The sequence below is a fragment of the Paenibacillus sp. BAC0078 genome (assembly GCF_054483875.1).
Window position 1 is genome coordinate 1 of the sequence record NZ_JBTLRW010000014.1, and the last position, 57,671, is coordinate 57,671.

General features: G+C 52.4%; 47 protein-coding genes and 1 pseudogene (1 of these 48 running past the window's edge). 11 read left to right on the forward strand and 37 right to left on the reverse strand.

Annotated features, from left to right (window positions below):
• Window positions 1-468: 468 nt before the first annotated feature.
• The 13 genes from ACX1DY_RS22245 to ACX1DY_RS22305 form a co-directional block, all read right to left on the reverse strand.
• Window positions 469-903 carry a hypothetical protein gene (locus tag ACX1DY_RS22245; RefSeq protein ID WP_458966381.1) on the reverse strand — a complete coding sequence of 145 codons (435 nt, stop codon included), beginning with the start codon at window positions 901-903 and terminating at the stop codon, window positions 469-471.
• A gap of 35 nt (window positions 904-938) precedes the next feature.
• Window positions 939-1,868 carry an ABC transporter ATP-binding protein gene (locus ACX1DY_RS22250; RefSeq protein WP_458966382.1) on the reverse strand — a complete coding sequence of 310 codons (930 nt, stop codon included), beginning with the start codon at window positions 1,866-1,868 and terminating at the stop codon, window positions 939-941.
• Complete coding sequence (locus ACX1DY_RS22255) at window positions 1,840-2,856, reverse strand: ABC transporter ATP-binding protein (protein WP_458966383.1); 1,017 nt, start codon at window positions 2,854-2,856, stop codon at window positions 1,840-1,842. Before ACX1DY_RS22255 ends, ACX1DY_RS22250 begins: the two co-directional genes overlap by 29 nt.
• 14 nt (window positions 2,857-2,870) lie before the next feature.
• Entirely contained in the window at window positions 2,871-3,716 is an 846-nt protein-coding gene (locus ACX1DY_RS22260; RefSeq protein ID WP_458966384.1) for an ABC transporter permease, read from the reverse strand.
• A gap of 4 nt (window positions 3,717-3,720) precedes the next feature.
• Window positions 3,721-4,674, reverse strand: coding sequence for an ABC transporter permease (locus ACX1DY_RS22265; RefSeq protein WP_458966385.1), 954 nt, complete (start codon window positions 4,672-4,674; stop codon window positions 3,721-3,723).
• Between the two features lie 84 nt (window positions 4,675-4,758).
• A complete protein-coding gene (locus ACX1DY_RS22270; protein WP_458966386.1) occupies window positions 4,759-6,375 on the reverse strand; it encodes an ABC transporter substrate-binding protein in 1,617 nt (538 codons plus the stop codon).
• A 143-nt stretch (window positions 6,376-6,518) separates the two neighbouring features.
• Window positions 6,519-6,944: a peptidylprolyl isomerase gene (locus ACX1DY_RS22275; protein WP_458966387.1), complete on the reverse strand. Its 426-nt coding sequence runs from the start codon at window positions 6,942-6,944 to the stop codon at window positions 6,519-6,521.
• Window positions 6,941-7,153 (reverse strand): hypothetical protein, encoded by a 213-nt coding sequence (locus ACX1DY_RS22280; protein WP_458966388.1) that lies wholly within the window; start codon window positions 7,151-7,153, stop codon window positions 6,941-6,943. The genes ACX1DY_RS22275 and ACX1DY_RS22280 overlap by 4 nt, the downstream gene beginning before the upstream one ends.
• 205 nt (window positions 7,154-7,358) lie before the next feature.
• Window positions 7,359-7,574, reverse strand: a complete 216-nt coding sequence (locus tag ACX1DY_RS22285; RefSeq protein ID WP_458966389.1) for a hypothetical protein — start codon at window positions 7,572-7,574, stop codon at window positions 7,359-7,361.
• Between the two features lie 4 nt (window positions 7,575-7,578).
• Entirely contained in the window at window positions 7,579-10,224 is a 2,646-nt protein-coding gene (gene clpB, locus ACX1DY_RS22290; protein ID WP_458966390.1) for an ATP-dependent chaperone ClpB, read from the reverse strand.
• Window positions 10,225-10,267: 43 nt separating this feature from the next.
• Window positions 10,268-11,263 (reverse strand): DnaJ C-terminal domain-containing protein, encoded by a 996-nt coding sequence (locus tag ACX1DY_RS22295; protein ID WP_458966391.1) that lies wholly within the window; start codon window positions 11,261-11,263, stop codon window positions 10,268-10,270.
• Window positions 11,264-11,629: 366 nt separating this feature from the next.
• Complete coding sequence (locus tag ACX1DY_RS22300) at window positions 11,630-12,097, reverse strand: Hsp20/alpha crystallin family protein (protein ID WP_458966392.1); 468 nt, start codon at window positions 12,095-12,097, stop codon at window positions 11,630-11,632.
• A 174-nt stretch (window positions 12,098-12,271) separates the two neighbouring features.
• Window positions 12,272-12,826, reverse strand: coding sequence for a GNAT family N-acetyltransferase (locus tag ACX1DY_RS22305; protein WP_458966393.1), 555 nt, complete (start codon window positions 12,824-12,826; stop codon window positions 12,272-12,274).
• Between the two features lie 103 nt (window positions 12,827-12,929).
• On the opposite strand from ACX1DY_RS22305, the gene pdxR reads away from it, so the two are divergent.
• Window positions 12,930-14,357: a MocR-like pyridoxine biosynthesis transcription factor PdxR gene (gene pdxR / locus ACX1DY_RS22310; protein ID WP_458966394.1), complete on the forward strand. Its 1,428-nt coding sequence runs from the start codon at window positions 12,930-12,932 to the stop codon at window positions 14,355-14,357.
• A gap of 2 nt (window positions 14,358-14,359) precedes the next feature.
• Here the strand turns inward: pdxR and ACX1DY_RS22315 are convergent, their stop codons facing one another.
• Window positions 14,360-15,097, reverse strand: coding sequence for a glycosyltransferase family 2 protein (locus tag ACX1DY_RS22315; RefSeq protein WP_458966395.1), 738 nt, complete (start codon window positions 15,095-15,097; stop codon window positions 14,360-14,362).
• A 106-nt stretch (window positions 15,098-15,203) separates the two neighbouring features.
• Window positions 15,204-16,211, reverse strand: a complete 1,008-nt coding sequence (locus tag ACX1DY_RS22320; RefSeq protein ID WP_458966396.1) for a helix-turn-helix transcriptional regulator — start codon at window positions 16,209-16,211, stop codon at window positions 15,204-15,206.
• A gap of 114 nt (window positions 16,212-16,325) precedes the next feature.
• Here ACX1DY_RS22320 and ACX1DY_RS22325 point away from each other — a divergent pair, with 114 nt between their 5' ends.
• Window positions 16,326-16,754, forward strand: coding sequence for a VOC family protein (locus ACX1DY_RS22325; protein ID WP_458966397.1), 429 nt, complete (start codon window positions 16,326-16,328; stop codon window positions 16,752-16,754).
• Window positions 16,755-16,907: 153 nt separating this feature from the next.
• Here ACX1DY_RS22325 and ACX1DY_RS22330 read toward each other — a convergent pair whose 3' ends face one another.
• Genes ACX1DY_RS22330 through ACX1DY_RS22365 form a run of 8 tightly spaced genes read right to left on the reverse strand, consistent with a single transcriptional unit; the run spans window position 16,908 to window position 24,204 of the window.
• On the reverse strand, window positions 16,908-17,690 hold the full coding sequence (locus ACX1DY_RS22330) for a glycerophosphodiester phosphodiesterase (RefSeq protein ID WP_458966398.1): 783 nt from the start codon (window positions 17,688-17,690) through the stop codon (window positions 16,908-16,910).
• Window positions 17,691-17,732: 42 nt separating this feature from the next.
• On the reverse strand, window positions 17,733-18,725 hold the full coding sequence (locus tag ACX1DY_RS22335; protein WP_458966399.1) for a CehA/McbA family metallohydrolase: 993 nt from the start codon (window positions 18,723-18,725) through the stop codon (window positions 17,733-17,735).
• On the reverse strand, window positions 18,722-19,195 hold the full coding sequence (locus ACX1DY_RS22340; RefSeq protein WP_458966400.1) for a hypothetical protein: 474 nt from the start codon (window positions 19,193-19,195) through the stop codon (window positions 18,722-18,724). Before ACX1DY_RS22340 ends, ACX1DY_RS22335 begins: the two co-directional genes overlap by 4 nt.
• Window positions 19,192-20,037, reverse strand: a complete 846-nt coding sequence (locus ACX1DY_RS22345) for an ABC transporter permease (protein WP_458966401.1) — start codon at window positions 20,035-20,037, stop codon at window positions 19,192-19,194. Before ACX1DY_RS22345 ends, ACX1DY_RS22340 begins: the two co-directional genes overlap by 4 nt.
• A complete protein-coding gene (locus ACX1DY_RS22350) occupies window positions 20,034-21,206 on the reverse strand; it encodes an extracellular solute-binding protein (RefSeq protein WP_458966402.1) in 1,173 nt (390 codons plus the stop codon). Before ACX1DY_RS22350 ends, ACX1DY_RS22345 begins: the two co-directional genes overlap by 4 nt.
• Before the next feature lie 53 nt (window positions 21,207-21,259).
• The gene (locus tag ACX1DY_RS22355) at window positions 21,260-22,291 is read right to left on the reverse strand and encodes an ABC transporter ATP-binding protein (RefSeq protein WP_458966403.1); all 1,032 of its coding nucleotides are present in this window, start codon (window positions 22,289-22,291) and stop codon (window positions 21,260-21,262) included.
• A gap of 38 nt (window positions 22,292-22,329) precedes the next feature.
• The gene (locus ACX1DY_RS22360) at window positions 22,330-23,154 is read right to left on the reverse strand and encodes an ABC transporter permease (RefSeq protein ID WP_458966404.1); all 825 of its coding nucleotides are present in this window, start codon (window positions 23,152-23,154) and stop codon (window positions 22,330-22,332) included.
• A gap of 36 nt (window positions 23,155-23,190) precedes the next feature.
• Window positions 23,191-24,204: a LacI family DNA-binding transcriptional regulator gene (locus ACX1DY_RS22365; protein WP_458966405.1), complete on the reverse strand. Its 1,014-nt coding sequence runs from the start codon at window positions 24,202-24,204 to the stop codon at window positions 23,191-23,193.
• A 335-nt stretch (window positions 24,205-24,539) separates the two neighbouring features.
• Between ACX1DY_RS22365 and ACX1DY_RS22370 the strand changes: the two genes are divergently transcribed.
• From ACX1DY_RS22370 to ACX1DY_RS22395, 6 genes are all read left to right on the forward strand, one after another.
• The gene (locus ACX1DY_RS22370; RefSeq protein ID WP_458966494.1) at window positions 24,540-25,253 is read left to right on the forward strand and encodes an ABC transporter ATP-binding protein; all 714 of its coding nucleotides are present in this window, start codon (window positions 24,540-24,542) and stop codon (window positions 25,251-25,253) included.
• Entirely contained in the window at window positions 25,246-26,844 is a 1,599-nt protein-coding gene (locus tag ACX1DY_RS22375) for an ABC transporter permease (protein WP_458966406.1), read from the forward strand. Before ACX1DY_RS22370 ends, ACX1DY_RS22375 begins: the two co-directional genes overlap by 8 nt.
• Before the next feature lie 108 nt (window positions 26,845-26,952).
• The gene (locus ACX1DY_RS22380) at window positions 26,953-29,418 is read left to right on the forward strand and encodes a GH39 family glycosyl hydrolase (RefSeq protein WP_458966407.1); all 2,466 of its coding nucleotides are present in this window, start codon (window positions 26,953-26,955) and stop codon (window positions 29,416-29,418) included.
• A gap of 222 nt (window positions 29,419-29,640) precedes the next feature.
• Window positions 29,641-31,686 carry a beta-glucosidase family protein gene (locus ACX1DY_RS22385; RefSeq protein ID WP_458966408.1) on the forward strand — a complete coding sequence of 682 codons (2,046 nt, stop codon included), beginning with the start codon at window positions 29,641-29,643 and terminating at the stop codon, window positions 31,684-31,686.
• Between the two features lie 36 nt (window positions 31,687-31,722).
• Window positions 31,723-33,081, forward strand: a complete 1,359-nt coding sequence (locus ACX1DY_RS22390; RefSeq protein WP_458966409.1) for a glycoside-pentoside-hexuronide (GPH):cation symporter — start codon at window positions 31,723-31,725, stop codon at window positions 33,079-33,081.
• Window positions 33,082-33,290: 209 nt separating this feature from the next.
• The gene (locus tag ACX1DY_RS22395) at window positions 33,291-33,860 is read left to right on the forward strand and encodes a glutathione peroxidase (RefSeq protein WP_458966410.1); all 570 of its coding nucleotides are present in this window, start codon (window positions 33,291-33,293) and stop codon (window positions 33,858-33,860) included.
• Between the two features lie 39 nt (window positions 33,861-33,899).
• Here the strand turns inward: ACX1DY_RS22395 and ACX1DY_RS22400 are convergent, their stop codons facing one another.
• The 7 genes from ACX1DY_RS22400 to ACX1DY_RS22430 all read right to left on the reverse strand — a co-directional run bounded on the left by ACX1DY_RS22400 (window position 33,900) and on the right by ACX1DY_RS22430 (window position 42,046).
• The gene (locus tag ACX1DY_RS22400) at window positions 33,900-34,880 is read right to left on the reverse strand and encodes an alpha/beta fold hydrolase (RefSeq protein WP_458966411.1); all 981 of its coding nucleotides are present in this window, start codon (window positions 34,878-34,880) and stop codon (window positions 33,900-33,902) included.
• Between the two features lie 123 nt (window positions 34,881-35,003).
• On the reverse strand, window positions 35,004-35,903 hold the full coding sequence (locus tag ACX1DY_RS22405; RefSeq protein ID WP_458966412.1) for a DNA-3-methyladenine glycosylase family protein: 900 nt from the start codon (window positions 35,901-35,903) through the stop codon (window positions 35,004-35,006).
• A complete protein-coding gene (locus ACX1DY_RS22410) occupies window positions 35,884-36,438 on the reverse strand; it encodes a methylated-DNA--[protein]-cysteine S-methyltransferase (protein ID WP_458966413.1) in 555 nt (184 codons plus the stop codon). Before ACX1DY_RS22410 ends, ACX1DY_RS22405 begins: the two co-directional genes overlap by 20 nt.
• Window positions 36,431-37,006, reverse strand: coding sequence for a bifunctional transcriptional activator/DNA repair enzyme AdaA (locus tag ACX1DY_RS22415; protein ID WP_458966414.1), 576 nt, complete (start codon window positions 37,004-37,006; stop codon window positions 36,431-36,433). The genes ACX1DY_RS22410 and ACX1DY_RS22415 overlap by 8 nt, the downstream gene beginning before the upstream one ends.
• Window positions 37,007-37,367: 361 nt before the next feature.
• Window positions 37,368-38,372: a 2-keto-3-deoxygluconate transporter gene (gene kdgT / locus ACX1DY_RS22420; protein WP_458966415.1), complete on the reverse strand. Its 1,005-nt coding sequence runs from the start codon at window positions 38,370-38,372 to the stop codon at window positions 37,368-37,370.
• 168 nt (window positions 38,373-38,540) lie between these two features.
• Window positions 38,541-39,554, reverse strand: coding sequence for a Bug family tripartite tricarboxylate transporter substrate binding protein (locus tag ACX1DY_RS22425; protein ID WP_458966416.1), 1,014 nt, complete (start codon window positions 39,552-39,554; stop codon window positions 38,541-38,543).
• Window positions 39,555-39,727: 173 nt separating this feature from the next.
• Window positions 39,728-42,046: a helix-turn-helix domain-containing protein gene (locus ACX1DY_RS22430; RefSeq protein WP_458966417.1), complete on the reverse strand. Its 2,319-nt coding sequence runs from the start codon at window positions 42,044-42,046 to the stop codon at window positions 39,728-39,730.
• Window positions 42,047-42,255: 209 nt separating this feature from the next.
• Between ACX1DY_RS22430 and ACX1DY_RS22435 the strand changes: the two genes are divergently transcribed.
• From ACX1DY_RS22435 to hflX, 3 genes are all read left to right on the forward strand, one after another.
• On the forward strand, window positions 42,256-43,902 hold the full coding sequence (locus ACX1DY_RS22435; protein WP_458966418.1) for an SWIM zinc finger family protein: 1,647 nt from the start codon (window positions 42,256-42,258) through the stop codon (window positions 43,900-43,902).
• Window positions 43,899-46,916: a DEAD/DEAH box helicase gene (locus ACX1DY_RS22440; protein ID WP_458966419.1), complete on the forward strand. Its 3,018-nt coding sequence runs from the start codon at window positions 43,899-43,901 to the stop codon at window positions 46,914-46,916. Before ACX1DY_RS22435 ends, ACX1DY_RS22440 begins: the two co-directional genes overlap by 4 nt.
• 577 nt (window positions 46,917-47,493) lie before the next feature.
• On the forward strand, window positions 47,494-48,765 hold the full coding sequence (hflX, locus tag ACX1DY_RS22445; RefSeq protein WP_458966420.1) for a GTPase HflX: 1,272 nt from the start codon (window positions 47,494-47,496) through the stop codon (window positions 48,763-48,765).
• 122 nt (window positions 48,766-48,887) lie between these two features.
• On the opposite strand, the pseudogene ACX1DY_RS22450 reads toward hflX, so the two are convergent.
• The 7 genes and pseudogenes from ACX1DY_RS22450 to ACX1DY_RS22480 form a co-directional block, all read right to left on the reverse strand.
• A pseudogene (locus ACX1DY_RS22450) lies at window positions 48,888-49,292 on the reverse strand (L-asparaginase family protein); the annotation flags it as partial.
• A 287-nt stretch (window positions 49,293-49,579) separates the two neighbouring features.
• Window positions 49,580-50,338, reverse strand: a complete 759-nt coding sequence (locus ACX1DY_RS22455) for an AAC(3) family N-acetyltransferase (RefSeq protein ID WP_458966421.1) — start codon at window positions 50,336-50,338, stop codon at window positions 49,580-49,582.
• Between the two features lie 219 nt (window positions 50,339-50,557).
• On the reverse strand, window positions 50,558-52,318 hold the full coding sequence (locus tag ACX1DY_RS22460) for a hypothetical protein (protein WP_458966422.1): 1,761 nt from the start codon (window positions 52,316-52,318) through the stop codon (window positions 50,558-50,560).
• Window positions 52,319-52,624: 306 nt separating this feature from the next.
• On the reverse strand, window positions 52,625-53,689 hold the full coding sequence (locus tag ACX1DY_RS22465) for a glycoside hydrolase family 88/105 protein (protein WP_458966423.1): 1,065 nt from the start codon (window positions 53,687-53,689) through the stop codon (window positions 52,625-52,627).
• On the reverse strand, window positions 53,679-55,406 hold the full coding sequence (locus tag ACX1DY_RS22470) for a glycoside hydrolase family 3 protein (protein WP_458966424.1): 1,728 nt from the start codon (window positions 55,404-55,406) through the stop codon (window positions 53,679-53,681). Before ACX1DY_RS22470 ends, ACX1DY_RS22465 begins: the two co-directional genes overlap by 11 nt.
• Window positions 55,407-55,617: 211 nt before the next feature.
• A complete protein-coding gene (locus ACX1DY_RS22475; RefSeq protein WP_458966425.1) occupies window positions 55,618-55,872 on the reverse strand; it encodes a hypothetical protein in 255 nt (84 codons plus the stop codon).
• A 261-nt stretch (window positions 55,873-56,133) separates the two neighbouring features.
• Window positions 56,134-57,671 carry the end of a polysaccharide lyase family protein gene (locus ACX1DY_RS22480; protein WP_458966426.1) on the reverse strand. 1,975 nt of this gene lie beyond the right edge of the window, so the window shows 1,538 of its 3,513 coding nt (coding positions 1,976-3,513); its start codon lies beyond the right edge, outside the window; it ends in the stop codon at window positions 56,134-56,136.

The window sequence follows — 57,671 nt, forward strand, 5'->3', positions numbered from 1 at the left end:
GAACCAACTGATCCAAACAGACAAGCTCCATTTGATATTTCCCGCTATTCCCTTGATCCTTCTCGTTTAACATGAGACACCGCACTTTCTTACAAAGTTACCTATATTATACCAAATGAATGCGATGTCGTATTGAATTATTGGGTTTCTCAACAGTCTGACTAATTCCACCTAATTCTACACAGCACCGCCTTATTTCAACGAACTCCCCTGGCTCTTTCATTTCACACACAATTCTTATTCCCTCTATACATCCTATGCCGTTTTTCCGTTTCTTCTCATACGTCTATTAGACGATACACGTTTCAGAAACACCGCAGAAATACACAAACAAAATTTGTTCAATTCCGCAGTGCAGCAGCCATACATTAGCATATTCTGGACGAAGGAAACTTTACACCGCCGATTAACGCAAAATTGCCCTCCTGGCACATATGGCCAGGAGGGCAATCTGTTCTCATATCACGCCTATCTCTGAATAGGCTCGATCCGGTATACTCCGGCGCTGCCGGCAGCTATAATCTGCCAGCCGAAGGACAGAACCGATTCAAGCCGGTTCTTCTCGTCCTGTGTCAAAGCCACTTCTACAGCTTCTTTGCCTTCCTCCAGTTCCAGCTCCGCCTGTATGCCGAGCGCGACGAAAATCCAACTGCGGATGCCGCGGATCGTGTTGTACTTGATCTGATAGCCGCCGGTCACTGCCTGCCGGAACTGCTCCGGCTGCTCGCCCGCCAAAGCGGTCAACTGGGTATAATCGAATTCATATTCGCTCTCATCGACCGGAAGCTCTCCCGATTCAACTCTGCGCAGCAGCTCTTCATCGGACCAGCCCAGGGAACGCAGTGATTCCACCAGCAGTGCATCCCATTGCGACAATTTCACCTTATTTAAAGTATCTGTCATCTCATAACCTCCCATTACGATTGTAATTTATCTAATTAGTCAAGGGCCACGTAGTGGCCCGGGCTTACTTCCCGCAGCTCAGCCTGCTCACCCGAATTGCCCGCCCCGGCATAGCCATCCAGTTGTATCCGCTGGCTTACCTTCTGCGGGTCTGTCTCCAGAATGGAAGACAGCAGTGCTTTGGTGTAAGGATGAAGCGGATTGTCGTACAATTCATCGCTCTCCGCCACCTCAACCAGACGGCCCCCGTACATGACGCCGATGCGGTCGGAAATATGCCGGACCATCGATAGGTCATGGGCGATGAACAGATACGTCAGGCCGAATTCGGACTGCAGATCTTCCAGCATATTGACGACCTGAGCCTGAACCGAAACGTCGAGCGCCGAGATCGGCTCGTCGCAGACGACAAATTCAGGCCGCACCGACAGCGCCCGGGCAATGGAGATGCGCTGGCGCTGTCCGCCGCTGAACTCGTGGGGATAGCGGTACAGATGCTCTCTCTTCAGCCCTACCCGCTCCAGCAGCGCAGCGACTGCTTCCTTGCGCTCATCGCCCTGGTAGATGCCGTGGATTTTCATGGGCTCGCTGATCAGCTCCAGCACATTCAGGCTCGGATTCAGCGAAGAATACGGGTCCTGGAAGATGGACTGAATCCGGCGGCGGAAAGGCTTAAGCCCCTTCTCACCCAGCTTGCCGAGCGGCTGTCCATCGAAGAACACCTCACCGGCTGTATAATCGTACAGCCGGAGCAGACACCGGCCCACTGTAGACTTGCCGCTCCCGGATTCGCCTACCAGACCGAAGGTCTCGCCCTGGCGGATTTGGAAGCTGACGCCATCGACAGCCTTCAGCACGGCTGTATCGCGTCCGCGCATATCCTTGCCTTTGGAGAAGTGTTTCTTGAGATTATTCACATCCACCAATACCTTGCTCTCACTCACTGGAATCCCTCCCCTCAGCATTAGCTGCCGGCTGCTCCTGCGTCCCTTGTGCCAACCAGCACATTGAGCGGTGGCCCGGAGAGAGTTCTACTGCCGGAGGGAGCTCTCTGCAGCGGCCAAAAGCATGCGGGCAGCGCTCCATAAACGGGCAGCCGGGAGGCGGGTCGAGCAGATCGGGCGGTGTACCCTCAATCGGAATGAGCCGTTCACGCGAACCGCCGCCGCGCTTCGGAATGGAGCGCAGCAGGCCTTGGGTGTATGGATGCTGGGGCCGGTAGAAGATATCCTCCACCGTTCCTTCCTCCATGATCAATCCGCCGTACATGACGATTACCCGGGTGCAGACCTGCGCCACCACGCCGAGGTCATGCGTAATCAGCGCGACCGCTGTATCGGAATTGCCTTTTAACTCTTTAAAAAGGTCAAGAATTTGCGCCTGTATCGTTGCATCCAGCGCCGTTGTCGGCTCGTCGGCAATCAGCAGCTCCGGCTGGCAGGACAGCGCCATAGCGATCATCACCCGCTGCCGCATGCCGCCGCTGAATTCATGCGGATATTGCTGCAGACGCTGCTCCGCATCGCGAATCCCCACCTGGCGCAGCATCTTGGCCGCCTCGGCATAGGCGGCTTCTTTATCCAGCCCACGGTGCCTGCGGATGACCTCTGTGAGCTGCTGGCCGATTTTTTTCACCGGGTTCAGCGAGGTCATCGGGTCTTGAAAAACCATCGCAATCCGGTTGCCGCGCAGGTGCCGCCACTGCTTCTCCGAAAGCCCAGACAGGCTCTCGCCGCGAAACCGGATATTTCCGGCAGTGATGCGGCCCGGAGGCGTAATGAGCGACATAATCGCCTTGGCTGTGACGCTTTTGCCGCTGCCGGATTCCCCTACAATCCCAACAGTTTCACCGGCATCTATATGAAAACTGACTCCACGGACAGCCTGGTTCTCACCGTCCCGGGTAGCGAACGAAACCTTCAAATCTTCAACAGACAGCAGATGTTCCGTCATTATGTCTTCACTCCCTATCTTCGGATCAGCTTCGGTTCAAAGCCCACCCGCAAAATATCACCCAGCACATTAAAGCTCAGCACCGTCAGCAGGATCAAAAGCCCCGGGAACAGCGCCAGATACGGCGCCTGGGCGATGTAGCCCTGCGCACTGTTCAGCATGCTGCCCCAGGTGGCATTCGGCGGCTGCACCCCGAAGCCGAGAAAGCTCAGCGACGATTCCATCATAATCGCTGAAGCGATATTGTTGGTCGCGCCCACGATAATGACCGGCACAAGGCCGGGAAGAATGTGCCGCCAGATGATGCCGAAGCCGCTTTGTCCCGAAGCCTTGGCGTAGAGCACATATTCGCGTTCCTTGATAGTCATCGTCTCTGCCCGGACGACCCGGGCCACGTTCATCCACATCAGGAGTGCGATAATAATGATGATATTGCCGACGCTTGGCTTCAAATATACGCTGAGCAGCAGCAGAATCAGAAACGACGGGATCGACATGATCACATCCAGCATCCGCATCAGAAGATTATCCAGCCAGCCGCCGAAATAGCCGCTGATTACACCTATCGTGGCCCCGATGCCGGTCGCTACGATCATCGAAGCAAACCCGACCAGCAGAGATACGCGCCCTCCGTACAAAGCTCTCGCCAGATAATCCCGCCCATAGTCGTCGGTGCCGAACCAGTGGCCGGCCCCCGGCGGCGTAAGCCGGGCCATAGCGTCCATAGCATTGGGATCATAGCCGGACAGAAAGGCGAAAATCGCCCCGAGCGTGAACACGATCAGAGTCAGCAAGGCGGCGACACCCAGACCGTTTGTAAACAGCTCGTCCCTTACATTTTTCCATTTACTGCGATTCATGAGGTCACCCCTTTTTCAATTTGATTCGTGGGTCCACGAAACTGTAGAGTATATCTGCGGCCAGATTGCCGATGATCAGCATCAGTGAGGAGAAGAGGGTAATCCCCATGATCACCGGATAATCCATCCCCTTGACCGCCGTCATGCCCAGCGAGCCGATACCCGGCCAGGAAAAGACCGTCTCCGTTACGATAGCTCCCGCCACCAGATCGCCCATAGACATACCGAGCAGCGTAATCACCGGCAGCAGCACATGCTTCATGACATGCCGGAACAGAATCGTGGACTTTTTCGAGCCAAAAGCATATTGAATCTGCACGTACTCCTCTTTCAGTTGTCCGATGGTGCTGGAGCGGATATAACGTACATACCCGGCGAGAAAACCGAAGGCCAGCACAGTGCATGGCAAAATGCCATGCTTCAGCACATCCACAGCCGACTCCACACCAATCGTGCGCATGCCCATGCTCGGCAGCAGGTGCAGCTTGATCGCGAACAGATACATCAGCAGAATCGCCAGCCAGAATAACGGAATCGAAATCCCGATATAGGAAATAAAATTGATGAGCTTGTCTACCCAGCGGTTGCGGTTCGCACCAGCAATCAGGCCAAGCGGAATCGCCAGCACCACCGCAAGGGCAATGGCACTGCCCATCAGACCGGCTGTGGCCGGAAGGCGCTCCAGAATTTGTCCGAGCACAGGCTGATGATTGACGAGGGAATAGCCGAAATTGCCCTGCGCTATCTCTTTGATCCAGATGAAATATTGAATATAGGCCGGTTTATCCAGTCCCAGGTTATGGCGGATACGTTCAATATCCTCCGCGTGCATATTCGGTGTAACAAAAGACAGCACCGGATCTCCCGGAGCCAGCTTGATCATTGTAAAACACACAACCGATACAAAAAACAGCATCGGCAGTGTCTGCAGCAATCTTCGGACGATGAGTTGTCTCATACGCAGCTTCTCCCGCTCCTGATCGGCAAAAAAATAAGCTGGGTGCCCAGCTTATTTTTTCCCGTACTTATTTTTTGGCTGATCTTATTTAAGGTAGATCTTGGACAGGTCTTCGAAGATAACGACAGGCTTCAGCACCGCTTCTTCAAGTCCGCCATAGTTCTTGGATACAGCAACGACAGTTTTAGTATAAGCGATAGGATAGATTGGCGCATCCTCTGCAACAAGCTCCTGTGCTTTTTTATAGATTTCTCCACGTTTGGCGGTATCGGCTTCGCCTGCACCTTCATTCAGCAGCTTGTCGACTTCAGGGTTCGCATAATGCGAATAGTTGGAGGAAGCGCCGGATGTGAACAGAATGCGGTAAGCATCCGGATCATAACCCATGATATAACCGGTCAAGGCCAGTTCGAAGTCGGTAGCCTTCAGGTCGATGAACTTCTGCACCCAGGCAGAGGAATCCATGCTTTGCAGTTCAACATCCACGCCAACAGCCTTCAGCTTCTGCTGCACATACAGGGAGATCGCTTCCTGCGCCTTGTTGCCGCTCTGTACAATGAATCTCAGCTTCAGGTTCTTGACCCCTGCCGCTTCCAGCATTTGCTTCGCCTTGGCTGCATCGTTATCGAAGGTAGGCACATCATTGGTGAAGTATAGCGCGTCCGGAGTCAAGAAGGATTTGGCCGGATCAGCATATTCACTCGAAGTGTACGCTGTCTGGATAATTTCATCGCGGCTGAGCGCCAGCGACAGGGCTTGACGGACTTCTTTTTTCGCCAGAACGCCGGTATCGCTGTTCGCATTGAACATCAGATAGGACAGACGTCCCTCAGCGTATGGCAGGATTTCAAAATTATTCGTAGCCTGAATCGTAGCTACATCCTTAGGATCAAGATACTGCACGTTGATTTCACCGTTCTGCAGAGCAAGGTTCGCTGCATTGGCATCCTTGGCAATCCGGTAGGTTACCGAATCCAGATGCGGCTTGCCGCCGAAATAGTTATCGAATCGTTCCAGCGTCAGATATTCGCCAGCCTTGTACTCTTTGAACTTGAAGGGACCGGAACCGACGGGAGCGGCGTTTTTGGTGCTTTTCTCAATGTCGGCTTCGTTCTCAAAAATATGCTTTGGAATTGGAGAGACCTGCACCAGCGTAGCTTCAAAAGCCGGGCTGACCTGCGGCAGCTTGAATTCTACAGTCAGATCATCCACTTTCTTGGCTGTGATCGGCTTGTCGCCAATCAGGAAGTTGGCCCGCAGGAAGCTGTTCTGCTTCTCATCCAAAATTTTGTCGATAGTGAACACTACGTCGTCAGCCGTCAGCTTCTCACCATCATGCCAGGTAAGTCCGCTCTTGAGCTTCAGTGTATAAGTAAGATTATCGGCTGAAGGTGTCAGGCTATCCGCCAGATAAAAGGTTTTCTTGCCGTTATTCACTTGGAACAGCGGCGCATACAGCGCCTGGTCGATGGTCAGGCTGACACGGTCACCCGCATAGTTCGGATTCAGCACTACCGGATCGGAAGCGACCCCGATGATCAGGTTTCCTCCGTCTTTTGGTCCTTCGCTGGCAGCAGGCTGCTGTGATTCTGCAGGCGCATTGCTGGCTGCCGGTGATGCGGCGTTATTCCCCCCGGAGCACGCACTGATCAAAAATGTTAATATCATTATAACTGCAAGTCCAGATAACCCTCTTCTCATATCTTTCTCTCCTCCATTGTCTATGAGCAACTTCACTCGTTGTTTTTTGAATTATACATCGGAATACTCGGAATAACAATGGATGGAATTTCACATAAATGTAACTTGGAGGAAAAAGAAACCATTGGCGCTTCCAGGCTACTTTACCACACCCTGATTTCCTTCATTACATCCCCGCGTTTCAAGGCATCGACATGCTCCATCCCTGCGGTTACCTGCCCAAATACCGTATGCCAGCCATCAAGATAATCAAAAGTATCATAGCAAATAAAAAACTGGCAGCTTCCAGTACCCGGCCCAAAATGAGCCATCGACAACGCCCCGCGCACATGCTTATGGGGATTGTTCTGCGTCTCGCAGGGGATTTTGTCCGTCCCCCCTCTGCCGGTGCCTTCCGGACAGCCGCCTTGGGCTACAAAGTCCCGAACGACGCGCTGAAAGGTCACACCGTCATAAAAGCCGCTGTTCGCCAGCTTCTCGAAATTGGCTACGGTTCCCGGCGCATCTTGTTCGAAGAGCTCAAGTTGAATGGCTGTCCCTTTCTCCAAGGTAATCAACGCCTGCTTCATACGGTTTCCTCCGCTTCTGCTGCTCTACCGGGTCCGCCGATATGCGCAACCGTCTTCGCAGCTTCCTCTGGTGCATAAATCTCCTGCACATCCTCGTCTGTCAGCGGCCGGTATTTCCCCTCCGCATCGTACCAGAACACCTCGGCGCGCGGATTCATCGCCAGCAGGAGATTGATCAACTGTTGTACCTTCAGCGGTGATTGTTCCATTGACCCCAACTCCTCTAGCCGCAGTATAGATTCCTAAGTCTGTCTATGCGGTATTGTATAACAGGTTCGCCGCAGACACCAAAACATATATTTCCTTGTGGTGAAAGGGTGAATAAAGAGTCTTCCTGTCCGCGATCGTCCGGTATCGGCACCGGCCCTGGGTAGAACTCCGTCTGGTTTTGCTGGCTAACTGTACTCTGTACAATTATTTCAGCTCTAATTGAGCTTCTGAGAGACTTAGTTGTATTTGCTGCAATTCAAATTCGGCCGGGAGGCGGATTTCGCCAAATATCCCAAAAACAGCTGCACGAAATACAATTAAACCTCGGCTATGAGAATTTCCAGCCTGTTTAATTGTACTAAGTGCAGCTACCTGGTTAACCGTTCCACCGGCTTGAATGCTGCCAGCTCCAAAAGCCACTTCCTCACACCGAACTCAGCGGCTCCTCCACAGGCTTCGGCTTGGTGATCGAAATGCTCAGCTCGCCTCCGGCTTCGTGTACCTCCATCACCGAGCCTTCTTCCGCTTCACCGGCGATAAGCGCACGGGCCACACGGGTCTCCAGACTGCGCTGGATGAACCGTTTCAGCGGTCTTGCGCCATACACCGGATCGAAGCCTTCTCTGGCGATGAACCGTACCGCCGACCCGCTCAGATCAAGGCCCACACCCCGTTCAGCCAGACGCAGACGCAGGCCATCTGCCAGCTTGAGCACGATCTGTTCGATTTCATCCAAAGCCAGAGGCTTGAACATCACAATGTCATCCACGCGGTTCAGGAACTCCGGCCGGAAATGTCCGCTCAGCTCTTTCATCACTCTGTCCTTGACCGCATTCGTCAGCTCCCCGTTGTCGTCAGTGCCTTGAATCAGATGCGGCGAGCCAATGTTCGAGGTCATGATGATGATTGTATTCTTGAAGTCTACCATCCGGCCCTGTGAATCGGTCAGCCGCCCGTCATCCAGCAATTGCAGCAGGATGTTGAACACGTCGGGATGGGCTTTCTCCACCTCATCCAGCAAGACCACGGTGTACGGCTGGCGGCGCACCGCTTCCGTGAGCTGGCCGCCTTCCTCATAGCCGACATACCCGGGAGGCGCACCAACGAGGCGGGACACGCTATGCTTCTCCATGTATTCCGACATGTCAATACGGATCATGCCGTCTTCACGGTCGAACAGCGACACGGCCAGCGCCTTCGCCAGCTCTGTCTTGCCGACCCCGGTCGGCCCGAGGAACAGGAACGAGCCAATCGGCCGGTTCGGGTCCTTGATGCCTGCTCTCGCCCGGAGCACCGCATCCGCGACCAGCCGGACTGCCTCCTCCTGTCCGACTACCCGTTCATGCAGCGTATCCTCCAGACGCAGCAGCTTATCCCGCTCGCCTTCTACAAGTCTGCTCACCGGAACGCCGGTCCAGCGGGAGACGATGTCGGCGATCTCCTCTTCGGTCACGGCTTCACGCAGCAGACGGCTCTCCTGATCCTGTGCCGCCGCTTCCTCTGCGGCCTTAAGCTGCCGCTCCAGGTCGGGAATAATCCCGTAGCTGAGCTCTGCAGACTTGTTGAGATCGTAGTCTTCCTGCGCGTCCACCAGATCCTTGCGGGCCTGCTCCAGCTTCTTTTTCAGCTCGCGCAGTCCTTGAATGGCCGACTTCTCCTTCTCCCAGCGCGCCGTCATCCCGAGATGCTTCTCCTTAAGATCGGCCAACTCACGCTGCAAAGTCTCCAGGCGGCGCTTGCTGGCGTCGTCGGTTTCTTTTTTGAGCGCGGCTTCTTCAATCTCCATCTGCATCAGGCGGCGTGTCACTGCATCCATCTCACCCGGCATGGAATCAATCTCCGTGCGGATCATCGCACACGCTTCATCTACCAGATCAATAGCCTTATCCGGCAAGAAACGGTCCGTAATATAGCGGTTCGACAATACACCGGCTGCGACCAGCGCGCTATCGTGGATTTTGACCCCGTGGTGGACCTCGAAACGCTCCTTCAGGCCGCGCAGAATAGAAACCGTGTCTTCAACATCCGGCTCACTGACCAGCACCTGCTGGAAACGCCGTTCCAAGGCTGGGTCCTTCTCGATATACTTGCGGTATTCATCCAGGGTTGTCGCCCCGATACAATGCAGCTCGCCGCGCGCCAGCATAGGTTTCAGCATGTTCCCGGCGTCCATCGCTCCTTCGGTTTTGCCTGCGCCGACAATCGTATGCAGCTCGTCAATGAAGAGGATGATCCGTCCGTCGCTCTCGCGGATTTCCTTCAGCACCGCCTGCAGCCGTTCCTCGAATTCCCCCCGGTACTTGGCCCCGGCGATCAGCGCACTCATATCCAGCGAAAAGATCGTCTTGTCCTTCAGCCCCTCCGGCACATCCTTGCGGACAATCCGGTGGGCCAGCCCTTCGACAATCGCAGTTTTCCCTACGCCCGGCTCTCCGATCAGCACCGGGTTGTTCTTCGTTTTGCGGGAAAGGATGCGAATGACCCGGCGAATCTCGCCATCGCGCCCGATAACGGGGTCAATCTTGCCCGCCCGCACCTCGGCTACCAGATCGCGGCCGTATTTCTCCAGCACCTCATAGGTTGCTTCCGGCTCCCGGCTTGTCACCCGCTGATGACCGCGAATGTCCGCGAGCACCGCCAGCAGCTTGTCGCGCGTCACTCCGCGGCTCACGAACAACCCGCGCAGCTCGCGGTTCCCGCTGCCGGAATCGGACACCATTGCCAGTACAGCGTGTTCCACCGCCACAAATTCATCCTGCATCTGCGCTGCTTCCCGCTCGGCCTGCTCCAGCACGGCGATCAAGGGCTGGGACGCATAACGCCGCATTGTGCCTGCCCCCGAGCCGCTGACGCTAGGCTTCCGCTGCAGCAGCTCCTCCGTACCCTGCAGCAGCTCTGCTGCGGGAATGTTCATCTTCTGCAGCAGGCGCGGCAGCAGACCCTCATGCTGCTGAAGCAGCGCCTTCAGCAGATGGAGCGTGTCAATCTCCTGATGCCCGCCTGCCGCCGCCAGCGACTGCGCTGCGGCAACCGCCTCCTGCAGCTTCTGTGTTAATTTGTTGAAGTCCATCTTCTTCATCACCTTTCTGTGCTATGTTATGGCGGCGCGGGTCTCAGCCCATCGCGGCTTTGCGCCGCGCGGCTCCGCCCGGGGCCGACCGTTTGGCCCCGGCCTGGAAGCTGCCAGCTTCGGATAGCTGGCGGTACAGCTTCTTCTCCGCCTCCGTCAATTCGGCGGGAATCACAATCTCCACCGCGAACAATATGTCACCGTTCGCGCCATTCGGGCGCTTCAGACCCTTGCCGGAGAGGCGCAGCGTTTTGCCGCTGGCCATCCCGGCCGGGATCTTCAGCTTCACGCTGCTGCCGTCCGGCAGCGGCACCTTGGCTTCGCCGCCAAGCACAGCCTGCCACGGCGCAATCTCCACCGTGCCGTACAGATCTCCGCCCTCCGGCTCGTAAACATCATGCGGCAGCAGATGCAGTGAGATCAGCAGGTCTCCGCCCTGCGCTGCTCCATTTCCGCCGCTGCCGGGAATGCGGATAACCGTTCCTTCGGCGGCACGCGCCGGGATACTGACGTTCACATCCTTGCCTCCTACCTGCACCCGGATGCTCCCGCCTTTATAAGCCTGCTCCAGCGTAACCTCAAGCTGCGCCTGCATCGTGCTGCGCGCTTCACCGAAGGGTCCGCCTGCTCCGCCGCTGCCGAAAAAATCAAACCCCGCCCGGTCCGCCGCACCCCGGCTGCCGAAGAACATTCCAAACAAATCGTCCTCGGAAATCCCGCCGGAGGAGGAGTAGCTTCCGCTCCAGCCCGCACCGAAAGGCGAATCTCCATACGCCGAAGACGAAGCTCCGCCGCGCCGCGCCCCGCCGCTTCTTGCGCCTCCGAAGCCGTAGCGAAGCTCCTCATCGTAGGCTTTTCTTTTCTCCTCATTGCCCAGGACCTCATACGCCTCCGCCGCTTCCTTGAACCTCGCTTCCGCCTCCGGCGCCTTATTGACATCGGGATGCCACTTCTTCGCGAGCTTCTGATAGGCCTTTTTGATCTCCTGCTTTGTGGCCTTCTCTCCTACGCCCAGCGCTTCATAATAGTTAGCTGCCAAATGTGCCTCCTCCTTTCGTAAAATGCGGCGGGCAAGCCGCCATTTCCTGCCTTTTATTACCCTATTTCCGTCAGCCCTTAAAATGCTATATTCATATTCCGTTGCTGTATCCCGTAAAAAGACGCACCATAGCCGGAATCTCCCACTACAATGCGCCTGAATGATGGTGCTATATGAAAAGCCCGGCAAAGCCGCTGATACTGCAGAAGCCTTATTGGGTATACGGTGCTGGCCACTATACCCGGGTCTCCTTAATTTCCAGCCGCCCCGCCGGACTTGGACGTCTCCATCCTCATACCGCAGCCGCCCGGCTCTCCGCTTCCCTCGGATGCCCGCCGCACTGCACTTAACCGTCAACTTACCCGCTTATTGAAGCTGTTCTCCGGTAGAGCCGCTGTCCTGGATCTCAATCCGTTTGCCTAGCGGCTTTTGCCGTTTCGGTACCGAAAGGGTCAGCAGACCGTCCTTCAGCGAAGCGCGAATTTCATCCTCGGCGATGTCCTGCACATAGAACCGGCGCACATATTCTCCATACCGGCGTTCTCTTCGCACCACCTGATGGTCTTTGTTTTCCTCGTTATTTTCTTCGCTCCGGACCGCCTTGATCGTCAAATAAGGGCTGGCGTAATCAATGTCGATTTCTTCTTTTTTGAAGCCGGGCAGCTCAGCCTCAATCAGATACGCCTGCTCGCTCTCGCGGATATCCGTCCGGAAGGACATCGTGGAGCTTTTAATCGGTGCAAAAAAATCATCATTAAACACTTCGTTCAGGGACTTGGCCAGCACACCAAAAGCATCATCTCTGCGTTTTCCAAAAGGAACCAAATCAAACATCATACATTCTCCTCTCATTTGACTTTGACTTTATTTGACCTATGGCTTTATTATAATCTCCTCGCAGGTACATAACAAAACCCGTAAAAGCCGAAAATCCGGAAAAATCCGGCGTTTCAGCTTATTTTACAGCACAAATTTTGGGATTATAAACGTTTTGACCTTATTTGACCTTTAATGAATATATCGCTCCCGATACTCCGTCTCCAGCATACTCATCATTACCACATCATGGTACTCATGATTGTAAAAAAGCGCCTGACGCCGCACGCCTTCCCGGACAAAGCCAATCGACTCATACACGTGCGCGGCACGGTTATTATATGTATAGACCTCCAATTCAATACGGTGCAGATTCAAAATCCCGAAGCCGTAGTCTAGCATCAGCAGCAGTGCCTCCCGGCCGTAGCCTTGTCCCTGATGCCGCTCCTCGCCGATGGCAATCCGCAGGTTGGCTGTACGGTTATTACGGTCCATATCCTGAATGGCGATGTCGCCGATGATCTCATCATTCTCCTTAAGGGCGATCAGCAGCAGCACCGAGCTGTCATCCCCGGGCTTGCGCTCAATATATGCCGCGATCTGCTCCTTGGTCATATGCTTCTGCGTCCCTGTGAGTCTGCGGGTCTCCGTGCCATAGAACATGTGGTAGTACAGCTCGGCGTCTTCCGCGTTAAGCGGGCGCAGATACACCCTTTGCCCTGATAGAAGTCCCGAATGCTTGCTCATACTCTCATCTCCTGTCATTTATGTAGCTCTATGGTATTGCAGAACTGTATACTTTAAAATAGACAGAATCGTCTTTTTTCAAAGGACAGATTGGAGTGATCTCATGCTGCTTGTGCCAACACTCAGTGAAAATAGTGGAGTCCCCTACTACATACAGTTATATGATTATTTTAAAAATGAGATTACCAGCGGCTCGCTTTCGGCAGGCTCCCGGCTGCCTTCGATTCGTGATCTGGCTGCCCAAATCCATATCAGCACCACTCCTGTAGAGCTTGCCTACCAGCAGCTCTTGTCCGAAGGCTTCATAGCCAGCAAGCCGCGCAGCGGATACAGCGTGCAGAAGGTGCACCTGCTCAGCGAAATAGCGGAGGGTCTGGAGCGCCCCCCTCTGCCGCCCCAGCCCATTACCGCCCGCGATCCCCGGACGTATGCTTATGATTTCCATATTTCGCGGAATGACTTCTCCGTCTTCCCGAACAAAATATGGCGCAGCCTCTACCAGGAGCAGCTAACGAACCCTGATCTGCTGCAGTATGGCGACCCGCAAGGCGAGCCTGCTCTGCGCCTAAGCCTTGCCGCCCATTTGCGGCAATTCCGCGGGCTGCTCTGCACCCCCGAGCAGATTGTAATCGGCGGCGACCAGTATACGCTGTGCTCGCTATTAGCACTTCTGCTTCAGGGAAAGACGGGTCGGCTCGCTATTGAAGATCCCGGCTACCACCTGCTTCCGGCAGCTTTCAGGCGGCACGGCTTCGCAATCCTGCCCATCCGGCTGCAGGAAGACGGGCTTGATGTACGGCAGCTATACGCCAGCGGAGCAAACGCCGTATACATCTCGCCCTCCCACCAGTTTCCCCGGGGCATGGTGATGCCGATTGCGAAACGGCTGGCGCTGCTGGAGTGGGCGCAGGCAAGCGGCGGCTATATTATCGAAGATGATTATGACGGCGAGTTCCGCTATCGTGGTCGTCCGATTCCTGCGCTGCAGGGGCTGCTGGATAATAGTCCGGTGATCTACATGTGCAGCGTCGCCCAGTCGGTAGCTCCGGCGCTCTGCATTCATTATATGGTGCTGCCGCAGCAGCTTCTGCCGGACTATCACCGCCTGAAAAGCGAGTTGTACCTGGAGCATTCCGCCTCCCGGCTCAATCAGATTGCGCTGCATTATTTTATCGAGAGAGGGTATTTTGCCAGACATATGCGGAGGATGCGCCTGCTCTATCAGAGGAAACATGATCTTCTTCTGCACTCCATCCAGCATTATTTCGGGGAAAAGGCTATCGTTTCCGGCCAAGGCGCCGGATTTCATCTTCTGCTCACGCTAAGAAACGGCGGCAGTGCGCGCCAGCTCGCGGAGCTCGCAGGGGCCGCAGGCATCCGAATTACGCCAATGTCCTATACCTGGTGGAACCGGCCGGATAATGATGAGCCGGAATTTATTCTGGGCTTCGGCGGCATTGCCGAGGCAAGCATTGAGGAGGGGATCCGGCGTCTGGCAGAAGTGTGGCTGGGCCAGACACCGGAGAGGTGATTTTACTGAATACCCTTTGGTTTTCTTTGTACAAAGCTCTTATAGTTCTTAACAGACGGAATTTTTTTGTGATGCGAGATTAGCTCTTTATCGCTGATGATCCACGTATGATTTGATGAGTTTTTCCTGCGTATGGCGACAAAATTATATTTTCCTGCAGAATACACCTTATATCCCTTCTGTAAACTTCTTTTGCAAAAAAGATCATCTTCACCAACGTTTTGATCCGGAAACTGAACTTTGTTAAACACACCCTTCTTAATGACAAGTGTCGCGCCTGGGAGTGTATTTACGGACCGATTTTCATCATGTGGAAAACGAAGGATAAGCGTCTTTGAGCCGCGTAGATACATATAATGGGCCCGCTTTCCAATAACATCGGCATTTGTTCTTTGGAAGGTCTTCAGGGTTTCTGACAAATAATAGGGAGCGTAATAATCATCGTCATCGAATTTGGCAATGTAGCTGTATTTCGCTTTCTTGACGGCGTAGTTGAGGCATGTACCGAGAGAGGAACGGCCCGGAACACGGAAAACATGCACGTTTCGCAGCTTTTTAGCTAAGCTCTGATAGGGTTCAAGCGGTATCTTGTTGTTGTTGACAATAATGATCAGTTCTTTCTTTGGATGGTTCTGCCTTTTGTAATTATTGAACAGGTTCTTTAAAAAACTTTGGCGGTTTGTGCAGGTAATAATGGAAACCCCCTGCTTCTTTATACTATTTTTTGAGCTAGCTTCCATTATATCGCTCCCCTTATCCGTGAAAATCAACACTATCTCTCTATAAAATATGTGACAGGATAGCAAGGGTAACGGCATATCCACAAAATGAAGAATACGCACAACTCTACTTATACTTCGCAAGCATTTCAGTAAGCAGCTCCTTAACCGCCTGGGCCAGCTCCGGCGGCTCCTGGACCGCAGCCTCATTGCAGAGGCCAATCACGAACCGGGCGAAGAACCGCAGGTCGGTGCCGGGAATATCTCCTTCCAGCCAGCCGGTCCCGTCTTCGCGGATATGGAGTAAGGACGACGACCACAGCTCGGCCTCGCAAGCCTGAACACCCTCATTCGTCAGCTCAATATGCAGGCGGACCTGCTCCCGATTCTTGGTGGTCTCCCGCCCCTGTCTGTTATCCGCTCCCCGCTCCAATTCTCCCCCCTGCCGCACAGGATTGTACTCATCTATATTTCCCAGATGCACATGCCGCAGATCCAGCGGCGCAAGCCCGGAGGTGTCGTACACCGCCGCACGCATCCGGTCACAGCGGAACACGCGGATGCCGCCGCGCAGAAAACAATAGGCCGGACAATACCACAGCCCGCTGCTGGCATAAATGCCGATTGGCTGTATTGCCCGCTCCATGCGTTTGCCTTTGGACTCATAATCAATCCGCAGCACTTTCTGAGCTGTAGCCGCTTCCAGCAGAATGGCGAGATACGGGAACTCCGCCTGTCTGGCCGGGGTCACGAAATCAATCCGGTTCTTTATCCCGTCAATACGGTCACGGACATCTCCAGGCATGTAATGATAGAATTTGCGCAACGCCGATACGGATTCTTCCTTGAAAGGCAGATAGCTGTAATGACGCAGGGCATGGCTGGCGAAAAAGATCGCCACCGCCTCTTCCTCGGTAAATGCAATCGGCGGGAGGATTCTCTCGTTCAGCACCTGGTAGCCGCCGTGCGGTCCTACTTCGGAATACAGCGGGACGCCCAGCTCCCCAAGCTCCTGCAGATCTCTAAGGATGGTCCGTGAAGATACGCCGAACTCCTCCGCCAGCTCTTTGACCGTGAACTTGCGTTTGCGGTTGACGGTCATCATCAGGTCCAGCAGCCGTTTTGATTTAGACATGGCATAACTCCATTTTATTTTTTATTTGTGACAATACTTGTCACTATTATACTCTACAATGAACTCATAGCCCAGTTGAACCGGGCAAATTCAATAGTAGGGAGAGATTTGAATATGACATTACAGCTAAACCCTTTTATACTGCTGGGCGGAACTGCACAGAAGGCGATTGAATTTTATCAGGAGGTGCTGGGGGCAAAGCTGCTCTTCAAGCAAACCGTCGGAGAAGGGCCGCAGAATCCCCATTCACCGATGTCCGAGCAAGAGAAGGCACTCATTGCCCATTCCGTGCTGCGCGTAGGAGAGACGGATTTTTTTGTAGCCGATCTGGAGGAGGGACAGGTGCTGCGCCCGGGCAATAGCATCAACATTTGCATTACGGTGGACAATGCCGGAGAGGCAGAGCGGTTGTACCACTCTTTACAAGAAGGCGGGCAAGTGGACATAGAACTCGGCCCCACCTACTTCAGTCCCGCTTACGGCATGGTCACCGACAGGTTCGGGGTGGCTTTTCAGGTGTTCACAAAGCGGGGGAGTGAATAACCCCCAAAGTGGAGCGATGGGCTTGATGAAGACTCCGCTGTTCAAGCCCGAGCAGGCAGAACCGGAGGCATTGCCGCCAAATGACGAAGGGAAACAAGGCCACGGCTTGCCCGTGATCTTGTTTCCCTTCGCCGCTTCATTAAGAGCTTGTCATCAAGATAATGATGCATCTTTGGTTCTTTCCTGCTTCAGGCTCACCAAATCTTGCACATTGCGTGCCGTAATGGATGCAACGCCAAGATCGGCATAATGCTCCATTAGCCGCGTCTCATTCACGGTCCAGACATAAACGGGAAGTCCATGAGCATGGGCGCGCTCCATAAACCATGAGGTCACAAATTCATGATAAATATTGACCCCAAAACAGGAAGCCTCCAGCGCCTCCCGAAAGGTCATCTCAACGGCTAGCTCATATGGTGAAGTTCTGAAGAGCTGGGTGTCTGCATTAAGCAGCTTCCTGAGCTGAGGCTGTCTGCGCTGCGCGAGCAGGGCACGCTCACTTTCGCAGCCTGACAGAAAGACCTGTTCCAGCATGTCTAGTCTACGTACCAGCTCTGCGGCAGCTTCCACAGCTTCGTCCACTTTCAGATCGAGGTTGGCGATTGCTCCAGACGGCTTAAGCAACAGCAGCATCTCTTCCAGCGTGCTGAACGCCATACTGCCTCTTTTACCTGCATAATCAACGACAACCTTCACATTCTGCAGCTCTGTATAGTCCGACTCCGAGATGCGGATGCTCCGCCCTTCCACCGTGGTCCAGACGTCATCATGCGCCAGGATGGCGATTCCGTCCTTCGTTACCCGGATATCGTCCTCAATGATATCTGCCCCAAGCTCAACACCCCTCCGCACAGATTCCAGAGTATTGTCCAGCGTCTCCATGCAGCCGGTATGAGCTGTAACAAAAGGGAACCGTCCCCTTCTTTGTGTCTCCATCTCTGCACCTCCGCCTTCTTCTTGTGTACAATCCATATGATATTATTCAAAATAAATAGCATTCGTAAAGGCAATCAGCGTCCGAACCCCCTGAACCACGCCCCACAGTTCGGCGCGTATCCACAGCAAGCCTTGAACGGAGATTTCAGCATGAAGCGGAAGATTATCCGGCAGTGCGGTGAACTCGGACAGTACTCCTGAATTGCTCTTCAGACTGATCGTAAATAATTGCTCCGGCAAATGCCAATGCTCATGGCGGACGGTAAAATCCGCCTGAACCTGAACGACTGCCAATTGCCCAGTTTCATCTATTCCGCTGACTACATCCCCGATTTGATGCACCTTTCCGCTAACGTTCACTTCAAGATCCAGCCTTGGTCCCAAGGTGACGGAGACCCGGCCGGAGGACAAAGCCTCTATCGCCCGTTCAGTAAACGGCGCTTCCCCCTCTTCAATCCGCAGGTAGGTCACGGACAGCGGTTCACCCGCCGGCTCCTGGATATGCCAGTCGCGTCCCGAGGTGGCGGCTAGCCGGAAGCCCTCGTTCAATTTGTCCGTCCACAGCCGGTACGCACGGATGTTATTCTTCTTCACCGGTGCAAAGGTCGTGGACCAGACCTCGATATAATCAATCTCATTCCAGTCGCCGATTTCAAACTCCCAATAGCATCCCGTACACATCGGGCTGCCGGGCCGAAACGGATGAGCCATGCCGGCAAGTCCGCCCTGCTCATGAATCCGGGTCAATCCGGCATGGATATCTCCCGGTCCCACCTTGCGCCAATCCTGGTAATCCTTAATCCCGATGGTCACCATGTGACCGAAGAAGGTGGTCCATTCCATCCCTGATATAATCAGCAGCCCGGTCTCGCGTTCAACCTGCTCTTTGTTCGTAAGGCCTGCCATCGTATTGTGATCGGTCAGGGCAATACAGTCAAAGCCAAGCGACTTGGCTCCCCAGGCCAGCTCGGCCAAGGACTGCCTGCCGTCACTGTGAAACGTATGCGTATGAAGCTCACAGGCCATCCAGGTCATTGCGCCGCCTCCTCTTCCTGCCAGATTTGCAGCGAATATTCACAGTAATCGGTTACGACGGCATGCAGGCTTAAAGTAACCTCCCACATTCCCTTCCCGATCTCCCCGCAGACCAGGCCGGGAGAAGCCTCATTTTCGGATAAATACAAAAACTGTTCAGGATCGTGCCGGTGCGCCGCGCCGCGGTGTCCATCCGGACCGTCAACCGATACCGTAAGCAAATTGTTCAGCGGCAAATACGAGGTATAGCGCGCTTTGGCCTGTTCTATGGTTTCCTCCTCAAAGTAGAGGTCAATGCTACGCTCGATCAAGGCTTTGGCTTTCTCGATATCCTCCAGTTGTTTAGGTCTGTAAGAAAAATTGATCCCTAACCGTCCTCCCGCCGAAGTCAGGAAGAACCGGTAGGAAATATGCGATTTCGAGCATGCGGGTGTCACTTTGCACAGTGCATCCACGAATACCGTCTTCATGACTTCCGCATCCCTTCCTCTTTGATCATGGACAGGACATAAAAGTAACCGATAAACGAACACAACAGGAAGGTGAAGAAGGCCAAAGCTGCAGCAAGCTGACGGTCCTGGAAAACGCCGAAGACCTGTTCCATGGAGACACCGAGCATTTGCGGAGCATTGGGACCCACCAGATAAGGCGCCGTGAAGGAACCAATCACACCCATAAACACGAAGGTAACAGCTACGAGCAGCGTCTTATACGTCAATGGAAGAATCAATCTGAAGAAAATTCTAAGCCGTCCTGCGCCGACATCCTTGGCGCTTTCAATAACGGAATCCGGCACAGATGACAAAGCGGAACCCAGCAGCATCGTCGTAAACGGTACGTTGAACCATAAATTGGCGATAATGATGCCCTTCATATCATAAATAATCCGCGGAAAGCTCTCCTCTCCCAGATGGAACAAAATCCGCGACGCCCATCCATGATTGCCGAGCAGCTGAATCAGGCCGTAAGTTGCGATAACGGTAGGAATGAAGATCGGAATCATGTACATCCGGCGGATCCACCGCACGGCAAAGCCGTCGTTAAACCGCATATAGACCGCGAGGACATAACTGATAGCCAGGACAAGCAGGGAAGAGATCACGGTGATCTCAAGGGTGAAGATAATGTTGGAACGCATCAGCTTATCCGTGAACAGGTATTTATAGTTGGAAAGATCATAACCGCCCGTTTTATTTGTGAGGCTTTCCTTCAAGGAGCTGATAATGGGCAGAACGACGATAAACACCAGAATCAAAAAGGAAGGGAGAACCAGGGAAATCCCCAGTAGCCCCCTTTTTACTTGTCTGCTCATTGGGCAGCAACTTCACTTTGCCATCTCTGATTGATGTCTTTACCCAGATCCCCGAGGCTGAATGTCCGGTAGCCTTCGGATACACCTTTGAAGGAATCCTGGATGGCCTGAGGCATATTGGTCAATTGAATGCCCGGGAAGCCCTGCATTTTGTTAACGACCTCCGTCTGCGCTTCAGGTGACAGTACGAAATCGAGGAATTTGTACACCGCGTCTTTCTTGTCAGAAAGCTTAGGCACCATCAGATAAGTCGGGCCGCCATTAAAGCCTGGGGTCACTTGCTGCATTTTGGTGGTAGCAGGCAGTTGTCCTTTGGCGATCTGATCCAGCACCATATCCGACCAGGCCGGAATCATGTCTACTTCACCGCTGGCGAGCAGGTCGAGTGTTCCCTGGTTTTTCTTCGGATAAATACCTTTGCCGTATACATATTTGCCCAGATCCTTCAGCAGATCAAAACCTTGCGTCCACTGGCTCTCAATGCTTGGATCAGAGTTGTGGATGGCCTCTTCCGGCAGGAATTTGTAGATTGATGTAATAACAAACGAGCTGCCGGAACCACCGGTCGAAGGATCGTTGTAAGCAAATTTCTCCGGATTGGCGCGGATCCAGTCGTAGAGCTCGTCCAGTGTCTGTGGAGGCGTCTTGACTTTATCGCTATTATAGGCGAGCACCACTGCGGACGAACGGTAAGGAACGGCCAAATTGGATACATCGTTCATCGTTTGCTGGTCTACGTTTTTCAAGTTAGCAATCTGGCCGGTGCTGAGCGTATCCCAAAGATCATCTTTTTTGCCTTTGGTGACGTCATCAATTGAGCTCTCATAGAGATCCACACCGCCCGAGCCTTTGCCAGCCTGTTTGGCAGCCATGATTTTATCGTAGGTAGGCTGTGCTGCCGTACCGGAAGCCACGTAGACGGGGTTAACCTTAATATCCGGGTTTTTCTCTTCAAACATCGGAATCAGCGTTTTCCATAAATCATCCACATTTTGCGAACCCGTGTAATAGAAAGTGAACTCTGTCGCTTGGGCCTCTGGAGCTGAAGTGGAATTCGCGCCTCCGGCTGTAGCGGACTCAGCCTTCTTGTCAGACGCGCAGCCAGCCAGCAAAGAACCGGCCACAACCAGACTTGCCGTTAGAGATAGAGCTTTTTTCTTGTTCAACATGCACAAATGCCTCCTCAGGATTTATGAATTTATAAAAGTCTTGGAAAATGGGTTTACGCTTGCGGGTACGCCAAAATTTTGGAGAACCGAACGGAAATCTCTTGACCCTGCTGCAATTCCTTAACCTTGTCACGGGCCACGAAGGCCCGGATTATGCCATGATCCCGGATGTCGACCGATACTTCGGCATAGTGTCCAAGCACCATAATTTGTTTAATGATTCCATGAAGCCCGCTTCCTGTTGAACTCTCCAATACAACATCCTCCGGCCGAACCGCAACGGTTGCCTCGCCTGACAGGCCGGCAGCATTCGGAAAGTGAAGTGAACCTATTTGAATTACATCCCCGGTAATCACCCCCTTAACAAAATTCATTTTCCCGATAAACTGTGCGACGTACAAAGATTTCGGCTCATCATAAATCTCCTGCGGTGTTGCAATCTGCTCGATCCGGCCATGGTTCATGACCACGATCCGGTCGGAGATGGATAATGCCTCCTCCTGATCATGAGTAACAAAAACCATCGTCAGTCCAAGCTCAGCCTGGATTTCGCGGAGCTCCTCACGCATCTCGTGGCGCAGCTTGGCGTCCAGGGCGGAGAAAGGCTCGTCCAGCAGCAGCACCGCCGGCTTCAGCAGCAGCGATCTCGCCACCGCAATGCGCTGCTGCTGTCCGCCTGACAGCTGTGCGGGATATTTCTTCTCGGAGCCGGGCAGACGAACCAGGTCAAGCACTTGCGAAACTGCCTTATCGCGATCAGCCTTCCTGATCTTCCGGATCTTGAGTCCAAAGGCCAAATTCTCATAAACCGTCATATGCGGCCATAAATTGTAGCCCTGAAACACCATCGACGTCGGACGTTTCTCGGGAGGAGCGCTGAGCACGCTTCTCCCTTCGATCATGATGTCGCCGGAGTCCGGGTCCAGGAAACCGCCGATGCTGCGCAGCACCGTCGTTTTGCCGCAGCCGGAGGGGCCAAGCAGCGTAATCATTTCCCCTTTTCTTACATCCAGTGAAATATCGGTGACACCGTCACCGGTCTTGTACCGCTTCGACAGCTTCTGTATGGATAAATGAGCCTGCATAATAACCTCCTAGCAAAATGACTTCGGAATTACGCCAGTTATTTCATTTGAAATCCGCTCGACAGGACATCTGCGCTTACGAACTTCTGAGCAGCGAGCAGCAGAATCAAGGTCGGGGCTGTCAATATAATCGAGAAAACTGCGCCGGCATAAGCGGGATAATCCGTAATAATGCCGTACATGACAACGGGCATCGTTCTGAAATTAGGCACCCCAACGAGATAGGTTCCCTGCGCCTCATCCAGTGAGCTCAGGAAAGTAAAGATCGAAGCGACAATGATTCCCGGCATAGCCAGCGGAAGGGTAATGCTGCGGAATACGCGAAACGGGCTTGCTCCCACATCTCTTGCCGATTCCTCCTGGGCCACATGCACATTCCGGAAGGAAGAGGTAGGTATCCAAGTCATGTACATCAGCACGTTAATGATATGGATGAGCACCACTCCAAGAAGCGTGTTCATCAGGCCGATCTTATAGAACAATACAGCTATTGAAACGTAGAGGCCCATTTTGGGAAAAGCGTGTGTTAGCAGAAACGAGAACAGGAAGAAACGGCTGAGCGGGAAGCGAATCCGTGCGAACGCGTACGCTGCTGGAACGCACAGCAGGATCGACACCGAAGTGACAATAGCGGCGATGCCAAATGACAGTCCGATTGACTTAGCAATTCCGTCCTGGGACAGCACAAAGGACCACCATTTCAGAGACCACTCTCTCGGGAGCGTATCCGGGTAATTCCACTGTCCGGTAAAAGCCAGGATGGCCAGATTTAACAATGGGCCCATGAAGAAAATCACGAAGCCGGCCAGCAACAAAAACTCTATGATTTTTTTAGGTCCAACAGCTTTTAAATACCATCTCATTACAGCGCTTCTCCTTTCGTCTCCGGCATAAAGCCGTTATTGAAATCGTGTGGTTGAATCCCGGATCACCAGCTGCGGCTCTAGCTCAATTGCCGTTTCTTCTACCGGCTCATGCCGGATCAGCTTGTCCAGCATCTCGCAGGCCAGCCTTCCCATCATCTCCGTATCCACTCGCACCGAAGTCAGCGAAGGGGTCAGAATGGATGCAGCATCAATATCGTCGAAGCCCATAACAGCCACCTGCCCGGGAACTGTAACGGAATGCTCCATCAAAAACTTCATCGCCCCCAGCGCGATCATATCGTTAGTGCCGAAGATCGCTGTGTAGGGGTGGCTACGGAAATGCTCCCAGTGCTCCTCCATTTTCCGGTAGCCTTCCTCAAAGGTTGAGGACTCCAGATATGTGATGTCGGATTCGCCGAACTCGTAGCCTTGCCCGTTCATATAGGTGCGGAAGCCCTCCAGACGGAGATGATGGCTCCGGTGGGACTGCGGTCCGGCGAGCACGAATATCCGGCGGTGCCCAAGTCCGCTCAAATGCCGGGCGGCTTCCATGCCTCCATTCTGGTCGCGGTTGACGATATGAATGACACCGGGAACATCCGTGGACCCGTTCACCATGATGTACGGAACACCAAATTTACCGATATGATCAATCACATTCTGTTCCAGGCGGCTGATCAGGATCAGCCCGTCCACTCGTTTCTCCAGCATGAAATCGGCGGAGCGCAGCGACATCTCATACTCCGTGGTCACAAACACCGAATAGTTCATCGGAGAAGCTGTCGCCAGAATGGCATCCAGTATTTTTCCGTAAAAGGGATGCGATGCGACCGGATACTCGCGGCGGTAGATCAATATGCCGATGTTATGGGTCCGCTGCGAGACCATCGCCCGCGCAACCGCACTCGGTTTGTACTGCAGTTCCTGAATGACTTTAAGTACTTTGTCTCTTGCTTCCTGGCTTGTATACCCCCGGCCCGAAATCACCCGGGAAACTGTGGATTTGGATACACCTGACAATTGCGCAATCTCTTTAATATTTCTCACGGCTTAACCTCGCTCTCCATTGTGAGACCGTTCCCATATGAGATCGTTCCCACATCAAACAGATTAACTTTCGAATGTAAGTCCGGTATTATCGAAAAAGATCAATTGCGTAAATCATTTTTCGAGTTTTTACGCTATCCGCCGCTCTATTTTCCAGACTGAGCCAATAAAGCGCTTATATGTAATCCTTCTGCAAAGGCGGCTTGTTGTTCTCGAAGTAAAAACACAAAACACTCCGCTTTTTTCGATCAGAAATAAATGAACGATTGGCATAGGCTAAACGTATTATCAATATTACGTTAGAACCGCATACTCCAAAGGAGAGGTGAATGGAAATGCTTACCATAAAACATTTTAGCAAGAGCTATAAGGGTGGTAAAAAGGCAGTAAATGACTTGAATTTAGTGGTCGAGCGAGGCGATATCTATGGCTTTATCGGACATAACGGTGCAGGAAAGACAACAACCATCCGGGCAGTAGTTGGTGTGCTTGATTTTGAAGAAGGGGATATTGAAATTGACGGTATCTCCATTAAGAAGGATCCGGTAGCTTGCAAGGCGAGTATTGCGTATATTCCTGATAACCCGGATCTATACGATCATCTTACCGGCATACAGTACTTGAATTTTATTGGCGATCTCTTTAGCGTATCCAAAGCGGATCGTGAGCTGCTCATCAAAAAATACAGCGATGCTTTTCAGCTTACGGCCCATTTGGGTGATATGATCTCATCGTATTCTCATGGGATGAAGCAGAAGCTTGCGATCATCTCTGCTCTCATTCATAAACCAAAGCTGTTAGTGCTAGACGAACCCTTTGTTGGACTTGATCCAAAGGCTGCTCACATGTTAAAGACAATCATGGTGGATCTGTGCAGCCATGGCAGCGCCATCTTCTTCTCAACACATGTGCTGGATGTGGCCGAGAAGCTCTGCAATAAGATAGCGATTATCAAGGCGGGCCAATTGGTAGCCCACGGCAAGACCGAAGTTGTAAAGGGCGAGAATAGCCTGGAGGATGTATTCATGGAGTTGATAGACAATGATTAATACTTGGAGATTAGCGAAGCTGCAGTTACTTTCTTCATTTGGCTTGAATAAGGCTTTACATACGAAAGATGTTAGGGAAAGACGCAAATTGCTTCTACTGAGCATCGGGATTCTGGCGGGTGTGCTCATGATAGCAGTAGTTTCATTTGGCTACAGCTTCATGATGGCACTGACTTTTGAACAAATCGGGCGGATGGACCTGTTGCTTGCCATTATGATGGCTATCACTTCTATTGTAGGGTTCTTTACTACGATCTATAAGGCAAGCGGTGTATTATTCAGCTATAAGGACTACGATCTGGTTATGTCGCTGCCTATAAAGACGAGTCATGTTGTCGCAAGCCGTGTTCTCCAGCTCTATGTGCTGACTTTGTTTTTTACTGTGATGGTCATGCTGCCAGCCGGTATAGTTTATGCTATAAAAGTGATTCCTGGGGCGTTATTTTATCTGTTTTTTCTAATGACGCTCTTATTGATTCCGTTACTGCCGATTATTGCCGCAACTATTATTGGCTCATTCATTAGCTGGTTCTCCTCCCGGTTTAAAGCGAGCCGGATGATCAGCCTTGTATTAACCTTTGCTGTAATTATTGCATTCATGGTTGGTTCATTTACTCTGAACGGGAACGAGCAGGCATTAGCTGATATGGGGACTGGGCTGGCAGATATGATATTTAAGCTGTATCCCCTGACAGCCATGTATATAGATGCTGTTTGCTCGTATCGGATAAGCTCATTGTTATTATTTACTGCGATTTCCGTACTTTCTTTTATAATATTTGCCGCTGTGCTAGGTACAAGATATAAAGCTATTCATACAGGTCTAATGACCAGTCATGCAAGCAGTAAATATATAATGAAGCCGTTAGCCGTATCATCTCCATTTCGTGCACTGTACAAGAAAGAGTTAGGCCGATATTTTAGTTCTTCTATTTATGTGCTGAATACAAGCATTGGCATGATTTTATTACTGGTGATGTCGATTGCTTTATTGTTTGTCAGCTCGGAGAAGCTAGGGGAACTGATCGAAATTCCACAATTATCACAATATCTGAGTACGCTGGCTCCAATCATAGTTTCCTTATTTGTAACTTTAAGCTGTACAACGTCAAGCTCCATTTCTCTTGAGGGTAAGCATTTATGGATACTAAAAAGCTCACCCGTGTCGAAACAAAGCATATTGCTTAGCAAGGTTGCCGTGAATCTCACCATTACATTACCGGTCTTGGTTGTGAGTTGTGTGCTGCTTATAATATCGCTGCATACAGGGTGGACCGAAAGCTTATTATTGCTTGTTATCCCTTTGATATATGCTTGTTATTCAGCGATGATGGGCGTAATTGTTAATTTGAAATTACCTAATCTGGAGTGGACAAGCGAAGTTACGGTGGTAAAACAGAGTGCAGCGGTCATGGTGTCTATGTTCATAGGAATCCTTAGTCTGTTATTACCATTCGGTATATCCCTTCTTCTGACTAATGTAAATGGTAACCTCATCTTGTTAGGTGTTGGAATTCTTATGGTAGCGATATGTATAGGAATGTATAGATATATACAGACTAAAGGGGAAGAGTTGCTTCAGAAGCTTTAACAAGCAACATGTGAACCGTATCACAAGCAGGGCGAAATTTGCTGGGAATGATCCGCTATGTTAACTGCATCCCGGTTGGTTATAATGAGTTATTAAGGGGGTGTTGATTTGAACTATTCTCTGACTCACATTCCGTATCTACCGGGGTGTCCGGCATATTTCGCCTTCGATGAAGACCATGCCGGGCAATTCCATCAACACTCGGGCCTGGAGCTGATCTGGCTCACTGCAGGAAGGCTAAAGGTGACGATCAAGCGGCAGGATTACGATCTGAACGATAACGATCTTCTGCTCATTAATCATTTGGAGTCCCATCGCGTTATTCCGCAGGTGCCGGACACGCATTTTATCCAGGTCCATCTGGACAGCCTGTTCCTCTCCAAATACAATCCCGACTTTTACGATCTGTACTTTGATGTGAGGTCTTTCAGAAACAGTGAAGATAATCAGAAGGCCTATGATATTATTCGTATTTTGCTTAGCCAGTTATTCAACTCTATATATCATACAGACCGCCAAGGACATCAGGAGGATCTCCGTCTCTTAGGTTATCTGACCTCTCGTTTTACCCGGCCAGCGCACCGGATGGACCCGGACACTCCGTCTTCTTCACAGGATGTCAGCATTGTCCGGCAAATTTTGAACCGGGTTGAACGGGATTTCAAAGGAAAAATAACCCTGAATCAAATCGCCCGGGAGCAGCATTACAATTCCTCGTATTTGTCCGACATTTTCCGGAAAAATATTGGTATCACGTTCAAAGCGTACCTGGAGCAGATACGAATCAAATATTCTTTATATTTGCTGCAATCCCAGAATGCTTCGATCATGGACATCGCCCTGTCCTCCGGCTTTAGCGATGAGAAGAGCTATTACAAGGCGATCAAGCGTGAGTTTGACGCAACGCCGCTACAGTTAAAGAGACGTTGGCAGGAATCAAGTGCTCCCGGAAGCACTCCTTACACGGGGGCTGCACACGAGGCCAAAATTCACGATTATGCTTCGCAGTTGATTGAATCCGGCATGCTAGAAAAAAATACGCTGCAGGTTTCCATAGTCAAGGATATCCAGTCCGGGGGATATAAGCTGAAGCCGGTCTGGAGCAAGATGATGAACATCGGCTCAGCCAATACATTGCTGAATCAAAACATGCGCGATCAGATTAAGGAGATGAAGGAAGACATTCCGGTCGAATATATCCGGTTTGAGGGGATTTTCAATCAGGAAATGGATATCATCCAGAAGGATCATGACAGATTAAAATTCAACTGGAAATTCGTTAATCATATCCTCGACTATTTACAAGATATTGAGGTCAAGCCCTTTATTTGTCTGAGCTATATGCCGCTCGCCTTTGCCAGCAAAAGCACCAGCTTCTTCAACTATCAGGGCAATACCTCACCCCCGAAGGAAATGAGCCAGTGGCTGGCGCTGGTGCAATCCTTTATTACGAATTGCATTAACCGGTATGGATTGGACAGCGTATCCACATGGTATGTCCAGATATGGACGGAGTTTCCGGTATATGATATCCACTGGAGCGGCACGCTGGAGCAGTATTTTGATTTGTACAGACAGACGGCGCTGCTGATTAAGGGGATTTCTCCCTCGATCAAGGTGGGGCCTGCGGCTGAGAACTTCCATACAAATGATCAGCCCTCGGAGCGGCTGCTGGAATATTGCCAAGATCATGCGGTGCCGATTGATTTTTATAGCTGCAATATTTACCATAACCAGATCGATTTTATCGAATGGGGGGAGCGTTCTTCCGCAGAGCCGGTAGACATTCAATCTATTCCCTTTCAATACGAGTCCAAAAATCACACCAAGCATGTGCTGGTCAGGACACACCGGATGCTGAGAACGCACTATCCGGAAGACGTTGAATTTATCGTCACTCGCTGGAACCTTAGCTGGGATGTCACCAATTCACTTCACGACACGGCATTTATGGCGACATTTATTATCGATAATATGCTTGACGAATCGGCGGCGAGTGCTGGGGCGATCGGCTTTCTGTCAGCCTCGGACATTCTCTATGAATGGGATATCAAGAATGCACCCTTTTACGGAGGAACGGGTCTGGTCAATACGGAGGGCATCAAGAAATCAGCCTATTATGCTTTCGTATTTTTGTCCAAGCTGGGTAGTCTGGTAACCGCCAAGGGAAAAAATTACATTATAACGCGGCAAGGGGATAACATTCAGATTCTGGTGTATAACCACACTTATCTTAACCAGTTATATGTGAGAGGCGAGCAGGAAGAGCAGCAAATCTACCATAATTTTGAGGAATCCAGTGATTTATCGGTTGATATTCACCTACAAAACATTTATGGAACCTATAAATGCAAGCAATACAGCCTGAACCGAACCCATGGGTCGGCCTATGACGAATGGGTTCGGATGGGGGAATATGTTGATCTAAATGATGAAGAGACGGAATATCTCAATAACATTTCCAGGCCGATGCTGCGAATTAGGCAGGTTGCCCTGAAAGGTGATTTTCAGTTTTCCCTGCATGTCCCGGTTCATGGCATCGAATGCCTGACCTTGAATAAGCTGTACAACTGAGCCAAGAAATCCCCTGTTTTTTTATGGGTGATTTCTTGGCTTTTTTTCTGATATTCGGTTCAAATCAATTAAGAGTGCGCTTTCTTCCCTATGCTTCACCAAAGAAACAGGAAGGAATTACGATTCGAATTGGACTACACTTTAAGCAATGATATTTATAAAATCTCAAATTTGAAAGCGGTTTTATAAATACTGCAAATTCATGACGGGAGGAAAATCACCATGAAAGCAAATAAACAGTTTCGTTTATCCTACACTGCAAAAGCAAAAGAAGTTGTAAAGCAAATGAGTTTGGAAGAAAAAGTATATCTCATGAGCGGCCAGGTATCCATGGAAGAAATGCTGGAGGACTTTAAAGTCAGACATTACAACTGGAGACCTTATCCGGCAGGCGGCAATGAGCGACTAGGTGTGCCGGAATTGAAGTTCGTGGACGGACCACGCGGGGTGGTATCCGGCAACAGCACCTGTTTTCCGGTGGCTATGGCTAGAGGAGCCTCCTTTGAGCCGGGTCTGGAGGAACGCATCGGACATGCTATAGGCAAGGAGGTGCATGCGCAAGGCGGCAACTTTTTTGGAGGCGTTTGCATTAATCTCCCGTATAATCCCGGTTGGGGAAGAAGCCAGGAGGTGTATGGCGAAGAATCGTTCCATCTCGGTGTGATGGGCTCGTCCCTGGTCAAAGGCGTACAGGAAGAAAATGTAATCGCTTGCGTGAAGCATTATGCGTTCAACAGCATGGAGTGGGCACGCTTCAAGGTGAGTGTTCTGGCCGATAAACGTACGGAGCGCGAGGTTTTCCTGCCGCACTTCAAGGATTGCATCGATGCGGGCGCGGGCAGTGTGATGAGTGCGTACAATTTGTACCACGGTCTTCATTGCGGACATCATGACTATTTGCTGAATCAAGTATTGAAGGGTGAATGGGATTTCGACGGCTTTGTTGTCAGTGATTTTGCCTGGGGCGTGAAGGATACGGTAGAGGCTGCCAATGGCGGTATGGATGTTGAAATGTGCCATACCAAGTTTTTTGGTGACAAGCTGGTGGAAGCCGTCAGAAATGGTCAGGTTAGTGAAGAAAAGATCAATGCCGCGGCAATCCGGATCGTACGTACGATGCTTGCGTTTACGGAAGCAGATCAAGGCGCTGTATACAGCAAGGACCTGATCACATCGCCTGAGCATATCGCTTTGGCGCTGGAAGCTGCCGAGAAGTCCATGACTCTGATGCAAAATGATGGGCAAGTGTTGCCGTTCTCCAAGACCGCAACAAAGCGCGTAGCTGTCATTGGAGAGCTTGGCAACATCGGCAATATCGGCGACCATGGCTCAAGCCGCGTGTTCCCTCCTTATGTTGTAACTGCACTGGAAGGAATTCAGCGCTTGCTGCCTGGTGCCGAAGTGGTCTTCAATAACGGCGATGATCTGGAGCAGGCGAAGCAGTTGGCGAAGACTTCGGATGCAGTTGTGTTCGTCGTAGGCTACGACCACGATGATGAAGGGGAATCCGTTACGAACGAAGATGCGGATCTCAAAGCGGGCGGGGACCGCAAGATCAGCCTTGGCTTGCATGCGAAGGATGTTGCATTGATTAATGCGGTTGGACCGCTGAATAAACAGTCCGCTGTCGTGCTAATTGGTGGCAACATGATCATGATCGAGGAATGGAAGTCATCTGTATCTGCCATTATGATGGCGTATTATCCAGGCATGGAAGGCGGCACAGCGATCGCAAAAACCTTGTTCGGTGATGTGAATCCGGGCGGTAAACTGCCTTTTGTCGTACCAACGAGTGAAAGTCATCTCCCTCAGGTGGATTGGGATGCGAGCGAAATAAAATATGAATACTACCATGGATACACCAAGCTGGACAAGGAAGGAATCAAGCCATCCTTGGCATACGGCTTCGGGTTGTCCTATACCAGCTTTGCCATCTCCAATGCAGACTTTGCCGGCGTTGATGATCAAATTGTCGCCAAATGCGAGGTGAAGAACACAGGACGTGTAACCGGAGATGAAGTGCTGCAGCTCTATGTCGGCTTCCGCAATTCCAAGGTGGATCGTCCGGTGAAGGTGCTGCGCGGCTTTAAGCGGATGACGCTGAAGCCGGGACAATCAACGAAAGTGGAAATCGCTTGTCCGATTGAAAAAATCAAATGGTTCAACCCAGCCACAAATCAGTGGGAGCTTGAGCATATGGACTATGAGGTATACATCGGCAACAGCAGTGCTGAGAAGGATTTGATTCAAGGAAGTATTCGCTTATAAGGCTTATACAAAACGCTCACATCTGGAGGATGCACAATGGCAAAAAGAGAAGAATCAAATCATAAGTTATCCTTACTGGAAAAGGTAAGCTACGGTCTGGGAGATACGGCCTCGAACTTGATCTATGCGGTGGTTACGACGTATCTGACGTACTATTTTACCGATATATATGGAATTGGAGCTGCGGCTGTAGGTACACTCTTGCTGGTAGCACGCCTTGTTGATATGATCGACAGCCCCATTTTCGGTATTCTTATAGACAAGACACATACCCGTTGGGGGAAATCACGTCCGTGGATTCTGTGGTCCTGCTTCCCCTTTGCCATCGTAACAACATTGCTGTTTATGGGCCCTGAGCTAAGTGCTTCCGGCAAGCTGGCCTATGCCTATATTTTCTATATCGCATCTAATATTCTGTACACGGCGGTGAACAACCCGTTGACCACGCTGCTTCCTAGCCTGTCCAGTGACATCCAGGAAAGAACCGTAGCTAACAGCTTCCGGATGTTTGGCGGACAATTTGGCGGCTTGATTGTGAACTTGGCCTTATTGCCACTTGTGGCATTCTTCGGAAATGGCGATCAGCAGAAGGGCTTCTTTCATACGATGATTCTGTTCGGCATTTTGGGGCTGGTCATGTTCCTGATTACGTTCTTTAACACCAGAGAGCGTGTACAGGATAAATCGGGCGGTAAATCTTTGCCAGTTAAGGAGAGCATTAAAGCGATCAAGGGCAATTTGCCCTGGTTCGCCGGGGTGCTGGTAGGCGTGGTGTTCTTCATCCTGTATGTGATTAAGCTGTCTTCCGGTATTTATTATATTACTTACAACCTGAATCAGCCGGATATGGTAACTACAGTAAATACGCTGGGATCGCTAACCCTGGTAGGAATTATTTTTGTGCCTTTTCTGTCTAAAAAGTTCAGTAAGAAAACCTTGATGATCATCGGTATGACCGTCTGCATGCTGGGTCAATTCATTATTTATCTGGGCGAACAGAGCACCTTCATGCTGCTAACGGGTACGGTCATTGGTGCGATTGGCTTGGGGCTGCCTGTGGGCCTGCTGTTTGCCTTGATTGCGGACACTGTCGACTATGGTGAATGGAAATCGGGTGTTCGCGCCCAGGGCTTGCTGGCTTCAACCGCATCCGGGATTGCCATTAAATTAGGCTCAGGCCTCGGTGGTGCTATTCCGGCCTGGCTCCTGGCTGCCGGGGGCTATGTTGCGAACCAGACGCAGACTTCCTCCGCACTTCGCATGATCGAAATCAGCTTTATCTGGCTTCCGATCGCACTGTGCTTGTTATCCATTCTCATTCTGGCATTCATGTACAAATGGGAGAAGCCGCATCATGAGATTATAGCGGAGCTGGAATTAAGAAGAGCACAATAGGGGAGGTTCAGACAAAGTACATTAAACGCTTCAAGCAACAACGCCTACAACGCGCGGTTCACTACTGCTCGCTGTAGGCGTTGTTTATTACTGTAGCAAGCCCTTTTTCCGATATAGTCCTTACCTATGAGTTTTATTTCATTTATATATTAGACCAATAAACCTTCTGGCTATAATATGTATTTAAACTAGCCTGAGGAGGAAATGTGATGTCAATTTATGATTTTGAAGTAAGGACAATTAACGGTAACCCTATTGAATTATCGGCGTACCACGGAAAAGTCCTCCTGATTGTCAACACTGCCAGCAGATGCAGCTATTCCCGTCAGTTCGCCGGGCTTCAAAAGCTTTACGAAAGTTACTATGAGCAGGGATTCGAAATACTCGCTTTTCCCTGCGACCAGTTCAACGAAAAAGAGCCGGGAAGCAGCCGCGAGGTGCAGGAATTTTGTGAGGCCAACTTTGGAGTTACATTTCCGTTGTTTGAAAAAATAGAGGTGAGAGGTCCATCTGCTCATCCTTTATTTCAATATCTGACCCGGCAAGCCCCCTTTCAGGGTTATGATACTCAGACCTCAAGTGGTCAATGGATGCAGGACTTTTTACAGGAAAAGCACCCGGAGATATACGCCGGAGACGGAATCAAGTGGAATTTCACCAAATTTCTAATTGATCGCAGCGGCCAGGTGAAGGCCAGATTCGAAACACCGACGGAACCGTCTGACATCGGACCGATGCTCGAAGAATTGATTAGTTGCCCGGATGACAAGCTTGGATGATGGGTTTTGGCGGCATTACAGCGACAAAAATTGAAGAGGTTACCTGGCCAGGGAGGCACTTAAAAATGCATTCACATCCTCGGCTATTTTCTTATAGTGCGTCCAATGCAGATAATGATGCCCTTTTAATGTGATGAGCTGATGGGTGTGTACATTCTTGAACTGCTCCTGATAGAAGGTAATATTGGATCTGCCGTCTTCACTTACCTTGTCCGTCTCAGTCGTAAAAATCATCACAGGCAGATTGGACGGAAAGGTCAGCTCCTTCGTTGTGTTGATGTTATGCCCCAGTTCCCTGGTTTCATTTACTACGTTTTTATTGTACGCTTTCCAGGCTGTAATCATTTTGGTCAACTTTATATTCTCGTCAGAATACGTGCCTTCAGCCGCTTCCGGTAAGACATCTGACGGAGCTATAAAGGTTGCAAGTCTCGCCAGACCACTGGGTGCAAGCAAGCTCATATATGTGGGCATCTGAGGTACAGCTTCATTGAAATACTCCACAGCCTGCGGCAGGGTGATGTCAATTCCGGCAATCGCTTGGATTTCATCGGGGTACTTATTGGCGTAATACATACTGTAGATGCCGGATACTGAGTGCGGCAAAAGCGTGTATGGGCCTTGGATGTTCGCTTGCTGCAATGCGCTGCGCAGCTCCTCGACTATGTTCTCCACAGTTCGTTTTTCATTGGTCAGATCACTCCAGCCATATCCGAAGGGCTCTACAACTACCACTTTATTTTGTTTGGCCAGCTCGCTTAGCAAAGGTTCAAAATCCAGCACAGGCGCGGCTGTCCCCAGTCCGGGTACCATTACAAGGGTGTTGCCCTTTGTTCCCTTCGTGTACACATGCATTTTCTTTCCCTTCACTTCAACATACTGGCCCCATGCCGGATATTGCTTATGCTCATACATTGTCATTACACCATTACCCGACACGATTATAAGCAGGATTGCACCTAAAAACAGTATGATGTTCCTGATTACTCTCAGGAATTTGAACTTTCTCTTCGGTTTCATTGAACTCATTGCCCCTTAAACAAGATTGGTGAATGAAGATGATTCATCTCATACACTTCTCATTCATTGTAGGGGCCTCAGGTTAAAATCCGGAGCGGCGGCTGTTTAAATTTTGTTTAAAACTTAATACAGCGCCCGCCACAAATAAAAGGTGGCATAGGCCTCCCAGCCGCGCCAGGGCTCCGACAGCTGCAAAAGCTCTGCCGGGGTTGGCTTTCTGTCCATGCCGGCCAGGAATTTGACCGCATTCTGCAGCCCGACATCCCCCACCGGGTATGCTGTGGTATCGTTCAGACAGCGCATCCGAACGTACTGCGAGGTCCACGGACCGACACCGCGGATCTGCAGCAGCCGCTGCTCGGCCGCTTCCGGTGATGGCATCGCCAGCAGATCCTCGCGGCTTAAGCCGCCGCTTGCGATCAGCGCAGCCACTTCCAGCACAGTCCGCGCTTTACTGCGGGTTAGCTGCAGGGCGCACAGCTCCTCAAGCTCCACCTCCGCGAATACCTCCGGTGCCGGAAATTCGTAGTAGGTCTGCCCTTCCCACTCCAGCGATTTCCCAAATGCCGCGGTCAGTTGGTGCTTCAGCCTGTAGGCAAAAGCCAAATTGACCTGCTGACCCAGAATGGCCCAGCATAACGCTTCGAACAAATCCGGAATGCCGACGATTCGCAGGCCCCTATGCTGCACGGCCAAGGGCTGCAGCAGCGGGTCGGCCTCCGCCACCCGGTAGAACGGCGCAAGGTCACGCTCCAGATCGAACCATTCCATAATATAGCGGGCCAGCCACTCCTGTGCTGCTGGCCCCGGAGTGGTTCCATGCAGCAGTGTTACCCGCAGTTTGCTCCCTTCCGGGACCGTCAGCCGGATAAGGACCGGCAGGTTGTCCAGGTTGAAATACCGGGTCACTCCCTCCCGGTCCGTCCGGTACAGACATTCAAGCGGCGAGCGGTTCAAGTATTCCAGACACACGTCAAAGTCGAAAAATTCCGGCAGCGGCAGCTCAAAAAGCAAATCGTTCATGTCCTGCCGCCCCCACATGCGTAATGCCTTCCAGTGTTAGCAGCTCCTGCTTCAGCTTAAGCCCGCCCCGGTAGCCGGTCAATGTGCCGTTCGCTCCGATGACCCGGTGGCAGGGTAGAATAACCGGCAGCGGATTACGCCCGTTAGCCGTTCCTACCGCGCGCATCGCCTGCGGTCTGCCGATTCTGCCGGCAAGCTCCTGGTAGGTAATCACCTCACCATGCGGAATAGAAGCCAGTCCCTTCCAGACCGCTTGCTGAAACGGAGTTCCCCAGATATCCAGAGGAATGCCCTCGAAGCTGACCGGAATCCCCGCGAAGTAACGCTCCAGCTCCGAGATAATACCAAGCTGCGCGAACACCGCCTGATCTTCCTGATAACGGTACAGCGGAGCGTAGGTTTTCAGCCATGCTCCCTCAGGGAGCTTCTCTTCTCTCCCAAAAGACAGGCGGATTAAGCCCTTGTCACTGGCCCAGAGGGTCCAGTCTCTATTCCCCAAATTCAGGGCATGACGATAAATCGTGATTTCACTCATTAGAAATCCCTCCTTGGATTTGGCTGCGGTACTCAGTTGGCGAAAGGCCGATCTTCCGCGTGAACCATGCGGCAAAATGGGATGGCCCGCGAAAGCTTACCGCTTGGCCCACCTCGGCAACCGCAAGCTCCGTGTCCGCCAGCAGCGCGCAGGCCTTCTCAACACGCAGTTGATCCAACATTTCGGCAGGCGAGCGGCCCGTGACCCGCTTATAGGTCCGCTGCAGATGGAACGGACTGACCCTTAGCAGTTCAGCCAGTGACTGCAGCGTCATCTTTTGCCCAAACCGATCTGCCATTAGCTCATCCGCCTGGGCTGCCAGCACCGCATCCGGCCGCAGCACACCGCCTTCCTCGGGCTTGCATCTTTTGCAGGGCCGGAATCCTGCGGCTACCGCCTTCTCCAGCGAATCATAGAACACAACATTGCCCGCCTTCGGCGTTCGCGCCCGGCAGGAAGGGCGGCATACAATATGTGTTGTCAGCACCGCTGTATAATATACGCCGTCATAGGTCGGCTCGCGCCGCAAAACGGAGTCATAGATACGCTCGAATAATGTCTGGTCCACAGTCAATCACCTCATACCGCCAGTATAAACGATTCGGTTCGCCTTATGCAGCCCTGTAAAATAGGAGAGCAAGATTACGACAGTGCCGGTCTTCCTATATCAACCTAGCAAGAAAAAAGACCCTCCAGACAAAGCCATCTCGGCGTTTGGAGGGTCAAAGTATTAGCAAGGACAAGTATATGAACTGTATATTTCTATATCAGTTGAACTAAAGAAAACATAAATAGGGCAGAAGTGACGGAGGGGAAGTTTGGATACTTACGGAGCGGTAGCGTCCGGAAGTCCAAACATTCCCCGCAGTTACGACCAGGCCCAAATATGCAGACCTAAAGTTAACTTGTATAGTTGTTATGCGAATATATTATATCGCAGCCTTCTGATCCGCAAGCTCCGCAGAGCCGTCCTCCACCGGCGGGTTTTTCTTCTTCATGTAATCGGAATAGTAGGCCGTAATGATCGGCACGAGAATAGAGGTCACAATTACAGATGCAGCTACCAGTGCGGTTGCAGACTGTGCAGCAGGAAGGAATTCCGGCTTCATGTTGGCTACCAGCATCGGGTTGGCTACAGCGGCTCCGGCAGTACTGGAAGCGGCAAGCCCGGCAGTCCCGTCGCCACGGCCAATGTACTTGTCGGCCAGAATCAGCGGCACGCCTGTAACAACGATTACAACGATTCCGAGAAGTATGCCAAGCAGGCCTGTATCGACGATTACACCAAGGTCAATCGAGCTTCCCAGTGCAAAACCGAAGAATGGAATCAGCGTCTGAGTCGCTTTGCCGAAATAGGTGCGAAGCTCATGGTCCAGGTTACCCAGCAGGAAGCCGATCAGGAATGGAAGCACAGCGCCGACAAACAGATGCGGTTCGAACACGGCTGCCCCGGTGCTGCCGAGGATCAGCATGGTTACTAGCGGGCCGGACTCCAGCGACATCAATACGAATGCGCCGGACTCTTCTTTGGTGCCGTATTGCTGCATAATAGAAGCGTACAAGCCGCCGTTCGTCATATCCATTGCTGAGATGATTGCCAGCACGGACAATCCGGCGAAAAATCCACCTTTTACACCGCCCTCTGGAAGGAATTGAATCGCAATCATAGCCACGACCCAGGCGACGGCGATTTTGGTCAATACCAGTGTGCCGGATTTGCGCAGTACTGTTCCGGTTGCTCTAACGTCAATGGCTGCGCCCATACAGAAGAACCAGACCGCCAGAATCGGTACAGTGCCTGTCATCAGGCCTTTGGTGAAGCCGCCGAAATATTCGCCTGCATCCGGGAAAGCCGTGTGAATAATGGCTCCAAGGAACAAAGGCACCAGCATCATGCCGCCGGGAATCTTGTCTAATGTCTGTTTGATTTTCATGTGATTGATCATACCCTTCTTCATTTTATCTTTTAAAATTTTTCATAAATTGATTATTTCTCCTCAAAAGGGCGCAGCAAATCAGCCCCGCGAATCTAACCCCTCACCACTATTGGCAGTTCTGTGAGCGGTTTGCTCTGAGGAAATTTGCTTGACTACGCTTTCATGTTACTTGCGGCTCAATCCGAGCTCCGGGATCATTTTGGCGAATAGATCGTCGCTTTCTTTCAATTGTCTGGAAAAGGTCTTACCATCGGTGACCAACAGTCCAAGCCCGTTGTTTTTCATATACTCCCGAAATGCCCTGTCTTCAGTCCCTTTGATAAAAGCTCCAGCGAGCACTTCCGCAATCGCGTCCGGTGTATCCTTAGGTACGGCAAGTCCTCTCCATGTACTGGTGAAATTCACGTGTATTCCGGTTTGCTCCTCCAGAGTCGGAACGCCCGGCAGCGCTTCAGAGCGCTTGTCGGCATTAACCGCCAGTGTCCGCAGCTTTCCTTCATCCACATACTTTTTCACTTCGGCAGGACTTACTGGCACCGCATCCACAAAACCGTCCATCAAGGCGGAGACGGCGGGTCCTGCACCTTCAAAGGGAATATGCGCGAACTTCACACCTGTTTCCCGTTCGAGTGTTACGGCAGCCAAGTGCCAAATGCTTCCCGTTCCTGCGTTTCCCATTTTCACTTCACCTGGATGCGCTTTCGCAAAGTCGAGAAATTCATTTACGGTTTGCCACGGCGCTCCCTGCCTAACGGTAATGGCGGAAGGATCAAAATTCGTTTGAGCGATGGGTTTGAACTTCTCATAGGTAATCGGCAGCAACCCCAGATGCGGGAGGATGGTCAGCTCGGCCGGGAGAAAAATTACTGTATACCCGTCCCCCTTAGCATTCGCGCCCTCCATGAGTCCGACGGAACCTCCGCCGCCTGTCCGGTTGACGACGATAATCGGCTGTCCCAGCACCTTCTCTGTTGCTTTGGCGAGCGCTCTCGCGGTTGTATCAGTTCCCCCGCCTGCCGCATACGGCACAAGCAATGTGATCGGCTTTTTGGGGAAATCAGCGCTTTCATTCCTGCTGCTGCGATCGCCGGTCATGCGGCCTCCAATCAGAATGAGGATCGCCACAGCCAGCAGCGATGCCGCTCCGATTGCTATTTTTGTTCTCCGTTTCAAAAGCATCCCTCTTCTCTTAAATAACGATGACTGGGCCCAGGCCGAATACTGAATTCCGCCGTCCGCCCGCTGCTTCACCCCCGGATTCCTTAAGCATCAGCCATGAGATTTCATAGCTGTGAAAGATTTCTCAAGTAGAACTTTATCGCATTCGGGGGGCTGCATACAATCATATAATCTTATTCTGAATCGTCAGAAACGCCGGAATGGCGCGGTTTTGGCCGATCTGCATACTCGCTGGAATATTTGCTGCTCTCCCGGAACTTGCCCGGTGTCGTCGATTTGATTTTGCGGAAGGCCCGGATGAAGCTGTTCTCATTCTGATAGCCCACTTGAAGGGCAATATCGGCAATTCTCAGGCTGCTGTCCTGCAGAAGCTCACAGGCTTTATCAATTCTCAGATTGGTCAGGTAGTCGTATACGGTGGTTCCGGTCTCTTCTTTGAAAAGGGTGCTTACCGAGGATACCCCCAGATTGACATGGGAAGCGATATCCTGAAGGCCGATATTCTCCTGCAAGTGGCTCTCCATATAACGGATCAGATTCTGCACCAGCAGATATTCTTTGGACTGCCTGTGGGCACCTAGCTCGTTTGCCATATGAACCACAATGCTGCACAGCATCTCTTCTATCTCGTTAAAATCCATTGTCGTAACCTGATGCCACGTATAATCCGCAAGCTCGGCAGGAAGCGGGTAGCCTCCGGCTGCGGCAACATTCATAATTTCCTCCAGCAAGTCATTGATAGCGCGGAAAACCTTTTGCGGCTGGAGGCCTTTTTTGCGGGTCTCGGCTGAGCCTCTGCGCACCCACTGGAGTCCGGTCTCGCCATCCGAGGACTTCAGCGCATGCAGCACCTCCAGCCGCCAGGCATCATCCGCCGCTCCGCCGCCTTCCGTATATTTGCTTTTCACTTCCGCGTAGTCATGAACCTGGCAATAGCCCTCATACAAGCGGCAGGACAAGGCCTGCACGGCTTCATTATAGGAACGGGCCACCTGCGTGATGCCGGAAGCCTCGCTGCCGATCCCGATGGACACGGATAATTTCAATACTTCCTGCAGGATGCCCACCAATTTGCCGGCTTCCTCCCGAAGCTCGCGTTCGTCCTTATCCTTGGCCTGCAGCAGCACGGCGAGACTATCCTTATGCGGGGCAGTGGTTACAGCTCGCCAGGATGGCTCGAAAACTTCCAGCACAATATTGTTCATCGCATATTTGAGCAGCATCTGGTCCTCTTCCACATAAGCTGCTGCCCACTGGGAATGGCGGTCGATGGATATAATCAGCAGCTCGAAGGGGCCTTCCTGCCAATCCGTAAAGTAATGCTCCCATTTGGTCCGCATTTCCTGCGTGCCCATACTCCGGCTAATCAGATCGTTCACATACTTGGAGCGCAGTTCAGGCAGACTCCACTCCGCGACCAGCGACTTGCTCTGAAAATCGCCGACCAGCTTCCCGATCACCGGCTCCAGATCATACAGGTTGCCATGAACGGCTGACGCCTCATCCGGGGCCAGCAGCTTGTTGATCCGTTTCAAGGGCCGGAAGGCCGCGAAATTGTAATAATAAATGGCCGAGCAGCCCACTGCTATGGAAATCAGTGACAGCATGATCATCATATTGCGCGCGGTTGTCACATTTTTGAGTAACTGCTCCATCGGAACCAGCGAAACCAGCCGCCAGCCCGTAACATTGGAAAAAGCCTGATTCGCCATATACGCCTTGCCCTCAATCTTCACATGCGCAAAAGGGCTTACATCAATGTCCTTCAGCATCTCATTCATTTCTGCAAGCGGAAACGGCAGGTTCAGCTTCGGATAGATCAGCTCGCCTTCCAGATTGTACACAAATTGATAGCTTGATAAATGGCTGTACATTTTGGAGAACAGCATATCGTAATCGAGATCAATCAGCACGGCTCCCGTAACCTCGCCACCGCGGACAATCGGGCGTGCGAGCGAGAGCAGCTCTGTCCCGCTGAGCTGGGGATCGGTGCCGGTGTAGACTCTGCGCTTGATCAGCAGCGGCTTGTCCTTAATTTCTTCAATCCATGCGGTCCAGGCATGCTCCGGCGCTTCCTCCCAGGAGGCCTTGTAGCCGTAGCCGCTCGACAGTACGGAATGATCCTTGAATTTGATGACGCTGATGGCATGAATGTCCGGCTCGGTAGCGAGCGTTTTCAGATAGTCCTGCGGCTCGGCGGCAATACCCGCATTATCCCTAGATGCTCCGTCGATATATTTCAGAACAGCCGGGTGAAAAGACAAATCCACCGCCTTATTGTCCGACTCCCGGAATGCCCGGTTCATAACATCCAGATTGATCTGCAGCAGCTCGATATTCGGTGTGTTCAGCTCGGTATCCAGCGCATCCCGGTACTCCCTGTAGGAGAACAGGCCAATCAATATAATCAGCAGCGATACACTGACGGTCAGCATCAGGATCAGCCGGTTTTGTTTATTGTTAAGCAAATATTTCAACTTGAATCGCAGCATTGGCGTTGCTTCATCCTTCCATGGTGCTCTCGCTTTTTAGTGCCTGAACGGATACTAGAGTAGCATGATTCATTTATACTTCAATATGGGGCATATCATACCCTTTAAGATTTTAAAGATTTACAGTCAGGAACATGTTAAATGATATAATGAAGGGAACAGGTTCAAATGCTTCAAAAAAGAACATTGTGTACAGGAGACCAGCCAAAATGCAGTCTAAAATGATGATCAGCGATGCTGAATGGGAACAGCTCATTTCGGATGTAGCTTATTATTTCGATGATTTGACCCTCAAGCGTGGTTTTCAATATTATAAGCAAAATCGTGTGAAATCTCTGCGGATGATCTCGTCCCGGAGAATTATGGCGCTTGTCGAGGGCAGAGAGGATTATGCCGTTAGCCTTGAGCTGGACAGCCTGACGGAAAGTCATTGTGATTGCCCTGTGCAGGGGCCTTGCAAGCATATGGCGGCTGTGCTGATGAATGTTGCCGAGTCGCAGGAGCGGTCCGTGAATATGCTCGCCAATGCCAAAGCGGTCACGAACCGGAACAAGGCAGCAGCCCTGGAGGCTTCCTCCGCTGTAGGTGTCTCCGGCAGCCGCAAGGAACAGGCGAAGAAGCTCGCCGCTCTCATTCCCGGGGCAACCGTAGAGCAGTGGCGCGAATATATGGCACTGCTCACCGCTCCGCTAGCCCAGACTGTACGCAATCCGCAATATGCTGACCGGGCGCTCGCGGCCATTGCGCAAGCGAAAGCACAGCTCTCCCCCGCCGCTGAGCTGCTGTTTCAGCTAAATAGCCATCTGTTTATCCTGGACAGCCTAATCAAGCCTGGCAATCTGCATAACACAGGAGCCCTCTCCTCTGCGAGCTATTCGCTCGGATATTACACGGCTATTGCCGTCTCAGAGCTTCAGGAGGCGATAACACGCCTTATGAAGCGCAGCCTGCCGCTGGCTTCAGCGCCGGAGGAGTGGCCGCGCCTCAAGGATACGCTGGCCCATGTGCGGCTTGAGATGCTGACAGAATCCCGCGATCGCATGCGGGAGCAGCCTTATTATTCTTTCTGTTATAACCTGCTCTGGAGTAACTGGATCGCCCCGCACCTGAGCAGTACGGAGCTGTATCTGGAAGAGCTGGAGCAGCTCCGGGAGACCGGCAGTAGACTTGGTGCCGCCGTTACCCGCCCGGCACTGATGCTCGCGGAGAGCCGGATCTATTTCTACCTGAACGATGACCATGCCGCCAGGGAACGGCTTGCCGCCGCTGCTGAGCGGCCGGGCCTCCAGCCGGACGAGCTGATGAGCTTCCTGGCTCCGCTCGCTGAAGCCGGACACTGGGAACGGCTTGCAGTCTGGCTCGAAGCGGTTGGCCCCTTGCTGAACAGCCGCTTGTATAATCTGCAGGGCTATGCCGGGTACTGGGAAGAGGCTATCCGCCGCTTGCCTGAGCTTGAGCCCCGGATGTGGGACACGCTGGCTGGCATGCTGCCGATCTCGCGGGAGATTTATGACGAGAAGCTGCTGGCTTACGGCAAATGGCAGGAATGGATGGACTACCAGCTCTCCTCAGGCAAAGAGCCGGCCGATTTCCGGGTCAGCGACCTGAAGCCGGTGGAGAAGAATGCACCGGAGCTGCTGCTGCCGTTCTACCATCAGGCCGCCGAACGCTTCGTGCTGGAGAAGAACCGGCACAGCTACAAATCCGCCGTGAAATTGCTTAAGCGCCTGGCGAAGCTGTACAAGAAACTAAAACGCGAGGAGCGGTGGGAGGAGTTTCTGGAGGCCTTCACCGCCCGGCACAGCCGGCTTCGCGCGCTGCAGGAGGAGCTGCGGAAAGGAAATCTGATCCCATGAGTATGCATACACGTAATATTAACGTTCAGTTACTCCTGAGCCAATATGGCGATGCCCTGATCTATGGCATTAATGAGCGGGATGATTATGTCCCCGGCGTGCAGCTCAAGCAATTGCTGTTCGCCTGGCATGAGGAGTCCTTCTATGGAACGGAATTGACCACAGAGAACGCCGATGGCGTGGAGCTTGTCATTCTACCCGCCGACCAGGTGATTCCCTTCTTCGGAGACCTCCGGGTACTCCGGCATGTCGGCTGGAACTGGAAGAGCAATGCTGCGATCCTGACCTCGCTGGCCCCGCTTCTCGCCGGATTATTGGAAGAGAAGCAGTATGCCCCAAGCTTCTCGGCTTACCGCGAAGGTAAGCTCCAGTGGGAGTGGGACGACCAGGCGTTCCAGCGCGCGGCAGGCGGAAGCCCGGACGTTGCAGAAGCGCTGCGGGGACTGGCGGAACGTCCCGCTCTCGCGGAAGGGCTGCAGGCTGCCTTCTCGGCGGCGGTCTTCCAGCGCTTTTACAGCACGGAGGCCGAGGCCGGAGACCTGCGCAGCGAGTTCCCGCTGCTGTTCAGCGGGGGCGGCGCTTCGGCAGCCGGGATGGACGCGGACACCTGGCTGATGTCCATCGGCTGGAAGGCGGACAGCGCGCCGTTCCGCCCCGCGCTGCAGCTGCAGGAGCCGGACGAGGACTCGTCCTTCTGGCGGCTGCAGCTGCTGCTTCAGGACAAGCGCGACGAATCCGCGCTTGTCCCGCTGCGGCTCTCGGACGACGGAGAGCCGCATGGCCGCTGGCCCGCCCCGTGGACGGAGCACGTCCACGAGCGGGCCAGCGGATGGCTGTCCCGGCTGCGGGACAGCCTGCCCGAAGAGCACATCGGCCGCGGGCGCGATGTGCTTGGGGAACCGCTTAGCGGCGAGGCCGCGTGGCGGTTCTTGACGGACACCAGCCGGCGCCTCCTGGAGGCCGGCTGGCAGGTGCTGCTGCCGGCGTGGTGGGAGGCCGCCAGCCGCCGGAAGCCGCGCCTGCGCGCCAAGATCAGCTCCGGCGAGGGCGCCCGGGGCCGGTCGTTGTTCGGCCTGGATGCGCTGGTCGACTTCGACTGGCGCATCTCCATCGGCGACGCCGACCTCTCCGAGGCGGAGTTCGCCGAGCTGGTCGCGCGCGGCGAGCGGCTCGTGAAGTTCCGGGGCCAGTGGATTCCGCTGGACCCCGCCCTCCTGGCCCAGATTCAGCGGGCCATGGAAGGCATGGACAAGTCGCAGGGCTTGTCTTTCCAGGATGTGCTGCAGCTGCATCTGCTCGGCAGCGGCGGGGACGATGCCGCCGAAGAGGCCGCTGCCGAGCAGGCGGAAGAGCATGCTGCGCGCGTGCGGCTTGAGGTCGAGCTGAACGCGCATCTGGTTACGCTGATCGGCCAGCTCGGTCAGCGTGACCGGTGGCCGCAGCCTGCCGTGCCTGCGGGACTGCATGCCGAGCTCAGAAGCTATCAGCAGGAGGGCTTTGCCTGGCTTGCCTTCCTACGGCGCTTCGGTCTCGGGGCGGTGCTTGCCGATGACATGGGCCTCGGCAAAACCGTGCAGCTCATCGCCTATCTGCTCCACTTGAAGGAGCAGCAAGCGGCTGCTGAAGCCAATCCCGCTGCGGGAACGCTGCGTCAGACCGACCCGCCCGGATGGCCGTCGCTGATCATCTGCCCGACCTCCGTGCTCGGCAACTGGCAGAAGGAGCTGCAGCGGTTCGCTCCTTCCCTGAAGGTGATGCTGCATTATGGCAGCAAACGGCTGGATGCCGGGTACTTCTACGGCGCCGCTTCACAGGCCGATGTCGTCCTGACCTCCTATGCCACGGCGGCGCTGGATCAGGACCTGCTGAAGCAATTCACCTGGGCCGCAATCTGCCTGGATGAAGCGCAGAACATCAAAAACGCCGGGACCAAGCAGTCCTCGGCGGTGCGCAGCTTCCCGGCACTACACCGGATCGCCCTGACAGGAACACCGATTGAGAACCGGCTGTCGGAGCTATGGTCCATTTATGATTTTATTACACCGGGATACCTGGGGAGTGCCAAAGCCTTTCAGGACCGGTTCGCAAATGCGATAGAGAAAGAGCGGGATGCGAAGCGGACTGCCGACCTTCAGCGGATGGTCAAGCCGTTCATGCTGCGCCGCAAAAAGAAGGACCCGGCCATTCAGCTCGACCTGCCAGACAAGAATGAGAGCAAGACCTATGTTCATCTGACGGCAGAGCAAGCGGCTCTGTATGACCAGAACGTGAACAGTCTTATGGAGCGGATGCAGAAGCTGGAGGGCATTGAGCGCAAGGGGGCTATTCTGGCTGCCCTGACCAGTCTCAAGCAGCTCTGCGATCATCCGGTGCTGCTGACGAAGGATGCTCTGCCAGAGCCGGATGCGAAGGGTCAAATAGATACCGCAGCCTTAATCGAGCGTTCGGCGAAGCTTGAACGGCTGCTGGCGATGGTGCGGGAGCTGCGCGAGGAGAATGAGCGCTGTCTGATCTTCACCCAATATGTCGGCATGGGCAGGATGCTGCAGACGGTGCTGTCGCAGGAGCTGCAGGAGCCAGTGCTGTACCTGAACGGCAGCACGCCCAAAAGCGCGCGCGACCGTATGATCGAGCAGTTCCAGACGCCTCCGCTGCCGGAGGGGGAAGCTCCGGCGGCTTCCGATCAGCCGAATGTGTTCATCCTTTCACTGAAAGCCGGCGGAGTCGGCCTGAATCTAACCGCAGCCAACCATGTCTTCCATTTCGACCGCTGGTGGAATCCGGCCGTCGAGAATCAGGCCACGGACCGCGCCTACCGCATGGGCCAGACCCGGGATGTGCAGGTGCATAAGTTCATCTCGCTCGGCACCCTGGAGGAAAAGATCGACGAGATGCTGGAGAGCAAGCAGCAGCTCAGCGATGATGTCATCTCCAGCTCCGAGGGCTGGATTACGGAGCTGTCCACTGATGCACTGAAGGATCTGTTCACTCTGCGGCGTGAATGGGTAGGCTGATATTGCCTGCGGCTATTCTGTTGATACGACTAACTTGCCCAGTGGCTGCTGACATGACAGCAACCGCTGGGCAATCATCGCCTTCCTTAATTGGAGCATGTTGCCAGCCGGTGGCGAATGTGCTAAACTGGGCTTAACTTTTTTTAGAACGGAGGGTTGCGTGTGATAGACTTTATCCGGATTCGTACTTTACGCGGCTAAGCTAATTTTATAGCGCTAAAGCTCTGCCCTGTGCAGAGGACTCAGGATAGGTCTATCCATTTTTAAGGCAACCCATAGCTATAACCAAGCGCCAGACGGACAGATGGCCCCGTCGGCGTTCGCCTTTCGGAACCTGCATTTCCAAGCCCAAGTGACACAGCCCCACCGCGAAGCGCGGATGGAATAGCCTGCTATTCCGTCTTTGCAGCGAACGGTTCTTTGTTTCATGGCCGCTATGGAAGTGCATCTGCGGAGGTGGCATAAGCGTGCGTGCCCCCCGTAGCCCTATTCTGTTGTCCTCTTTGATACTGTTAGCACAGGCAGATGGCCTGTGCTTTTTTACGTTCAAATTGAATAACGGAGGTTGAATAAATATATGGAACCTGTACAACAAAAAGCAGTGATCGTCGGCGTTCAACTGCAAAATGACAATAATTTCGCTTATTCTATGGAGGAGCTGCGCAACCTGGCCGCTGCCTGCGACCTTCAGGTTGTAGGCGAGCTGAGCCAGAAATCGAGCCGGATTAACCCGTCGCATTATATCGGGACAGGCAAAATCCATGAGCTGGCGATGCTGATGGAGACGGCTAACGCCACAGTCATTATTTTTAATGATGAGCTATCCCCTTCCCAGATCCGCAATCTGGAGTCATCCTTAGACCGCCAGGTTATTGACCGGACGATTCTGATCCTGAATATTTTTGCCGAGCGGGCCAAAACCAAGGAAGCGCAGCTTCAGGTGGAGGTCGCCCAGCTTCAATACATGCTTCCCCGCTTGGCGGGGATGCGCGAGTCTCTCGGCAGACAAGGCGGCGGAGCGGGACTGAAGAACCGTGGCGCCGGGGAGACCAAGCTGGAGCTGGACCGCCGCCGCATCGAGGAGCGCATCACGGCGCTGCAGCTCGAGCTGCAGAACCAGGTAGCCAGACGCCAGATCCAGCGCAGACAGCGGCACAAAAATGAGGTGCCCGTTGTCTGTCTCGTCGGCTACACCAATACCGGCAAGTCCAGCTTAATGAATACACTGGTGGAGACCTTTCATCCCGGCTCGGATAAAGGAGTGTTCGCCAAGGATATGCTGTTCGCCACACTGGAGACCTCTGTGCGCAGCATTGAGCTGCCGGATCATAAAACCTTCCTGTTAACCGACACCGTCGGCTTCGTCAGCCAGCTCCCCCATCATCTGGTCAAAGCCTTCCGCTCTACGCTGGAAGAGGTGACGGAAGCCGATCTGCTGATTCACGTCGCCGATATTTCCGATCCGCAGGTGAAGCAGCACATGGCCGTAACGGAAGAAACCCTGAAGGCGCTGGGCGCCGATGGAATTCCAACCTTTTATGCCTATAACAAAGCCGATCTGACGCAGCAGCCGTACCCGGTAGTAGAGGAGAACTCCGTCACCCTCTCAGCCAAACAAAAAATCGGCGTTGCCGAGCTGGTTGGGCTAATCCGCAAGCATGTCTTTAATGATTATATCCAGTGTGAAATCCTGGTTCCGTTCGAGCGCGGCAGTGTGGTCTCCTATTTCAATGAGCACGCCGATGTGCAGTCGGTCAGCTATGAAGAGCAGGGCACACGCCTCAAGCTGGAGTGCCGGATTGCCGATTACGAGCGGTTCAAGGACGATTTTATTGCATTGCCGCAGTAGATTCAGGCCCCGAGGTCAGAGGGGGGCAGCGAACCGTTATTGCTGCAAAAAAAAGAACAATGCACCTTGAAGTTCCGGTGCATTGTTCTTTTGCTGTTGGAAGTAGGCTGTCATTCTGTCAATCAATATTCGTCGAAGTATTTTTGAATTTGGACAGGGTTGTTCGTCTTCGTCAGAGCCAGCATCAGCAGGATGCGGGCCTTCTGCGGATTCAAGGAATCGCCTGATACGAATCCATCTTTATCGTCATCCTTGGAATGAGTCACCTCGCCGCTGCCAGTGCGTGTGGAGCGGACAATCGCGACGCCCTTGCCAGCCGCATTGACGGCGCCTGTTTTAGATATCTTGGACATGGAGCCGTCACCGCTGCCTGCGACTACAATGCCCTTAGCTCCAGCGGCAACCGCAGCATCATACAGATAGCTTCCGTTGTTCTGATATTCATACAGGATATCAACCTGTGGGAGAGAGGTCATACCAGTTACATCGAATTCACTGTTAAGGGTATGCTTGCGGGTAACCTGGTTGTTTAATTGTTTGATTTAATGACATAATAATTGCAATATTGATAAAAATGCCGAAATCCCTTACTCTTATAGAAAATCATATGTCATATACATTACATGAAAAGAAGGCAATAAGCACATAAATAACTTGTTACGAAGGATAAAATAGGTAGGATTACATATTTTATATTTTTTTCGATAAACTGTTATATCCATATATTTTCATTTTGATGATGGGATTCAAGATGCCGAATGGGGTTCCCTGATTCATGTTGACAGGACAGGGTATTTCCCTGTCCTTTGTCCTTCTATTGTTCTGTCTTTTGAGATAATCCATACAATCCAAACGGATCACTCTGCAAGGCTTGACGATATAATCCAATAACGTCCTGTACTTTGAACAACATACATTTACAGTCTCCGATCATTCCCTCTTTGATCATTCCTTTTTCATATGCTTGGTTTTGAATAGTGTACCAGGCCGTAACGGGTGGCTCTCCAGACTCAATAAACCACTCATCTTCAGGGTATTGCATTCTTGCTTTTTCGGATGGCTTGAAAATATTGGTTGCCTTCTCAGGAAGATAGCTTTCTACGTAGTGCATGGTGGATAAGCTATAGATATCAACGCCTAAAAGTAACGCCCAACCATTGATATCTATCAGGTGCTGGAAGCCAAGTGAATGTCTATCTGCATCCTTCCCCCAAGCGGAAACTCGAAAGACCCCCTGCCCTGTACGTACACCCTGCATAGTACGAAATGTGTCCGCTATGATCCCCATTCCGCTTCGTCCTTCGGCACCCTGCAAAATTTTTATTTTACAAGTTAGCCCCAGTTCTCTATCAACATTGTTAATGGGCATCCTGGTAGACAATTTGAAGGAAGGCATGACAATCGCTCCGTCACTCCCAACGACTTGCATCAATGCGTTTATTAGTGTCTCTGCTCCCCCATCAACATACCCAAAACTGTGCAGTGAACTATGAACTTCAACCGCCATCCCCTTTCTAACCCCTAACTTGCGTAGTCCGCTTTCAATATCTGACATTGAGACTATGGATGACATAACTTACCTCCGTTTAGTTTTTGCCGGCAAGCCAATCGTACATAAAATCCTCCCCAAAATATAGACTTATACTTTACGGGCTGTTATGATGTTGAATAAGGTCTGGAAAAAAATACACAAAGCCCTTGGATTATAGTCCAAAGGCTTTTTTTGATGAATGAGACTCCCCATTAGCTAAGTGAAGCTGCTGCAGAGTCTTTTTGTTTTCTAAAAAGGTCTCTACTCCCCCGGACCAGGGCGCAAGCGGAGCGAAAAGGCCTCCATCTCCTCCATGTTGCCGCTTACCCGCAGCTTACCGTCATCTGTCAGCTCTATTTGCGGCCCCGCTTCATCCGGCGCCTGCTGAATATCCAGCGAGAATACCATCGCCGCTTGCTGCAATGCCGTGAAATCAAGCCTTTTCCTCGGCCCGGAATAGAGAATCAGCTCCACCAGGAGCAGATCCGCAGTCTTTTGAACCTCCCATGTCCAGTCGCGCTGTGCCCCTGAATGTCCTGTAAACGCGGCGAACCATGTCGTGAGCATACATTCGACCTCTCCAATTCGGATAATCGCCCCCGCTCCCGAAGACTCGGCATGAATGCCGTCCAGATGGCCGCCAATTTCCAGCCGCAGCCGTAAATCTTCAGCTTCGATGGCGCCCCCGGTAGGGTCCAGATTGGGGTGGGTATCTCCGCCATTCGTGATAAAATCAATGCCGAACAGCAAATGTCCCTGATCCTGCTTCGCTTTGAAGCGGGCCGAGCAGTAATCATAGCCGTCATGCAGACAGCGAAGCTGAATATAGGCCGGCAAGCCGTTATTATCCACGTACGCCAGCAGCGGCCTTCTCTGATTCCATAAATCGCTCGTTGTAAAAGATCCCACACTCACCTGCGGCGTCATAAAAGTAACCGCCCATTTGCCGCTCCCATCAGCCTCATTCCCTTCATAGAGCTGTCTGATTTCCCTCGTTCCCGGAACTATGAAGGTGTCCAGATAGGCAGGTGGACATTCGAAGCTGCTTCGATACCATTCTTCTTCATACGGAAGCTCCTCCCAGTCAAAAAACTTCACCCGCCCCTTAGTCGCCAACTGTAAAAAAGATTTGCTCTGATCACCAAGCAGCGTCTGATAACAACGGGAATGCGGCCCGGACCACTGCGCTGTGGCAGGATGATAATACCCGGCAACCGTTCTCCAGGTCAGATCAATCAGCTCGTTGCTTAACTCCCTAACCCTATCGTCTATGGTCGCAGCACGCAGCTTGGACAGCTCCAGGATGGCAATATACGTGTAGACCGGGCTGTTGTATTCCTGAAAAGCTCCGCGTTGCATCGTGTAATCGTACAGCTTTTGTAACCGCTCTAGACCGTATTCCGCATAATCTTCCCGCCCTAATTGTTCACCGGCAATCCTAGTGACAAAGGCTCCCAGAATGGCAATATTGGTGTAGTCCGGCCCCACATTCCGCTTGATAATGGCTTCGCAGGCATAGCTGATGGAGCGAATAACCCGCTGCTGCAGCTCCTCCGGGAACCGCTTGCCGTGGCGTGTGATGGCCTGAACCAGCCGGCTGCCGCAGAAATCGGCCCAATTCCAGTCCGGAGGCGACATTTGCGCAAGCGGTTCTTCGTAGAACCAGGACCAGATGCCAAAGGTAGTATGGCTGCGGTCGGTGTCCTGAAGCGAAATTACCTGATCTATAACGTCAAAAGCCCGCTGCTCATATTGGGGAAGCTCCGTATCCAGCAGCCCGAGTGCATACGACAGCGAATCCCGGGTGGAATGAATGAACTCCGCCTCCCGCAGCGTGGTATGATACCCCGGGCTGCTGAACGGCGAGCGCAGCATGCGAATCTCTGGATCATAGCGGGACTCCAGCGTATGCATTTTACGGATCAGCAGCCGCTGCTCGTCGATGGCTTCTTTATGCTTCCCGGCTGTTCCCTCCTCGTCAGGTGCTTCAAGAGCATTTCTTCCCTCTGCGGCCTTCTTCATGATGATCTTCCTTTCCAATAGGGAGTCCAAATCACACTTTTTATGTGGAACGCGTACCCGATAAGTGTATTTTCTACAGCTAAGAGGAGGCGAAATCCTGTATTTTTAGCTATAGATGTACTTTGTACAGTTAAAATTGGCAGATAGCCTTCTTTTACTGAATTGCAGACTATTTAAGTGTACAGAGTGCAATTAAGTCGGCATAAGCGCGAAAATAGAACTTTTTAGTTGTATCAAATACAGCTAGCGCTTGGGTGCGAGTCTAAATAAAGGAAGGAGGGTTTGCCGTTCAACTGCGGCTCCAAGCTACAAGTCACCGTCTTTCAGATCCAGATCCAGTGCCTGCGTCAAAAGCTGCATCACCAGTCCCTGCCCATACAGTGTAGGGTAGACGGTAATTTCATTGTAGGCCTCTGCCGAAGGCATTACCGGAGTGCCGCCGGATACCCCGCTTACTTCACCGTCCGCCGCAATGAGCGGCAGGATGGCTTCCACGGCCAGTCCGACACTGTCCAAATATGAAGTCTCCAGCATGCCGCACCTTACTCCCTTAATGAAGCCGCAGGCGATCCCAGCACTGCCCGAAGTCTCCTGCACAAAATCAGGTCTGTCCAGTACCGTGTGCCACATTCCGTTTTCCGCCTGACAGGACTGCAAGCCCGCCGCAAGCAATGCATACCGGCGGTACAGCTCATCAGGAACTTCGGCCACGCCTTGAAGCTCCGTCACGATCTGCGGAACCGCCAAGGTGATCCAGGCATTGGCGCGCGCCCAATGGACTGCCGACATATGATTCCCCTCGCGGCTGTTCCAGCCGTGGAACAACAGCCCCGATGCCGGGTCCTGCAGCAGCCGCAGGTGAAGCAAGGTCTGCTCCAGCGCCGCATCCGCCAGTTGCCGTTCTCCGGTTAATCCGGCAAGCCGCGCCAGGAACAGAACAGCCATATATACCGTATCCGCCCATACCTGCTCCGGGAAATCCACATTTTCGGTGACGGTATGCTCCAGCGCACCCTCTCGCGTTTTGGGCGCTGTGCTTAGCATCCAATCGGCGGTGGATACGGCCTTTTGCAGAAACCACGGGTCTCCAGTCAAGCGGTACAGCTCAGGGAAAAGCGCGAACGGGGCCAGGGAATTGATGACTTTTACCCCTTCGGCCTTGTGCTTGTTCCGGTTCACCCATTGCAGCAGATAATCTACCACCTTTCCCTGCCCGGAGACTGTGCTGTATTCCAGCAAAGAAATCACGCCGACCCCCGGGACCCAATCCCAGCGGTCAATATCCATTCCCCAATTCCCCTGATGCCGCTCGGCGATCATATATTCGAATAGCAGCTCCAGTCTGTCCTCCAGCTTCCGCCTAGTGTTCACAATGCCGATACCCCCTCGTACCAGGATAATCCCCCTGCGGGTCTGCCTTCACCGGAGACACTCCCTGAAAAGGAATCTCGCCAAACAGCGCTTTAACCGTAAGCTCCACCGTCTCTTCATGCAACGAATAAGCATTGACCAGCGCATCGAGGAATGGCATATCCTGAAGTAAATACGGCGTAGCAAAAGAAACCCCGATTGGCCTGATCGTCTCCGCCTGCTGCATCGCCCAGATTGCTTTGGCAGCCTCGCCTACCGGACGGGCCGTGTTCATCATTCCATGCAGGGGCAGGAAAAATGGCGCAAAAGCAGCATCCCACCTTACCCCAGACAGCTCCCATTTCCGCAGCGTATTCAGCGGCTCAAATTCATCCAGAATATCTACCTCTAGCCCTCTCGCCCGCAAAAGATCAACAAAAACGTTCATCCGCTCATATTTGCGCCCTTCTGTCACCTTGTTCAGCAGGATGACCAGCACCCGGCGGGTCGTCTGCGGATTCAGAGGCAGCAGCTCACCCCGGTTGCGGACAAGCGTGATGCAGCGCTCCGCGAGAGTCCGGCTAAGCTCCCTTGCTTCCATATCAAGCTTAGGCGGCAACTTGTCGTTCAGCAGCGGAACAGCCTGCAGGTCGCGGCCTTCAATATCTATACCGTGCAGACCGAGTCCGGCTTTCAGCTCCAAAATACGGCAGACACTGGCGTCAAGCCGTTCCATACTCACCGCGCCTTCTGCAATTGCCTTCTCCATGACCTCGAAATACTCCACACCCGGCCAGAGCAGTACATCCGTACCGCAGTTGAAGCAGTCCACCATCCTTTTCTCATAATCGCCCCAAGCCAGAAATCCGCCCATATCCAGCGCATCCGACAGCACCACCCCTTGGAAGCCCATCCGCTCCCGCAGCAGCTCCGTTGTTATGCGCTCCGACACTGTTGCCGGTACAGGCTTCTTCTCAGACGTATCCCCTTCCAGCCAAGGAAGGGCAATATGCCCGGTCATATACGACATTACGCCCTGGTCAATCATCTGCTGGGACACCTGTCCGTAAGTGGCGAACCATTCCTCCTCAGACAAGCTGTTCACGGTAGTAACGATATGCTGATCCCGATAATCTACCCCATCCCCCGGAAAATGCTTCGCACAAGCCGCAAGGCCATGCTCCTGCATTCCCCGCATCACCGCACTGGCCAGGCGTGCCGCCCGCTGGGCATCATCCCCCAGACAGCGCGTAGTGATCACAGGGTTCATCCAGTTCAGCAAAAGATCCGTCCCCGGCGCCAGCGCCCAGGTGAACCCCGCCGCACGGCCTTCGAGCGCTGTAAATTTGCCGTATTCGTAAGCCAGAGCCTCATCGTCGGCAGCGGCCAGCGCAAGCAGTGGCGGAAACGCGGTCAAGCTTTTGACCGCAGACCCCGCACCGAATTCCAAATCGCCAGAGAACAAGAGCGGATACTTGCTGAGCTTCTGGAGCAACCGCGTAAAGTCCCGGTATTCCTCCGCCTTGCCCGCAGCCTTCTGAATCACTTCCCCGCCGATAAAAAAGCTGCCCACCGGATATTTCTGTAAATATGCTTCAAGCGCCGCTTCATCATTTCCCTTGAACGGCAGCCTGCCCGCATGATCCTGCATCGTTTGCCCAATCTTCTCCCGCAGGCTCATGGATGCGAGTGTGCGCTCCACCCAGTCCTGCTCTTCCAATGTAAGCGGCCTCCGCATGGTCACAATTCCTCCTGGTAGTTTCTAAACACAGTGTAACGAAAACGCCAGCTGCTCTAAATAAAGGCAGCTATAAAATAAGTATAAAATTCTACAAATATTCAGTATCACTCAAAACACCCGAATGCTGCGGCTGAGAGATATCTTTGGAAATTGAAAAGAGCCATTCAAGTCATGTAATCGACTTAGAATGGCTCTTTGACTATGTAAATTACTCATAATAAAAAAAAGAAACTCGCCCGGTCATATGCCTGCGAGGTTTGACAAGACAGGATCTACTCCCTCTTGCCAAACTATATAATACTACATGACATTGATAATTGCAGCTCCATTTCACCTCAATATCATCGACGTAATCTCTTTTAGCTGCTGTCATGCTTGCAATCGTATATTTCCGCACCGGTCCTTTGTTCTCAATTTTTGCTTCATCTAAATAGCTGATATAAAGGTTTTTCTCGTTACTCATTATAATTTACTCCTTGCAAAAGAGATTTTTATTGAAACAGGACATAATATTAAGAAGGACGCAAATAGGAATTTGATCCTGAATTGCGTCTGCCTCCTCACAGGCATTTCATTACACCGGGTGGGGAGGACTCTCTTAGCACGCAAAAAAGTAATTATACCATATAAAAAATCCAATTTCTGGTCAAGTTTAATCCATTATTTCTTAAAAAAAGACCTCTCCAACTCGGAGAAGTCCCTTTGTATATTCTATTCACCTTACTCAGAACAAGCTAATACTCAGCATCTCGCTAAGCTTATTGTTCTCCTTGTTCATTTCCGGATACCTCCAGATATCATTTACGAAGAAGCTGATCGTGAAATTGCCGGTGGTCGGAACCGTCCACTTGGGCGTGCCCTGGGCGCTGCCGTTAGCCGTCAGCGTAATCTCTTCTCCGGGCTGGATGACCGTGTTGTTCGTATCCGACCAGGAGACGACTCCGCCATTGACGGAGAAGGCGCCACCGGTGATTTGCCCAAGCCCGGTCGAGGCATTCAGGGGCGTTGGGCGCACTCCGATATTTTTAACCTTGGCCCAGAAGATCAAGGAATCCCCCAGTTGCGGAGTGCTGTGGGCGGATGGAGTGCCGTCGCTGTTCACGATATTCCAGCCGATATCCGTAACGATCATGTCTGCCATAGGAGCGGGAAGGGTCGGCTCATAGCTCTCGAATTCAAAGCCGTGTACCATAACCAGACCGTTAGTAGCTCTGATCTCAATCCGGTGCAGCCCGTAGTCCAGACCGGTCAGCTCATAGACGATCCTGTTCTCACCCTCAAGACCGGCCTGCGGAATAACCACTGTCTCCTTATATTGCCCATCTACGTAGACATCCGCACTACCCATATTACTCTTGATATCCGATCTCCAGCGAACCCCGATTCCGGTAAAATTGAACATAGCCGTGGCGTCTGGCGCATATGTTACATGAGAAACTCCGTTAGGTGCTGTTGTGAAGCCGGTATAGTCGATATAAGAATGATCATGTTCCACAGTATACCAGGCCGAAACAGGTACATACGCCCCTTCTACCAGCTTGAAGTAATCAATGTTCGCGCCGTTCCCGCCAGAGGTGAAGGTGATCATGTTATAGCCCGGCTGGAGCGTGATGCCATATTGTCTAGCGGTAATATTAGCGTTCCAGCTTCCGGTGGTGGGCAGGCTCACCGTAGATTGCTTTTGCCCGTTGACAAGGATATTCTTCTTCGCATCCTGATTAGAAGCGTATGCAATAGTTAAGGTGTAGCTTCCGCCATGCTCCGAATAGAACCCCTGTATGGTCAGACCTCCGCCATGCGTCTGCTCTACAACCTTTCCGCCGGAGGCGCTGCTGTTATTGCTGACTTTTAGCGGAGAGGTAAAGGCTGTGGCTTCTGCCTCAAATTTGGTCGGGTCTCCTGCTACGTGCTGCGTGATCGGCATAGGCAGTGTAGTCGCTGATACCGCAGAGGTCAAAGGCGACACATTGCCGAAATCATCCACGGCCTGAACGGTGTAGCTGTATTCCGTTTCAGGAGCCACGGTATAGTCATTATAAAAGTTGATCCGTCCCGGAACCGTCATGATCGGCTCCGCTCCGCCATCACGGTACACATTGTAGCTGACCACCCTGTCATTGTCTGTTGAAGCGCCCCACGTCAGCTGGATTTGCTCATGGCTTACTGTCGCCGCCACAGGACTTGTTGGAACAGTAGGCGCTGCAGTCTCCAGCTTATCCAGAATATACTGGATGGTCTCACCCGCTCCCAGAGTAACTGTCA

Bases quoted from the DNA above. Each gene is read 5' to 3' on its own strand.
- ACX1DY_RS22305 (WP_458966393.1), bottom strand. From the start codon at position 12,826: ATGAGCAAGCATTCGGGACTTCTATCAGGGCAAAGGGTGTATCTGCGC.
- ACX1DY_RS22330 (WP_458966398.1), bottom strand. From the start codon at position 17,690: ATGGAGACACAAAGAAGGGGACGGTTCCCTTTTGTTACAGCTCATACC.
- ACX1DY_RS22385 (WP_458966408.1), top strand. From the start codon at position 29,641: ATGAAAGCAAATAAACAGTTTCGTTTATCCTACACTGCAAAAGCAAAA.
- ACX1DY_RS22325 (WP_458966397.1), top strand. From the start codon at position 16,326: ATGACATTACAGCTAAACCCTTTTATACTGCTGGGCGGAACTGCACAG.
- ACX1DY_RS22405 (WP_458966412.1), bottom strand. From the start codon at position 35,903: ATGAACGATTTGCTTTTTGAGCTGCCGCTGCCGGAATTTTTCGACTTT.
- ACX1DY_RS22320 (WP_458966396.1), bottom strand. From the start codon at position 16,211: ATGTCTAAATCAAAACGGCTGCTGGACCTGATGATGACCGTCAACCGC.
- ACX1DY_RS22270 (WP_458966386.1), bottom strand. From the start codon at position 6,375: ATGAGAAGAGGGTTATCTGGACTTGCAGTTATAATGATATTAACATTT.
- ACX1DY_RS22390 (WP_458966409.1), top strand. From the start codon at position 31,723: ATGGCAAAAAGAGAAGAATCAAATCATAAGTTATCCTTACTGGAAAAG.
- ACX1DY_RS22460 (WP_458966422.1), bottom strand. From the start codon at position 52,318: ATGAAGAAGGCCGCAGAGGGAAGAAATGCTCTTGAAGCACCTGACGAG.
- ACX1DY_RS22275 (WP_458966387.1), bottom strand. From the start codon at position 6,944: ATGAAGCAGGCGTTGATTACCTTGGAGAAAGGGACAGCCATTCAACTT.
- ACX1DY_RS22280 (WP_458966388.1), bottom strand. From the start codon at position 7,153: ATGGAACAATCACCGCTGAAGGTACAACAGTTGATCAATCTCCTGCTG.
- ACX1DY_RS22250 (WP_458966382.1), bottom strand. From the start codon at position 1,868: ATGCTGAGGGGAGGGATTCCAGTGAGTGAGAGCAAGGTATTGGTGGAT.
- ACX1DY_RS22410 (WP_458966413.1), bottom strand. From the start codon at position 36,438: ATGAGTGAAATCACGATTTATCGTCATGCCCTGAATTTGGGGAATAGA.
- ACX1DY_RS22440 (WP_458966419.1), top strand. From the start codon at position 43,899: ATGAGTATGCATACACGTAATATTAACGTTCAGTTACTCCTGAGCCAA.
- ACX1DY_RS22345 (WP_458966401.1), bottom strand. From the start codon at position 20,037: ATGAGCAGACAAGTAAAAAGGGGGCTACTGGGGATTTCCCTGGTTCTC.
- ACX1DY_RS22435 (WP_458966418.1), top strand. From the start codon at position 42,256: ATGCAGTCTAAAATGATGATCAGCGATGCTGAATGGGAACAGCTCATT.
- ACX1DY_RS22375 (WP_458966406.1), top strand. From the start codon at position 25,246: ATGATTAATACTTGGAGATTAGCGAAGCTGCAGTTACTTTCTTCATTT.
- ACX1DY_RS22355 (WP_458966403.1), bottom strand. From the start codon at position 22,291: ATGCAGGCTCATTTATCCATACAGAAGCTGTCGAAGCGGTACAAGACC.
- pdxR (WP_458966394.1), top strand. From the start codon at position 12,930: ATGCTGCTTGTGCCAACACTCAGTGAAAATAGTGGAGTCCCCTACTAC.
- ACX1DY_RS22245 (WP_458966381.1), bottom strand. From the start codon at position 903: ATGACAGATACTTTAAATAAGGTGAAATTGTCGCAATGGGATGCACTG.
- kdgT (WP_458966415.1), bottom strand. From the start codon at position 38,372: ATGAAAATCAAACAGACATTAGACAAGATTCCCGGCGGCATGATGCTG.
- ACX1DY_RS22430 (WP_458966417.1), bottom strand. From the start codon at position 42,046: ATGCTGCGATTCAAGTTGAAATATTTGCTTAACAATAAACAAAACCGG.
- hflX (WP_458966420.1), top strand. From the start codon at position 47,494: ATGGAACCTGTACAACAAAAAGCAGTGATCGTCGGCGTTCAACTGCAA.
- ACX1DY_RS22315 (WP_458966395.1), bottom strand. From the start codon at position 15,097: ATGGAAGCTAGCTCAAAAAATAGTATAAAGAAGCAGGGGGTTTCCATT.
- ACX1DY_RS22335 (WP_458966399.1), bottom strand. From the start codon at position 18,725: ATGACCTGGATGGCCTGTGAGCTTCATACGCATACGTTTCACAGTGAC.
- ACX1DY_RS22260 (WP_458966384.1), bottom strand. From the start codon at position 3,716: ATGAATCGCAGTAAATGGAAAAATGTAAGGGACGAGCTGTTTACAAAC.
- ACX1DY_RS22350 (WP_458966402.1), bottom strand. From the start codon at position 21,206: ATGTTGAACAAGAAAAAAGCTCTATCTCTAACGGCAAGTCTGGTTGTG.
- ACX1DY_RS22360 (WP_458966404.1), bottom strand. From the start codon at position 23,154: ATGAGATGGTATTTAAAAGCTGTTGGACCTAAAAAAATCATAGAGTTT.
- ACX1DY_RS22370 (WP_458966494.1), top strand. From the start codon at position 24,540: ATGCTTACCATAAAACATTTTAGCAAGAGCTATAAGGGTGGTAAAAAG.
- clpB (WP_458966390.1), bottom strand. From the start codon at position 10,224: ATGGACTTCAACAAATTAACACAGAAGCTGCAGGAGGCGGTTGCCGCA.
- ACX1DY_RS22395 (WP_458966410.1), top strand. From the start codon at position 33,291: ATGTCAATTTATGATTTTGAAGTAAGGACAATTAACGGTAACCCTATT.
- ACX1DY_RS22470 (WP_458966424.1), bottom strand. From the start codon at position 55,406: ATGCGGAGGCCGCTTACATTGGAAGAGCAGGACTGGGTGGAGCGCACA.
- ACX1DY_RS22425 (WP_458966416.1), bottom strand. From the start codon at position 39,554: ATGCTTTTGAAACGGAGAACAAAAATAGCAATCGGAGCGGCATCGCTG.
- ACX1DY_RS22400 (WP_458966411.1), bottom strand. From the start codon at position 34,880: ATGAAACCGAAGAGAAAGTTCAAATTCCTGAGAGTAATCAGGAACATC.
- ACX1DY_RS22475 (WP_458966425.1), bottom strand. From the start codon at position 55,872: ATGAGTAACGAGAAAAACCTTTATATCAGCTATTTAGATGAAGCAAAA.
- ACX1DY_RS22455 (WP_458966421.1), bottom strand. From the start codon at position 50,338: ATGTCATCCATAGTCTCAATGTCAGATATTGAAAGCGGACTACGCAAG.
- ACX1DY_RS22300 (WP_458966392.1), bottom strand. From the start codon at position 12,097: ATGTTTGATTTGGTTCCTTTTGGAAAACGCAGAGATGATGCTTTTGGT.
- ACX1DY_RS22265 (WP_458966385.1), bottom strand. From the start codon at position 4,674: ATGAGACAACTCATCGTCCGAAGATTGCTGCAGACACTGCCGATGCTG.
- ACX1DY_RS22255 (WP_458966383.1), bottom strand. From the start codon at position 2,856: ATGACGGAACATCTGCTGTCTGTTGAAGATTTGAAGGTTTCGTTCGCT.
- ACX1DY_RS22340 (WP_458966400.1), bottom strand. From the start codon at position 19,195: ATGAAGACGGTATTCGTGGATGCACTGTGCAAAGTGACACCCGCATGC.